Source organism: Pseudomonas sp. MF6394, from assembly GCF_002018845.1.
GTDB classification, from domain to species: domain Bacteria; phylum Pseudomonadota; class Gammaproteobacteria; order Pseudomonadales; family Pseudomonadaceae; genus Aquipseudomonas; species Aquipseudomonas lactis.
On sequence record NZ_MVOJ01000044.1, the window covers coordinates 1 to 44,635 of the forward strand.

General features: G+C 61.4%; 38 protein-coding genes and 1 pseudogene. 18 read left to right on the forward strand and 21 right to left on the reverse strand.

Annotated elements, in window-relative coordinates; translation table 11 throughout:
- Window positions 1–496: 496 nt before the first annotated feature.
- The gene (locus MF6394_RS29980) at window positions 497–775 is read right to left on the reverse strand and encodes a hypothetical protein (protein WP_078468137.1); all 279 of its coding nucleotides are present in this window, start codon (window positions 773–775) and stop codon (window positions 497–499) included.
- Between the two features lie 380 nt (window positions 776–1,155).
- Here MF6394_RS29980 and MF6394_RS29985 point away from each other — a divergent pair, with 380 nt between their 5' ends.
- Window positions 1,156–1,899 carry an ABC transporter permease gene (locus MF6394_RS29985; RefSeq protein ID WP_078468120.1) on the forward strand — a complete coding sequence of 248 codons (744 nt, stop codon included), beginning with the start codon at window positions 1,156–1,158 and terminating at the stop codon, window positions 1,897–1,899.
- Window positions 1,899–2,612 (forward strand): AAA family ATPase, encoded by a 714-nt coding sequence (locus MF6394_RS29990; protein ID WP_078468121.1) that lies wholly within the window; start codon window positions 1,899–1,901, stop codon window positions 2,610–2,612. The genes MF6394_RS29985 and MF6394_RS29990 overlap by 1 nt, the downstream gene beginning before the upstream one ends.
- Window positions 2,613–2,897: 285 nt before the next feature.
- On the opposite strand, the gene MF6394_RS29995 is transcribed toward MF6394_RS29990, so the two are convergent.
- The 4 genes from MF6394_RS29995 to MF6394_RS30010 all read right to left on the reverse strand — a co-directional run bounded on the left by MF6394_RS29995 (window position 2,898) and on the right by MF6394_RS30010 (window position 7,606).
- Window positions 2,898–3,206 (reverse strand): DUF6124 family protein, encoded by a 309-nt coding sequence (locus MF6394_RS29995; RefSeq protein ID WP_014719058.1) that lies wholly within the window; start codon window positions 3,204–3,206, stop codon window positions 2,898–2,900.
- Window positions 3,207–3,542: 336 nt separating this feature from the next.
- Window positions 3,543–5,060, reverse strand: coding sequence for an ArnT family glycosyltransferase (locus MF6394_RS30000; protein WP_078468122.1), 1,518 nt, complete (start codon window positions 5,058–5,060; stop codon window positions 3,543–3,545).
- A gap of 28 nt (window positions 5,061–5,088) precedes the next feature.
- A complete protein-coding gene (gene arnT, locus MF6394_RS30005; RefSeq protein WP_078468123.1) occupies window positions 5,089–6,744 on the reverse strand; it encodes a lipid IV(A) 4-amino-4-deoxy-L-arabinosyltransferase in 1,656 nt (551 codons plus the stop codon).
- Window positions 6,745–6,925: 181 nt separating this feature from the next.
- Entirely contained in the window at window positions 6,926–7,606 is a 681-nt protein-coding gene (locus MF6394_RS30010; protein WP_078468124.1) for a histidine phosphatase family protein, read from the reverse strand.
- Window positions 7,607–7,880: 274 nt separating this feature from the next.
- On the opposite strand from MF6394_RS30010, the gene MF6394_RS30015 reads away from it, so the two are divergent.
- The 6 genes from MF6394_RS30015 (at window position 7,881) to MF6394_RS30040 (ending at window position 15,159) form a co-directional block, all read left to right on the forward strand.
- Window positions 7,881–8,549: an ABC transporter ATP-binding protein gene (locus MF6394_RS30015; protein ID WP_020301318.1), complete on the forward strand. Its 669-nt coding sequence runs from the start codon at window positions 7,881–7,883 to the stop codon at window positions 8,547–8,549.
- A gap of 1 nt (window position 8,550) precedes the next feature.
- Window positions 8,551–11,013: an ABC transporter permease gene (locus MF6394_RS30020; RefSeq protein WP_078468125.1), complete on the forward strand. Its 2,463-nt coding sequence runs from the start codon at window positions 8,551–8,553 to the stop codon at window positions 11,011–11,013.
- Window positions 11,003–12,067 carry a lipocalin-like domain-containing protein gene (locus MF6394_RS30025; protein ID WP_078468126.1) on the forward strand — a complete coding sequence of 355 codons (1,065 nt, stop codon included), beginning with the start codon at window positions 11,003–11,005 and terminating at the stop codon, window positions 12,065–12,067. The genes MF6394_RS30020 and MF6394_RS30025 overlap by 11 nt, the downstream gene beginning before the upstream one ends.
- A 140-nt stretch (window positions 12,068–12,207) precedes the next feature.
- The gene (locus tag MF6394_RS30030; protein WP_078468127.1) at window positions 12,208–13,200 is read left to right on the forward strand and encodes a hypothetical protein; all 993 of its coding nucleotides are present in this window, start codon (window positions 12,208–12,210) and stop codon (window positions 13,198–13,200) included.
- Between the two features lie 2 nt (window positions 13,201–13,202).
- Window positions 13,203–13,559 (forward strand): hypothetical protein, encoded by a 357-nt coding sequence (locus MF6394_RS30035; protein WP_047711231.1) that lies wholly within the window; start codon window positions 13,203–13,205, stop codon window positions 13,557–13,559.
- 151 nt (window positions 13,560–13,710) lie between these two features.
- Window positions 13,711–15,159, forward strand: coding sequence for a hypothetical protein (locus MF6394_RS30040; RefSeq protein ID WP_047711230.1), 1,449 nt, complete (start codon window positions 13,711–13,713; stop codon window positions 15,157–15,159).
- Window positions 15,160–15,164: 5 nt separating this feature from the next.
- On the opposite strand, the gene MF6394_RS30045 is transcribed toward MF6394_RS30040, so the two are convergent.
- Window positions 15,165–15,866, reverse strand: a complete 702-nt coding sequence (locus tag MF6394_RS30045; protein WP_078468128.1) for a sterol desaturase family protein — start codon at window positions 15,864–15,866, stop codon at window positions 15,165–15,167.
- A 270-nt stretch (window positions 15,867–16,136) separates the two neighbouring features.
- Here MF6394_RS30045 and MF6394_RS30050 point away from each other — a divergent pair, with 270 nt between their 5' ends.
- The 6 genes from MF6394_RS30050 (at window position 16,137) to MF6394_RS30075 (ending at window position 23,095) form a co-directional block, all read left to right on the forward strand.
- Window positions 16,137–17,060, forward strand: a complete 924-nt coding sequence (locus tag MF6394_RS30050; protein WP_032896420.1) for a substrate-binding domain-containing protein — start codon at window positions 16,137–16,139, stop codon at window positions 17,058–17,060.
- Between the two features lie 63 nt (window positions 17,061–17,123).
- Entirely contained in the window at window positions 17,124–18,632 is a 1,509-nt protein-coding gene (locus MF6394_RS30055) for a sugar ABC transporter ATP-binding protein (protein ID WP_047711228.1), read from the forward strand.
- The gene (locus MF6394_RS30060; protein WP_044269175.1) at window positions 18,598–19,590 is read left to right on the forward strand and encodes an ABC transporter permease; all 993 of its coding nucleotides are present in this window, start codon (window positions 18,598–18,600) and stop codon (window positions 19,588–19,590) included. The genes MF6394_RS30055 and MF6394_RS30060 overlap by 35 nt, the downstream gene beginning before the upstream one ends.
- 26 nt (window positions 19,591–19,616) lie before the next feature.
- Window positions 19,617–20,696, forward strand: a complete 1,080-nt coding sequence (locus tag MF6394_RS30065) for an erythritol/L-threitol dehydrogenase (protein WP_003192355.1) — start codon at window positions 19,617–19,619, stop codon at window positions 20,694–20,696.
- Window position 20,697: 1 nt separating this feature from the next.
- On the forward strand, window positions 20,698–22,230 hold the full coding sequence (locus tag MF6394_RS30070) for an FGGY-family carbohydrate kinase (protein ID WP_078468129.1): 1,533 nt from the start codon (window positions 20,698–20,700) through the stop codon (window positions 22,228–22,230).
- A gap of 139 nt (window positions 22,231–22,369) precedes the next feature.
- Entirely contained in the window at window positions 22,370–23,095 is a 726-nt protein-coding gene (locus MF6394_RS30075; protein WP_044269168.1) for an SDR family oxidoreductase, read from the forward strand.
- Here MF6394_RS30075 and MF6394_RS30080 read toward each other — a convergent pair.
- The 14 genes from MF6394_RS30080 to MF6394_RS30150 form a co-directional block, all read right to left on the reverse strand.
- Window positions 23,092–24,096: a LacI family DNA-binding transcriptional regulator gene (locus tag MF6394_RS30080; protein WP_078468130.1), complete on the reverse strand. Its 1,005-nt coding sequence runs from the start codon at window positions 24,094–24,096 to the stop codon at window positions 23,092–23,094. The genes MF6394_RS30075 and MF6394_RS30080 overlap by 4 nt on opposite strands.
- A 58-nt stretch (window positions 24,097–24,154) precedes the next feature.
- Window positions 24,155–25,018, reverse strand: a complete 864-nt coding sequence (locus MF6394_RS30085) for a LysR family transcriptional regulator (RefSeq protein ID WP_044269164.1) — start codon at window positions 25,016–25,018, stop codon at window positions 24,155–24,157.
- 612 nt (window positions 25,019–25,630) lie between these two features.
- A complete protein-coding gene (locus tag MF6394_RS30095; RefSeq protein WP_078468131.1) occupies window positions 25,631–27,034 on the reverse strand; it encodes an amidase in 1,404 nt (467 codons plus the stop codon).
- Entirely contained in the window at window positions 27,031–28,299 is a 1,269-nt protein-coding gene (locus MF6394_RS30100) for a Zn-dependent hydrolase (RefSeq protein ID WP_078468132.1), read from the reverse strand. Before MF6394_RS30100 ends, MF6394_RS30095 begins: the two co-directional genes overlap by 4 nt.
- A 13-nt stretch (window positions 28,300–28,312) precedes the next feature.
- Complete coding sequence (locus MF6394_RS30105; RefSeq protein WP_044274693.1) at window positions 28,313–29,008, reverse strand: ABC transporter ATP-binding protein; 696 nt, start codon at window positions 29,006–29,008, stop codon at window positions 28,313–28,315.
- On the reverse strand, window positions 29,008–29,757 hold the full coding sequence (locus tag MF6394_RS30110) for an ABC transporter ATP-binding protein (RefSeq protein WP_044274692.1): 750 nt from the start codon (window positions 29,755–29,757) through the stop codon (window positions 29,008–29,010). The genes MF6394_RS30105 and MF6394_RS30110 overlap by 1 nt, the downstream gene beginning before the upstream one ends.
- The gene (locus tag MF6394_RS30115) at window positions 29,754–30,764 is read right to left on the reverse strand and encodes a branched-chain amino acid ABC transporter permease (protein ID WP_047711223.1); all 1,011 of its coding nucleotides are present in this window, start codon (window positions 30,762–30,764) and stop codon (window positions 29,754–29,756) included. Before MF6394_RS30115 ends, MF6394_RS30110 begins: the two co-directional genes overlap by 4 nt.
- A 1-nt stretch (window position 30,765) precedes the next feature.
- Window positions 30,766–31,626, reverse strand: coding sequence for a branched-chain amino acid ABC transporter permease (locus MF6394_RS30120; RefSeq protein WP_044274690.1), 861 nt, complete (start codon window positions 31,624–31,626; stop codon window positions 30,766–30,768).
- A 58-nt stretch (window positions 31,627–31,684) separates the two neighbouring features.
- Complete coding sequence (locus tag MF6394_RS30125; RefSeq protein WP_044274689.1) at window positions 31,685–32,887, reverse strand: ABC transporter substrate-binding protein; 1,203 nt, start codon at window positions 32,885–32,887, stop codon at window positions 31,685–31,687.
- Between the two features lie 220 nt (window positions 32,888–33,107).
- Entirely contained in the window at window positions 33,108–33,875 is a 768-nt protein-coding gene (locus MF6394_RS30130; RefSeq protein WP_047711222.1) for a FadR/GntR family transcriptional regulator, read from the reverse strand.
- Between the two features lie 108 nt (window positions 33,876–33,983).
- A complete protein-coding gene (locus tag MF6394_RS30135) occupies window positions 33,984–34,739 on the reverse strand; it encodes a proteinase (RefSeq protein ID WP_078468138.1) in 756 nt (251 codons plus the stop codon).
- A 107-nt stretch (window positions 34,740–34,846) separates the two neighbouring features.
- Entirely contained in the window at window positions 34,847–36,259 is a 1,413-nt protein-coding gene (locus MF6394_RS30140; RefSeq protein WP_078468133.1) for an efflux transporter outer membrane subunit, read from the reverse strand.
- Window positions 36,252–38,234: a MacB family efflux pump subunit gene (locus MF6394_RS30145; RefSeq protein WP_161952187.1), complete on the reverse strand. Its 1,983-nt coding sequence runs from the start codon at window positions 38,232–38,234 to the stop codon at window positions 36,252–36,254. The genes MF6394_RS30140 and MF6394_RS30145 overlap by 8 nt, the downstream gene beginning before the upstream one ends.
- Window positions 38,224–39,393 (reverse strand): efflux RND transporter periplasmic adaptor subunit, encoded by a 1,170-nt coding sequence (locus tag MF6394_RS30150; protein WP_034134278.1) that lies wholly within the window; start codon window positions 39,391–39,393, stop codon window positions 38,224–38,226. The genes MF6394_RS30145 and MF6394_RS30150 overlap by 11 nt, the downstream gene beginning before the upstream one ends.
- Window positions 39,394–39,717: 324 nt before the next feature.
- On the opposite strand from MF6394_RS30150, the gene MF6394_RS30155 reads away from it, so the two are divergent.
- The 4 genes from MF6394_RS30155 (at window position 39,718) to MF6394_RS30170 (ending at window position 43,929) form a co-directional block, all read left to right on the forward strand.
- Window positions 39,718–40,200, forward strand: coding sequence for a sigma-70 family RNA polymerase sigma factor (locus MF6394_RS30155; RefSeq protein WP_069558655.1), 483 nt, complete (start codon window positions 39,718–39,720; stop codon window positions 40,198–40,200).
- A gap of 119 nt (window positions 40,201–40,319) precedes the next feature.
- Window positions 40,320–41,657: a lysine N(6)-hydroxylase/L-ornithine N(5)-oxygenase family protein gene (locus MF6394_RS30160; protein WP_078468134.1), complete on the forward strand. Its 1,338-nt coding sequence runs from the start codon at window positions 40,320–40,322 to the stop codon at window positions 41,655–41,657.
- 173 nt (window positions 41,658–41,830) lie between these two features.
- Window positions 41,831–43,051: a putative DNA modification/repair radical SAM protein gene (locus MF6394_RS30165; protein ID WP_078468135.1), complete on the forward strand. Its 1,221-nt coding sequence runs from the start codon at window positions 41,831–41,833 to the stop codon at window positions 43,049–43,051.
- On the forward strand, window positions 43,048–43,929 hold the full coding sequence (locus MF6394_RS30170; RefSeq protein ID WP_078468136.1) for a TIGR03915 family putative DNA repair protein: 882 nt from the start codon (window positions 43,048–43,050) through the stop codon (window positions 43,927–43,929). The genes MF6394_RS30165 and MF6394_RS30170 overlap by 4 nt, the downstream gene beginning before the upstream one ends.
- A gap of 539 nt (window positions 43,930–44,468) precedes the next feature.
- Here MF6394_RS30170 and MF6394_RS30175 read toward each other — a convergent pair.
- Window positions 44,469–44,635, reverse strand: a pseudogene (locus tag MF6394_RS30175) (Lrp/AsnC ligand binding domain-containing protein); the annotation flags it as partial.

The window sequence follows — 44,635 nt, forward strand, 5'->3', positions numbered from 1 at the left end:
GGTAACGGCCACCTAGGGTTCCGCCCTGACGGCGGGTCACTTTGGAAAAGCCCCAAAGTAACCAAAGGGCTCTTGCCCCACCACTCGGCACCTCGCTTGGGCTCGGTGTGCCCGTAATCCGCCAGTGATTTGGGGGGCCGCCGCCACGCGCCATCCATGGCGCGGGGCGGCTAAACCGGCATCCCTGCCGGTTTACCCCCCAAATCCCTGTCGAATTCCGGCCAGCGTGGTTTAACGGGGCGCCTGAGATCAAGATCACAAGCAGAGCAAGATCAAGAGCGGCTCGCTTCGCATCGTGGTTACCGTCCGTTGTTACAGCCCACAAAGTTGTGTAGATACCTATGCTGCGATGGCATCGACTCGGTTCGCCTGAACTACCAAGGTATTTGCATCAATACCACTGTAGGAGCGAGCTTGCTCGCGAAAAACCTCAACGATAACGCGCGCCTCCTGAATAGACGCCGCGCCTGTGAGTTTTTCGCGAGCAAGCTCGCTCCTACAGAGAGCGATCTACCGTCGTCTTGGCAATCTCCAACAAATGCCACACCGCCAGAATCTTCGCCCACCCCAGGCTATCCAACAGCTCGCCGAAATCGAGCGCCGTTGCCGAAGCGCTGTCGAGCAAGCTGGCGGTGTAGAGCAAGGCATCTTCAAAACTCAGGTCGTCGTTGACGTTGTGGAAACCCTGGCTGGGTAGGTAATGGTCGATGCCGCGGTTAAAGGCGGCACGGTCGTTTGCGGGATCGAGGGGTGGATTGGGTAGGACTTTATTCATTGTGTAATTCGACATGGTTAGGTGCGGACCATTTGTCGGATTTATCAATCCTTGTTATTGGGGCTTTGCGCGATTTCCTACGCAGAACTCACCAGAAATGTTTGTTGAGTCTAGAGGTTGATGATTTCTAAGCTGTTATTTTGTGAAAGAATAATTGGGTCTGTGAAAGTTGATTTATTCACTTTTCCTTTTGGAGGTTATTGGTTTTCTGATTTTAATGAGTGAAATTTCCTAATCGGTTGTGTCTTGATTCCTACAGTAGAAAATTATTTTTGTTGCATCTTTCTCTTTGTCTACTAAATTATGGATGTTACTTCAGTCTGCATTTCTTTGTTTTCGTTTCGCTTGGATGAAATGGTATCGTTTTCATGAGGTGAGCTATGCGTATTTATCTATTATCTCTGCCTTTCTTACTGGCTAAACTTTTGATCAAAGAACAGTTAAAGGAACCGGTTGCGCTTCTGTGGATCGTGATATCCCCAGTAGTAACGTTCTACTTGATAACGTATGCCAAGTACTCTGGCGAAGAGCGGGTTCGTGACTACGCATCTGCCACTTCATGGTTTTACGCTTTCATCTCTTCAAGCGTGGCACTTTTTGGTTTGGCGTTTTATATAGTGGGGCGAAGAGAGAGTGGCTTTTTGCGTTCTTTTGTGTATACAAAACGTACCAAGATCACCTTTCTCGCTGGGCAGGTTTTAGCGTACTCATTTATGTCGGTGATTTATTGCTCGGTGTTTTATGTGCTGACGCGGGGCTATTTTGGTTTGATGGTCCTAGAAGAGTGGTTGGTTATTGTTGGTCGTTTCTATATGTGTTTTTTGCTTTTCTCTACGCCATCCTTATTGCTGACGCTGGTGCCCATAGGGTTTCAAAATACTAATACTCTTTTCTCCATATTATCAGTCTCTATGTTGGCGCTGGGTATCGGTAGCCTTAGCACCTCGTATTCACTATTTAACGTAATCGATCTTTTTAATCCGATGGGGTGGGCCAATCGCCTGATGTTGGTGGGGGTGACCGGGTCCGCTATGTTGGTAGCGTCGATTTTAGGAATGATCATTGTCACAGGGTGGTTTGTGTTCCGATTTTTACTCATCAACCCCGTTTGGAGTCGGTACTGATGAAACGGCTAATCGTGGATGCACTGGACGTTAGGTACGGTCAGCATATTTTATTCAAGAGTGCCTCATTGGAAGTCGAGGCCGGCACAATGACAGGTTTGTTGGGGCCTAATGGTTCCGGAAAAACTACGTTTTTTGACGTAATCTGTGGCCTGAAGAAATTGAATGGCGGTGAAGTGCAACATTCATTTTCCAAGCTACTTTACCTGTCACAGATCATCGCAACGCCTCCCGTATTTCGAATGTTCGATGTCTTTAACATGATGATGCTTTTTTGCTCCGATACGCGCGTTACCCAGCGGCACGCCTTGGAAAAAATTGGAAAGTGGAGCCCTGGTATCGCTGAACGCTATTGCGAAATCTGGAAGAAGAAATCATCCCTTTGCAGCTATGGCGAAAAGCGTTGGTTTTTCACCTTGTCGTTATTGTCCGTTAACGCTGACCTTGTGATTTTGGATGAGCCCACTGCGGGGGTTGACCCGGAATTTCGGTATCACATTTGGCGGTGTCTGGAGGGCGCGGCGGCGGAAGGTGTGGCGATACTCGTGTCGTCGCATAACATTGACGAGATCGTCACTCACTGCGATGACTTTTACATGCTAAGCCAACAACGCTTTAATCGGTTTTCCAATGCCGAGGGATTTTTGAGCAGGTACGGCGGCAGTACTTTGGATGAGGCATTTATTCACGCGGCGAGTCTGCCCAGAACTTGAGATGCTGGTAGCTGTGTCTGAACGCTTGCGGGATGGGAACGGGTTTCTCCGCGATATTGATTCGATTGATGCCCTGCGAACCCATGTGGGAACTGGCTTGCCCTCGATGGCATCGACTCGGTTCGCCTGAACTACCAAGGTATTTGCATCAATACCACTGTAGGAGCGAGCTTGCTCGCGAAAAACTCACAGGCGCGGCGTTTATTCAGGAGGCGCGCGTTATCGTTGAGGTTTTTCGCGAGCAAGCTCGCTCCTACAAAATGGGGCTAAGCCCGCTTTTACATTTTAAGTTGTTGGCTTCAAAGGCTTCACGCACTCAATAGAGCGATCTACCGTCGTCTTGGCAATCTCCAACAAATGCCACACCGCCAGAATCTTCGCCCGCCCTGGGTTATCCAGCAGCTCGCCACAATCGAGCGCCGTTGCCGAAGCGCTGTCGAGCAAGCTGGCGGTGTAGAGCAAAGCATCTTCAAAACTCAGGTCGTCGTTGACGTTGTGGAAACCCTGGCTTGGCAGGTAATGGTCGATGGCGCGGTTAAAGGCGGCACGGTCTTTTGCAGGATCGAGGGGTGGATCGGGTAGGACTTTATTCATGGTGTAGCTCCGCGTTGGATTAGGAGACGACACCCGTCGCGACTAAACGAGGGTGGCGGCTGTACGCAGGTTAGTCGACCGGCCCAACACGAAACATCCGGCGCACCCGAAGGTGCCCTACGCACAGCCACCATAAAACTCATGGAGACCATGCCGTGTTGGAAGATACGAGCGACTAAACCCGATCACTGATGAGCAGTGACAGACCGCAGACTAGCCACCGATTCCAACCGGCACAAGGCGGCGGGGATTGTCTCGGAAACGTCCTGCAATTTAAAGGGATACGGCTTGCTGGCCCTTTACAAACCATGACAAAAGGCCAGCAAACACAGTGCCTCAGCGCCTCCCCGGAACAAACGCCACACTCCCACCCTCACGCGCCTTGAACAACCGCTCCCCATTATCCGGCTGGGTCGTCACCACCTGATGATCCTCCCCCAGAAACGCCAACGGTGTCGGCTCTTCCTTGGAATACTGCGCGACGATTATCGTGCGTTGCGGATCAAAGCCCTGGCCGCTGGTTTTTTCCAGCCAGGCCATGAACGCGGCGCTGTTGCCTTGGCGCGGGAAGTCCTGGGCTGCGCTGACGTAGTAGAAGGGCTTGCCGTGGTTTTGCAGGTACATGGGCAGTTTGTTGTCGACCTCCACCAGCACCACTTGCCATTGGTTCCAGGGCGCACTTTTCTCAGCCTGGGCTTGCAGGTCGGTGGCGAAGCGGGTGACGCCGCCGTTGCCGTTGGTCCAGGGGTAGATCACGCCCAGCACCAGCAAGAGCAGGCCTGCGCTGAGGCCAAAGCCTGTTTGCCAGCGCGGCCAGCTCGAAGGTTTTTTGTGCAGGCGTTCACTCAGCCACCAGGCGCCGAGCAGTTGGGCAAAGGGCACCAGTGGCAACACGTAGTAGCTGCGGCGGCTGCCGCTGGCGGTGAAGAATATAAACAACAGGCCCAGGCCCCACACCAGCCAGCGTACGTTGGGCGGCGCCTTGCGCCAGTTGCGCACGGCCAGCCACAGGCCGAGTAACCAGCAGGGTGCCCAGGGCAGGGTGTAGGCCGGCAGGTAGATCAGGTAGGTGTAGATCGGCCCCATATGGTCGAAGGGGTCGAAGAAGCGCACCACGTTTTCCCGGAACACCAACTCCAGGCCGCTCTCGCCGTAAGTGGGGGCGCCGTAGCGATGGGACAGCACAAAGGGGATCGCATACACGATGCCTGCGATGAGCAAGGCCAGCGCCAGGCGCAGGTTGAGGTGGCGTTTGTAGCGGTGTTCGCTGAGCAGGTGTGGCAACAGCACCAGGCCCGGCAGCACCACACCGATCAAACCCTTGAACAGCGAGGTGGCGGCCAGCAACAGGAAAAACACCGTATAGCGCCCCAGCCGCGTGTCATCCGGCCCGCGCCAATACCACCACACCGCTGCCAGCACGCCGCACACGGTGAGGACATCGGCGGTGGCCACGCGGGCCCAGAACAGGAAGTAGAACGTGGTGGCGAGCATCCACCCGGCGATCAGCCCGGTGCCTTTGCGAAACAGGCGTTCACCGATCAGGTACACCAGCCAGATGCTCAACCACGCGGCAAGCACCGATGACAGGCGCAGCGACCAGGGGCCGAGGCCGCCCAGCAGGTGGGCAAATCCGGTGATCAGCCAATAGGAGGGCAGGGGTTTGTCGTAATACGGCGTGCCTTTGAGATACGGGTCGAAGTAATCACCGCTTTGCAGCATCTGCAAGGCGATATTCGCCCAGCGCGTTTCCGGCCCCCACAGGTCGCGGCTGCCCAGGCCCAGCAAGAGCAGCAAGGCCGAGGTGCCCAGCAGTAACACCAGGGCGCCGCGTTCGGTTTTCCAGAAACTCATGGGATGTTCCCTGTGGCAGGCACTGCATTCAAGGGTGTTGGGGGTAAATCGTCAGCACCAGGTCGCCCTTGCGATAACGTTTTCCACCGGGAGGCAATTGCCCTTCTTCGCGGTGTTCGCTGGTGCTCTTGACCTGCATCAGCACGCCAACCGAGCCCTGCTGGCGGGCCTCGGCCAACCAGGCCTGGACGCTGTCCGGCGTGACTTTGCGCTGTGCCGCGTCTTGGTAGTTCAAGCCATAGCGCAGCTCGCCCTGGGTGTTATAAAACACCACGTCGGGCCGGCGCAGGCGCCAGGTCAAGGCCGATGCCAGGCCCAGGTCATTGCTCAGCAAAGCACGGACAGGTTGCAGTTCGTCCAGATGCTCCTGCACGAATTGGTCGGGCATTTCGTTATCTTCGATCAGGGCCGGCATGCCCGCCGGTAGCAGGGCAACCAGCAAGCCAATGCCCAGGGCGGGCATCGCCCACAACGTCAACGGGCGCACCGCTTGCAGCAGGTTGGCGAGGATCCAGCCCAGCAGCACGATAAACGTCAGCGACAGGTTGAACATCTCTGCGTGGCTATTGCCGTACAGCGGGCGGGTGATTTGCAGGTAAATCAGCGCCACCATGGCCGTCATGCCGAGCACGAAATTGAGCGCGCCGTTGATGACCAGTGGGCGCGCCTTGCCTTGCTTGATCAGGTCGATCAAGCCGTGGCCCATCAACAACGCCAGGGGCAACAGGCACGGCATGATGTAGGTCGGCAACTTGCCTTTGCTCAGGCTGAAAAAGCCCAGGGGCAGTAGCAACCACAGGGCGAGATAGGCAATCGCCGGTTGGCGCTTCTCCTGCCAGGTCTTGAGCAGGGTGCCAGGTAACAAGGCCGCCCACGGCAGGCACGCCACCACCATGATCGGCAGGAAGAACCACACCGGCCGTGCATGCTGTGCATCGTCGGCGGCAAAGCGGCGGATGTGCTCATGCCAGAAAAAGAAATGCCAGTAATCCGGTTCGCGCAAGTGGATGGCCAGGGCCCAGGGCAGGCATACGAGCACGGCGACCAGCACCGCCAACGGCCCGTAGCGCATCAACTCACCGACGCGCCGCTGCCACACCAGGTAGGGCACGGCGATCAAGACCGGCAGCAGCCAGGCCAGGAAGCCCTTGGTCATGAACCCCATGGCGCAGGCCACGCCCAACACTGCCCAGGCACCCAGGCGTTCGTGTTGCGTGCGGCAGTCTAGGGCAAACCATAACGCCACCAGGCTCAGGTTCACCCACAGGGTGAATTGCGGGTCGAGGTTGGCATACCCGGCTTGCCCGGCCACCAGGCCAAAACTCAGGTAGAGCAGGGCGCAGGCAAAGCTCTTGCGTGGGTCATTCCACACGTGCCGGGCGAGCAGGTAGGCCAGCACCACGCTCAGGACTGTGCTCAGGACCGAGGCGATGCGCACACCGAACAGGTTTTCACCGAACACCGCCTGGCCGAGGGCGATGAGCCAATAGCCGGCGGCGGGCTTCTCGAAATAACGCACGCCCATGAAGTGCGGCGCCACCCAGTTGCCGCTCATCAGCATTTCCTGGCTGACCTGGGCGTAGCGGGTTTCGTCTGGCGTCCATAAACCGTGAAAGCCCAGGGGCAACAAGATGAACACGGCAACGCCCAGCAATAGCCAGGCCAGAGGGTTTACGCGGCGCATGCGCACATCGCTCCATAACGTTCAAGTACGGGCAATGGCGGTATTAACTTAATAGGGTGAAGCATCGTAAGGGTCACTAAGTAGTTGTAGGAAAACATAACTAATAGGCGCGACTAAACATGCCAGAACAGGGCTGTCGTTTTGCTGAACACGTTGTGGCTTAATATGTAAACAAGTGTAATTAAAGTTGTTTGAGTGCGGCGGTCCACTCTTCGCTGTTCATGGTGCCCATGGCCTTGAAGGTGCCGTTGGGCAGCACCTTGACGAACAGTGCGCTGCCGTACTCGGCGGCGGCTGCGTGGGGGAAGCCCAGGCTGGTCTGGAAGTCGCTCATGCAGGCGCTGTGGGTGATCAGCATCAGGTTGCGTCCCGGCTGTTTGTGGCCGAGGATTTCATCGCCCATGGCGTCGCCGCAGATGGCCAGCGGGCCGGGGGACAGCTCGGTCTTGCCGAACATGAACAGTGACGTCTGGGCGGTTCGCGTGGTGGGGCTGCTGAGCACGTCGGTCAGAGCCATGCCCAATGAATCAAAGGCTTTGCCCAGTTCAACGGCGCGTTCAGTGCCGTTGATGGTCAGGCCATCGGTAGGGCCGAAGCAGGGGTTGGCCGAGCGGTCGCAGCGCTCCTCATGGCGCACCAGCACCACCAGCTCACCCTCACGCCAACTGGCGAGCACCCCGGAGGTCACCAGGCGATTGCCCACGCCCAGGTCCAGGGGCGAGCTGGGCCAGAATAAAAAAACCGTCAACAACAAGGCGGTAACGCTGATGCCAAGCAGGTGCAGGCGGTATTTTCTCAGGCGTTTTAACCTTGACCTTTTGGGTTGGGGATTGGCCAGGATCATGTCTGCCACGCGGTTCATCCTCGGCACTGTTTATTGTGTTTATAAAAAGGCTGCACGATTGGGCAGTTGCCCTTGGTGAGGCAGGAGACTGTCACAGCACCGCTGTCTTTTTGCTGAACACGTGCATGTTAAGAGTGTCACTTGGATTAACTAATAAGTTGTGAGTCACCACGAGTTGGCGGGCACTTTAAAGTTCGGTGGATGGGCAGACGGTGAAATCCATGTGAAAAATTTGCGTAGGCACGAGCGTCAGCCGTTATTCTCATTGCTGGTCCTTCAGATGAGCGTTCTTATGTTGCAGGTGCAAGGTGTTGTTAAAAACTACGCGACCCCGCAAGGCCCGCTGACCGTTCTGGCTGGCGTCGACCTGCACCTGGGTGAACGCAGCAGCCTGGCGCTGATGGGCGAATCGGGCAGTGGCAAAAGCACCTTGCTGCACCTGGTGGCTGGGTTGGACCGAGTGGACGCCGGCAGCATCCGCATCGGCGAGCAGCGCCTTGACCAACTCAACGAAGGGCAACTGGCCCATTGGCGCCGTACGCAAATCGGCTTGGTCTTCCAACAGTTCAACCTGATCGGCAGCTTGCGCGTGGAAGACAACCTGGCGTTCCAGGCGCGGCTGGCGGGGCGTTTTGATCCGCACTGGCAAGCGCAATTGGTGGAGCGCCTGGGGCTGGGCGACTTGCTGCGGCGTTACCCCGAACAACTCTCCGGTGGCCAGCAGCAACGGGTTGCCGTGGGGCGGGCGCTGGCCTCGCGACCGGGTTTGTTGCTGGCTGACGAACCCACCGGCAACCTCGACGAAGCCACCAGCGATGAAGTGCTGCAACTGTTGTTGGACCTGCTGCGTGACAGCCCCACCAGCCTGTTGATGGTCACCCACAGCCCGCGCCTGGCCGCACGGCTTGACCGGCAAGTGGTGCTGCACCGTGGCCGTGTCGTGCCGATGGACGCTCGCTGAGATGGCACTGTTTTACTGGACGCTGCGCGCGTTGCTGAGCCACTGGCGGCGCCATCCGGTGCAGTTTTTCAGCGTGCTCACCGGCCTGTGGCTGGCCACCGCGCTCCTCACCGGCGTGCAGGCCCTCAACAGCCAGGCGCGGGACAGCTACGCACGCGCCAGCCAATTGATCGGTGGCGAACCCCAAGCCAGCCTGGTTGCGCCGGACGCCGCCAGTTTCCCCCAGGCACTGTTTGCCGAGCTGCGCCGCGCCGGCTGGCCGGTCTCCCCGGTGGTGCAGGGCCGGGTTGAGCTTCAAGGCCACGAGCAGCAGCGCCTGCAATTGATGGGCATTGACCCGGTGTCGTTGCCCGGCAGTGGCAGCGTGGCGGGGCAACGCTTGAGCCAGGCGCAGATGCTGGCGTTTTTCGAGCCGCCGGGGCGTACCTGGGTCGCTGCGCAAACGTTAGAGACGCTGGGGTTGCAGGCGGGCGAGCAGCCGCTGACGTCCACCGGGCAACGCCTGCCACCGTTGCAGGTACAGGCCGATATGGCCCCCGGCCTGCTGTTGACCGATATCAGTTTTGCCCAACCCCTGCTCAACATGCCCGGGCGCCTGTCGCGCTTACTGGTGGACAACACGTTCGCCGCCCGCCACCCCACGCCACCCGCCGCGTTGCAACTCAAGCAGGGCGAGGACAGCAACCTGTCACGCCTGACCGAAAGCTTTCACCTGAACCTGGATGCGGTGGGGTTTTTATCCTTTGTGGTGGGGCTGTTTATCGTGCATGCGGCCATCGGCCTGGCCCTGGAACAGCGCCGTGGCCTGCTGCGAACCTTGCGCGCCTGTGGAGTCAGCGCACGCATGTTGATCCTGAGCCTGGGCCTCGAATTGGGCGCTTTGGCTGTGTTGAGCGGTGTGCTCGGTATCGCCAGCGGTTACTTGCTGGCCAGCCTGTTACTGCCGGATGTCGCCGCCAGTTTGCGCGGCCTGTACGGCGCCGAAGTTGCCGGCCAATTGAATTTGAGCCCCTGGTGGTGGCTGGCCGGCCTGGGCGTGAGCCTGCTGGGCGCTTTGCTCGCCGGGGCCAGCAGCCTGTGGCGCGCGGCGCGTTTGCCGTTACTGGCACTGGCCAACGCCCAGGCCTGGCATCAAGCCCATGGGCGCTGGCTACGGCGCCAGGGCTGGGTGGCATCCGCCGCCTTGCTGATCGCGTTGCTGGCACTGTGGCTGGGCGATAGCCTGGCCGCCGGGTTTGTGCTGATGGCGGCCTTGCTGTTGGGCGCGGCGTTGGCGTTACCGGTGCTGCTCAACGGGTTATTGAAAGCGGTGCTGGGGCGCAGTCGCTCGGTGCTGGGCCAGTGGTTCCTGGCCGATTGCCGCCAACAACTGCCGGCCTTGAGCCTGGCGCTGATGGCGTTGCTGTTGGCCCTGGCGGCGAATATCGGTGCCGGTTCCATGACCTCGGGCTTTCGCCAGACCTTCACCCATTGGCTGGAGCAACGCCTCACCGCCGAGCTGTACCTCAACCCGCAAAATCCCCAGCAGGCCGAGCAACTCAATGCATGGTTGACCCGCCAGCCCTTGGTGCAGGCCGTATTGCCCGCCTGGCAGGTGTCGGTGCAACTGCAAGGCTGGCCCGCGGAGGTGTTCGGCGTGGTCGACAACCCCACTTATCGTCAACACTGGCCGCTGCTGGAGGCGGCGGACGCGCCCTGGGACCGCTTGCTGCAAGACGACAGCCTGATGCTCAGCGAACAACTGGCGCGACGCCTGAAGGTGCAACTGGGCGATACGGTTTCCATCCCCACCCCACAGGGCAGCTGGGCGCCGAAGATCGTCGGCATCTACGCCGACTACGGCAACCCCAAGGGCCACCTGCTGGTCAATGCCCAGCACCTGTTGGCGCATTGGCCGACGCTCTCACCGGCACGCTTCAACCTGCGGGTGGCCCCCGCCGACGTGCCGCCGCTGATCCGTGAAGTGCAGCGTGAGTTCGCCCTGGAAGACAGCCGCATCGTCGATCAACAGCAACTCAAGGGCTGGTCCAGCCAGGTCTTCGAACGCACCTTCGCCGCCACTGCGGCGTTGAACAGCCTGACCCTTGGCGTCGCTGGGGTGGCGTTGTTCATCAGCCTGCTGACCCAGAGCCAAAGCCGCCTCGGCCAGCTCGCGCCGTTGTGGGCGCTGGGCGTGACGCGCCGACAGTTGATGCTGCTCAACCTCGGCCAGACCTGGCTGCTGGCGGTACTCACGTTGATCCTGGCGTTGCCGCTGGGGCTGTTGCTGGCGTGGTGCCTGGATGCGGTGATCAACGTGCAGGCCTTCGGCTGGCGCCTGCCGCTGCAGGTCTTCCCCGGCCAGCTTGCGCAATTACTGGGGCTGGCGATGCTCGCGACCTTGCTCGCGTCGGCCTGGCCGTTATGGCAGTTGTACCGCAGCCGCCCGGCGGATTTGTTGAGGACGTTCGCCCATGAAGATTAAGGCAGTGGCGTGCATCGCCTGGTTACTGTTGAGCGGGTGCGACCAGGCGCCCGCACCCGAGGACAGTTTCGCCGGGCTGGGCAGCGATGCGGCGGACTTTGCCCAGGTGGTGCCCGGCAAAGTCTTCAGCTTTCCCGAGGACCACGGGCCCCATGACGGCTTTCGTATCGAATGGTGGTACGTCACCGCCAACCTCAAGGATGCCCAAGGCAATGTCTTCGGCGTGCAATGGACGCTGTTTCGCAACGCATTGAAGGCCGGCTCCGTCCAACCGGGCTGGCGCGATTCAACCGTGTGGCTCGGCCACGCCGCCGTCACCTCGGCCACCCGCCACTACGCCGCCGAACGCCTGGCTCGGGGTGGCGTCGGCCAGGCTGGGGCTCAGGCGGAGCCATTCAACGCCTGGATCGACGACTGGACCTTCGCCACCTACCCCGGCGCCGCCAGCCCCCTGGCCGACATGCAACTCAAGGCCAGCGGCGCGCAATTTGCCTACGACCTGCACCTCACCTCCAGCCGTCCATTGGTGCTGCAAGGCGATGGCGGCTACAGCCGCAAATCCGACCAGGGCCAGGCGTCGTACTACTACAGCCAACCGTTTTTCACCGCCAGCGGCAGCGTCAGCCTCGACGGCCACACCTACCAGGTCAGCGGCCCAGCCTGGCTCGACCGCGAATGGAGCAGCCAACCCCTGGCCGCCAGCCAGACCGGCTGGGACTGGTTCTCCCTGCACCTGGACCGCGGCGCGCAACTGATGCTGTTTCGCGTGCGTGAGAAAGACAGCGACGGTTACCTCACCGGCACCTGGATCGACGCCCAGGGCCACACCCAGACCTTGCACAACAGCGATATCCAACTCACACCGCTGACCACCACGGCCATCGACGGGCGCAACATTCCCACACGCTGGTCGCTGAAAATTCCCGGTAAACAGCTGGATATCACCACCGAAGCCGTCAACCCCAAGGCATGGATGGACCTGGGTATTCCGTACTGGGAAGGGCCAGTGCGGTTTGAGGGTGGGGTGGGGTATTTGGAGATGACGGGGTATTAGGGGCGCTTTCTGTAGGCGTTCATCTTTTACTGTGTAGGCAACTTCCCAAACGTACTTTTTGACCCCCGCCTGCTTGTGTCCGGGCTGTAGGCGCTTGCTTATATTTCGATGCCATCTCTCTCGGTATCGGAACCCAGGACATGGCGTACGGCTACATCAATCAACAGGCTACACCCTACTCATTTTTGAAATCACAGCTATGGCACGCAGGCTTGTTGCCGGGCCCAGATCATTTTGATGTGCTGAATAAACACCTGCGCCAAGGAATGGTGAGGCCGGGTGAGTTGGTGATCGTTCCAGAGATGTCCAGTGCCTATTGCTCAATCGAAGAGGCCTGGTTGATGCGCCACGCTGAAGAGATTAGTCGCCAACTGGACCAGAGCGTGCCGCTCGATAGAGCAGGAAACGCAAATTACGATTTGGCGCAGAGCATTCTGGGGTATGGCTCGATAGGCATCGGCAGTGCGACGTCGGCTTGGAGCCGGCACCTGCAGGCGGTTGCACAGACTTTGATGGAAATCGAGCAACTGCATCGCCAATTGAAGGACGGTGGTTTGGACAAAGAGTCGTTTATACGACAGCGTCAAAGGATGTTTGGCGTTTTGGATATGCAACTGCAAGGGGCTGCACGATTTGGCTCGGGGTTGCGTGGCAATCAACCGCTGAAGGGAGCGCTCGGGATCTCGACCAAAAGCTATCTACATCAAGGCGAAATTGTGGGGTATGCGCAGCGAGTTCAAACGATTACGCAGATGTCGAAATGGTTAAAGCAAGGAACATATCTGGGGTTGGCGTTGGATGTAGGCGTGGCGGGTTTGGAAATCAAGGAGGCGTGTGTGGTGGGAAGGGAGACGCAATGCAACAGAGCGAAGTATGTGGAGACTGGGAGGTTGGTGGGGGGTGTGGCAGGGGCGGCTGGCGCAGGGGTAATCGGGGCTGAATTAACACGCCGGGCATGCCACATTTTCCTGGGTGTCGCCACGAGAGGATCCGGTGCTCTGACCTGCGGAATAATTGGAGGGGCGACGGCAGGGTATATAGGCGGTAAGAAGGGCGGGGATGGCGGGGCGTTTCTCGGCGGAAAAATTGTAGAGCACAACGGTGATTTGATATTCCAGCCAGAGGGGGCTTAAGCGTGGATTTTTTTGTCGCCTATACCGCTGTGATGATCATCGGGACGTTTGTGGTTTTAGGACTGATACTTTTTGTCGAACGAACAAAACTCGAGGCGTTGGAAGGTTACTTCATTGAAAACGTGCAGGTGCGTAAATATCAGCAACGCTGGGGACGAAACCAGCGGTTCGTCAGGTTTCATCGCATGTGTCTCATGATTGATATCCTCCGCGCGCCAGAACGCTCCGTCAAAGAAGGTTACATGACCGAGGCAGAGTTAGCCGTCATTCCGCCAGCGCTCAAGCGTTGGGCTGTATGGCCCTATCGGCTCGCGATGATTTGGGCGATCAGTTGGGGCTATTGGTGTACCTGGCTTTAGAGGTGCTCTTGCTTCCTGAACCTGAATTTCAGGGCTCACATTTTTTAAAAAATACTGTACATACATACAGTCTTGTCCTACAGTCCATCCCAGGTGACCGGATGTCACCGGTTACCTGAGCTTCAATTTTTTAACTATGGATGGATAAAAAATGAAATCGAAAAAAGCCTTCATTCTGGGCGCGGCCATGGCGGCCTCTTGCTTCGTTTCGGCCTTTGCCCTGGCCGAGCAAAACCCGGCAAAACTCAGCGCGCAGGCGGTCAAGCAGGCCGTGGACAAAGCATTGAAACCTGGCGGCACGCTGGAAAAGGCCAGCGTCTCGGGCGAGCTCAAGCAAAAGCTCAATGCTGCCAAGGCCGGGCAGTCCAACGTCGTCAAAAAAAGCAAGGCGGCCGTCGGTAATGTGGCGATTGACTCCCCGGTTGGCCAGCTGGAAAAACCTGACTCGGCGCACATGAAACAGGCAGCGGTTGCAGCCTTCACGCCGTTGTTTCCCACCCTGGATATCAATACCCTTTACACCCTCACCGGTGTGGAGACCGGCGCGCAAATCGCTTACCACTTCAACCTGCCGAAAAACGCGCGAATCCAGGTACAGCTGCTGAACCAGAGTGCCGGCACGGATATGTCGTTGACGCTGTTCCATGACGACGGCCAAGGCAACCTGACGCCATTGGGCACCTCGGATAACCCCGGCAGTGCCGATGAATACCTCAACGGCGTGTTGCCGGCCGGTGACTACTACTGGTTCATGGTGGCCAATGCCGCGAGCAACTCGCAGTTCAGTTTTGGTGTGGCGGTGGACAGCAATGTGGATGCCTACGAGCCTAACGACACCGAGCAAACCGCGTTCGCGCTGCCGGATGCCTTGAACCAGGTGACCGGTAACCTCGACAGCGTCAATGATGTGGATTACTTCTCCTTCGTCTCGTTGCGTGGCCAAGGTGTGGGCATGTTCCTGGGCGATGACGGTGCGGGCACGCGTAATCAGTGGATCTTCGAACGGTTCGATGGCACCCAGTGGGTGGAAGTCCCGCAGGGCTCCACCTCCACCTATCCCAACCTGACGCCAGGCTACACGGTCAAGGTGCGTGTACGGGCCAACCCCGCGGTGGCATTGAACCCTCAGGCTCAATACAAGCTGACCCTCGGCTCCGCGCCACGCCTGAACCAGCACAATGTGAACGGCGATAACGTGGTGCGCATCCCCAGCTCGATCTTCCAACTGACCACCCAGGTGGCCCGCAATCTGAGCTGGAGCACCCAGTGGTCAGACAGCACGGGCGAACCCCTGCGCGGCGTCACTCCTGTGCTGCGGGTCGACAAGCATTTTGGCGGCACTTACAACTGGGTCGACTATGAGGCCAAGACCGGCATCACCGGTGCAGCCTCGGGGAATGTCGCGCTGGGCACCTGCTCTGGCGACTACAAAGTGCGGTACCCGGACAGCGCCTCGGGCCAGACCTATAACTGGGAAACCTGGTTCAACCAGGGCGGCTGGCGCATCGAGCTCAGGGAGTTCCCTAATGTGGGCGTGGGTGGCAATAACGTCCAATACGTCAGCCTCGGCCACATCTGCAGCCAGACCATCGTGCGCTGATTGATCTATGTGTGTGAAGCGGGGGGCAGTCCAGTTGGACTGCCCCTTTTTTTTTCCGTGGGCTCCCAATACAAGGTGCCAAACAGATAGTCCATCAACGGCAGCACGATATTGAAATTGCGCCCCTGCATCAGCTCACGACGGTGATGCAAGGCGTGCAGGTGGTGCATCTGGCGAATCCAAGGCAGGCGCGCCACAGGGTGTTCGGCAGGCAGATGTTCGCAGGCATGAAACACTTCGTAGAGCAGGTAACCGAGGATCATGCACCCGGCAAACAACCCGGCAACGTTGGCGCTCAGTTGGCTGAGCAGCCACCAGGCGGGGAGGGTGATGGCCAGGCTGTGCAGCACGATCAGCCAGGCCGGAAACAGGATGACGCGCCAGTCCCGGGGGCTGTCGTAGGTCATGTGATCAGGGGTGAAGAAACTATGGTGATCGCCGGTGTGGCGTGCATAGAACAGCCGGGCGAATGCATGTTTGTGATGGCCCAGGTGGCGGTGCACAAGGTAGATGCATAGGTTGAAGAACAGCAGGGTCAGGGGCACGGTCAACCACTGCAGGGCGGTGATATCAGCCGTGGAGGACCAGGCCAGCGTGATGCAGAAGATGCCGTAGCCAAGCACGAATGCGGCGTGCAGGCAGGGGTTGTAATGCGGGTTGACGCTTGCGCGATAACGGGCGCGGAAAGTCTCGGTTGGGTGGGGCATGGCCGGCTGTTCGCTGTGTTTTTATTTGAGGCTGAGCGTAGTTGCCATCCTCTGTAGGAGCGAGCTTGCTCGCGAAAAATATCAACGATAACGCGGGCTTCCTGAATAAACGCGGCGCCTGTGAGTTTTTCGCGAGCAAGCTCGCTCCTACGTTTTTGCCCGAGACCGACCAGTGGAGGCTTGCACAGGTCTGAATTACTTGTTAGTTTCTGACAAAATGTTAACGATAACATTTGCTCTAAAAATAAAAACAAAACAGAGACCCACGCCATGAAAATGCTCCCAAAAACCCTGTGTTTACTGGCTGCCAGCATCACCCTGGGCAGCGCGAGCCCCGCGTTTGCCGACGCTGCCAAGCCCATCCGCATCGGCGCCTCGTTCCAGGAAATCAACAACCCCTATTTCGTCACCATGAAAAACGCCCTGGAAGAAGCCGGCGCCACCATCGGTGCCAAGCTGATCATCACCGACGCCCGCCACGACGTGTCCAAGCAGGTCAGTGATGTCGAGGACATGCTGCAAAAGGGCATCGACATCCTGCTGATCAACCCTACTGATTCGGTCGGCGTGCAATCGGCCGTCAAGTCGGCCCATGCTGCCGGCGTCGTAGTGGTGGCGGTGGATGCCCAGGCAGATGGCCCGCTGGATTCGTTCGTCGGCTCGAAGAACTTCGACGCCGGCTTCCAGGCCTGTGAGTACCTGGCTAAAACCATCGGTGACAAAGGCAATATCGCCATCCTTGACGGCATCGCCGTGGTGCCGATCCTCGAACGTGTACGTGGCTGCAAAGAGGCGGTGGCCAAGCACCCGGATATCAAGATTGTCAGCATCCAGAACGGCAAGCAGGAGCGTGACCAGGCCCTGACTGTCACCGAAAACATGTTGCAGGCCCAGCCCACCCTCAAGGGCATTTTCAGCGTGAATGACAATGGCTCCCTTGGCGCACTCTCGGCCATCGAAGCCAGCGGCATGGACGTGAAGCTGGTCAGCGTCGACGGCGCGCCGGAAGCGATCAAGGCGATCCAGAAACCCGGCAGCCATTTCATCGCCACCTCGGCTCAATATCCCCGTGACCAGATCCGCCTCGCCCTGGGCATTGCCCTGGCCAAGAAGTGGGGCGCCCAAGTACCGGCCAGCGTGCCGGTGGACATCACTTTGATCGATCAGGCCAAGGCCAAGGACTTCAGCTGGTAAATCCCCCAGGCCTCACGCAATGCGTGGGGCCCAGGTCTTCCTTCTGAGTGCGAGGTCGGCGGTATGAGCAGTCTTCTGAAGCTGGAAAACATCTGTAAGCGTTACCCGGGGGTACAGGCCCTCAAGGCCATCAACCTGCAAGTGGAGCGCGGCGAAATCCACGCGTTGCTCGGGGAAAATGGCGCGGGCAAATCCACCCTGATGAAGATTTTGGGCGGTGTCGAACATCAGGACGAAGGGCAGATTCTTATCGACGGGCAGGCCCGGAAATTTGCGACCTATCGGGATGCGATTGCCGCCGGGATTGGCATCGTATTCCAGGAATTCAGCCTGATTCCCTACCTCACGGCGGTAGAAAATATCTTCCTCGGCCATGAGCTGAGCAACCGCTTCGGCCTGTTGCGCAAGCGCGAAATGGCCGAGGCCGCGCAGGCGTTGTTCGAGCGCCTCGGGGTCAGTATCGATCTGCACTGCGCGGTCAAGCACCTGAGCGTGGCCGAGCAGCAGTTTGTCGAAATCGCCAAGGCCCTGGCCCTGGATGCACGCCTGCTGGTGCTCGATGAGCCGACCGCGACGCTGACACCCAGTGAAGCCGAGTTGCTGTTCGAGATCATGCGCGAACTCAAGCGCCAGGGCGTGGCGGTGATTTTTATCTCGCATCACCTGGAAGAGATTTTCCAAGTCTGCGACCGCATCAGTGTGCTGCGCGACGGCGGCAACGCAGGCGTTACCGATGTGGCCGACAGCGATATTGATCACCTGGTCGAGATGATGGTTGGCCGCCGCCTGGAATGCAGTTTTCCACCTAAGCCCAGCAGCGAACCCGGCCCCTTGCTGTTAGAGGTCAAGGACATCCAGTTGGTGCGCAATGGCCCCCGCAACCGTTTCAATTTGCACAAAGGCGAGATCCTCGGCTTCGCCGGCCTGGTGGGTTCGGGCCGCACCGAGCTGGCCCTGGGCATGATGGGCGCGCTGCCCACAGTGAGCAAAGACGTGTGGCTGCGCGGGGAAAAAGTCAGCCTCGACGACCCGGCCCAAGCCCTGGCCCACGGCATTGGCCTGCTGCCGGAAAGCCGTAAGAGCGAAGGGCTGATCACCGCCTTCAGCATTCGCGAAAATATCTCGCTGAACAATTTGCCCAAATATCAGAACGCCTCGGGCCTGATCGACAAGGCCAAGGAATGCGCCAGTGTCGACGCGCTGATGCGCCAGCTGTCGATCAAGGCGCCCAGCGGCGAAAGCCTTGTGGTGAACCTCAGCGGCGGCAACCAGCAAAAAGTCGTGATCGCCCGCTGGATCAACCACCACTGCGACGTGCTGGTGTTCGACGAACCCACACGCGGCATCGACGTCGGTGCCAAGGCGCAGATCTACGCGTTGATGCGCAGCCTCACCGAACAAGGCTACGCGATCATCATGATTTCCTCCGAGCTGCCCGAAGTCATCGGCATGTGCGACCGCGTCGCCGTGTTCCACAAGGGCGCCATCGTCAAAGTACTGGAAGCGTCCGCCGTCAATCCTCAGGAGGTCATGCGCCATGCAACAGGGGGCTCAAGTGAATACGTCCATTAACACCGCGAACACCGGCCGGTGGCGCCTGAACCTGGCGCGGCTGCTGCGTTCGCCCGCGTTTTATCCCTTTGTCGGGCTGGTGGTGGTGACCCTGGTGATGATCCTCGCCAGCGACACCTTCCTCACCGCCAGCAACCTCTCCAACATCGCTCGCCAGGTGTCGATCAACGCAATCATCGCGGTGGGCATGACCTGCGTGATTCTCACCGGCGGGATCGACTTGTCGGTGGGGCCGGTGATGGCGTTGTCCGGCACCTTGACCGCCGGGCTGATGGTCGCCGGGTTGCCGCCGGGCCTGGCGATTGGCGTCGGGCTGCTGGTGGGCGTGGCCTTCGGCATCGGTAACGGGCTGTTCGTGGCGTACCTGCACATGCCGCCGATCATCGTTACCCTGGCGACCATGGGTATCGCCCGCGGGTTCGGGCTGATGTACACCGACGGCTACCCGATTTCCGGGTTGCCAGAGTGGTTCGCGTTCTTCGGTCGCGCCAGTGTGTTTGGCCTGCAGGTGCCGATCCTGATCATGCTGATCACTTACCTGGCGGCCTATGTGCTGCTGCAGCACACCCGTATCGGCCGTTACATCTACGCCATCGGCGGCAATGAAGAAGCGGTGCGCTTGTCCGGGGTGCGTGCGGCGCGCTTCAAGCTGCTGGTGTACGGCATCAGCGGCTTCACCGCCGCGATTGCCGGGCTGGTGCTTACCTCGCGCCTGATGAGCGGCCAGCCAAATGCCGGCGTGTCGTTCGAGCTGGATGCGATTGCCGCCGTGGTACTGGGTGGCGCGTCGATTGCCGGCGGGCGCGGGGTGATCATCGGCACCTTGCTCGGCGCCATGCTGCTGGGCGTATTGAACAACGGTTTGAACATGCTTGGCGTGTCGCCCTACGTGCAGAGCGTGATCAAGGGCGGGATCATTTTGCTGGCGATTTTCATCAGCCGTCAGCGCCATCGTTAATACCTCACCACACAGGACCGAACACCATGGACAAGCACACTCACATGCAAGCCGTCGTCTGCCACGGCCCGAAAGACTACCGCCTGGAGCGCATCGGCAAACCCCAGGCGCGTGCCAATGAACTGGTGATCCGCATCGCCGCCTGCGGCATCTGCGCCAGTGACTGCAAGTGCCACTCGGGCGCGGCGATGTTCTGGGGCGGCGACAACCCCTGGGTCAAGGCACCCGTGGTACCGGGCCACGAATTTTTCGGCTACGTGGTCGAAGCCGGCGAGGGCGCCGAGGAGCACTTTGAGGTCAAGGTGGGTGACAAGGTCATCGCCGAACAGATCGTACCGTGTGGCAAGTGCCGCTTCTGCAAATCGGGCAAGTACTGGATGTGCGAAGTGCACAACATCTTCGGCTTCCAGCGCGAAGTGGCCGAAGGCGGCATGGCCCAGTACATGCGCATTCCCAAGACCGCCATCGTGCACAAGATTCCCGAGTCGGTGTCCCTGGAAGACTCGGCGCTGGTGGAGCCAATGGCCTGCTCGATCCACACCGTCAACCGTGGCGATATCCAGCTCGACGACGTGGTGGTGATTGCCGGCGCGGGTACCCTGGGCCTGTGCATGGTCCAGGTCGCTGCGCTGAAGACCCCGAAGAAGTTGGTGGTGATCGACATGGTCGATGAACGCCTGGAGCTGGCGAAAAAGTTCGGCGCCGATGTGGTGATCAACCCGGCCCGTGACAACGCTCGCGAGATCATCAACGGCCTCACGGAGAATTACGGCTGCGACGTCTATATCGAAACCACTGGCGTACCGGCCGGCGTCACCCAGGGCCTGGACCTGATCCGCAAGCTCGGGCGCTTTGTCGAGTTCAGCGTGTTTGGTGCCGAGACCAGCGTGGACTGGTCGATCATCGGTGACCGCAAGGAGCTGGACGTACGCGGCGCGCACCTGGGGCCGTATTGCTACCCGATCGCCATCGACCTGTTTGAGCGCGGCCTGGTCACCTCCCAAGGCATCGTCACCCATGACTTCCCGCTGGACGACTGGGCCGAGGCGTTTGAACTGGCCAATTCGACCAAGTCGATCAAGGTGCTGTTGAAGCCGGTGCTCTGAGATGGACTACGTCATCGGTGTAGACATTGGCACCCAGAGCACCAAAGCGCTGCTGGTGGATGCCCAGGGCACGATCATCGCCCAACACAGCCACGGCTATCGGGTGGACACCCCGAAAGTGCGCTGGGCCGAGCAGTGGCCGCAGGTGTGGCTGGATGCCGTCCAAACCTGCGTGGCCCAGTGCATGGCCAAGGCCGGGGTGCCGGCGCCGCAGGTCAAGGCGCTGTGCATCAGCAGTTTGTACGGCGGTTCGGGCATTGCCGTGGATGCACAGATGACGCCGTTGCACCCGTGCCTGATCTGGATGGACCGGCGCGCCGGCGAGCAGGTGGCCTGGGTGCGCGAACAGGTGGACCTGGAGCGCTTGTTCGCCATCACCGGCAACTCGGTGGACAGCTACTACGGCTTCACCAAGATGCTCTGGCTCAAGCAGCACCAGCCCCAGGTGTGGGCGAATACCCGTTACCTGCTGCCGCCCAACAGCTACATCAACTGGTGCCTGACCGGCGAGTTGGCGGTGGACCACAGCAGTGCCGGGAATATCGGCGGTGTCTATAACGTGGCGGCGCGCAACTGGTCAGGCGAGATGCTGGATGCGCTGGGTATCGAGCAGTCGATGATGCCCGAGCGGTTGCTGTATTCCGGCGAGGTGGTGGGTGGTTTGCTTGCAGACTGGGCCGCACGCCTGGGCTTGCAGGCGGGCACGCCGATCCTCGCTGGGGGCGTGGACGCGGCCATGGCGACCCTGGCGGCGGGTGTCACCCAGCCGGGCAATCATGTGGCGATGATCGGCACCAGCATGTGCTGGGGCTACCTGAACCAGCGGGTGGATGCACGCCACGGTTTGGTGAGCATGCCCCATGTCTACAACGGCCACCGCGACCTGTACATCTTCGGCGGTGCGATCACCGCCGGAGCCTCGGTGAGCTGGTTTCGCGAGCAGTTCTGCCAGGCCGAAGAACAGCAGGCCCAGGTCACCGGGCAAGACAGCCTGGCGCTGCTGGAGCAGAGCGCGATGAAGATTCCGGCGGGCAGCGAAGGCGTGGTGTTTTTGCCTTACCTGATGGGCGAACGCAGCCCGGTGTGGGATGACCGCGCCAGCGGCAGTTTTGTCGGGCTCAACCTGTACCACAGCCGCTTTCACCTGTACCGCGCGGTGCTGGAGGGCGTAAGTTTTGCCCTGCGCCACAATATCGAAGCGGGCACCCAGGGCGCGCATTCCCTGGACCCGCGCCTGATCGTGGTGGGTGGAGCGAGCCATTCGGACCTGTGGATGCAGATCATCGCCGATGTCACACGCTACCCGGTGTACACCATCGTGCAGGAGGTAGAAGCGGCCCTGGGCGCAGCGTTGTTGGCGGCGCATACGGTGGGACTGGTGAGTGATGAGGCGATGGACACCGGCTGGGTGCAGTTGCAATTGCGAGCACAGCCCAAGCGGGAGAATGTCATGACCTATGACCGGGCGTTTGCCGAGTACCTGAAGCTGTATCCGGCCCTGAAACCGGTCATGCACAACCTGCAAACCACCTGATTCAACACTGTCCAAACATGTGGGAGCGGGCTTGCCCGCGAATGCGGTATGCCAGTCACTACATACATGGCTGAACCACCGCATTCGCGAGCAAGCCCGCTCCCACAGGAGGTCTTCATTGTTCTCGAGTATTTCATCCATGCATGCAACCTTTGATTTCTCTCACCAGCGCATCCTCGTCACCGGTGCCAGCAGCGGCATCGGTCGCGAAATTGCCCAGCAACTGATCGCCAGCGGCGCCCAAGTCTTCGCCCTTGGTCGCGATGCCCAGGCGTTGGCGGCATTGGGGTGCCGCACCTTGTGCGTGGATATCGCTGACAGCATCGCCCTCGATAAAACCCTGCAAGATTTGCCGCCCCTGCACGGCCTGGTCAATTGCGCCGGGATTTCACGCCTGGAGCCCGCCGCCGCCATCAGCGCCGATGCCTTCGATCAGGTGATGAGCGTCAACGCCCGCGCCGCTGCGCAAGTGGCCAGCCGGGTCGCGGCGAAGATGATCGAGGCGGACATTGCCGGTAGCATCGTCAACGTCTCCAGCCAGGCGTCATTGGTGGCGCTGGATGATCACCTGAGCTATTGCGCCTCCAAGGCTGCACTGGATGCAATCACCCGTGTGCAATGCGCCGAATGGGGCCGTTTTGGTATACGCGTCAACAGCGTCAACCCCACCGTGACCTTGACGCCAATGGCGGCCATGGCCTGGTCCGACCCGGCCAGGCGCGACCCGGCACTGGCCGCGATTCCGTTGGGGCGTTTTGCGCAACCGGCAGAGGTGGCGCTGCCGGTGCTGTTCCTGCTCAGTGACGCGGCGAGCATGATCAGTGGCGTCAGCCTGCCGGTCGACGGTGGCTACACCAGCCGCTAGCCGTTCTCCAACTGGCCGGCGATGACTACTTTGTCCCGTGGCTTGAAGGGGTCTTGCAGGCGGTCGAGCAGCAGGCGTACTGCGCTGCTGCCGGCCAGGGACGCGTCGTGGGCCACGCAGGCGATGGGTACGCCAAAGATATCGGCGAAGGGCAGGCGGTCGATGCCGCAGATGGTCAGGCTGTCATGGGCGATGTTGTGCATGCGCAAGGCGCGCAGGGCCCCCAGGGTAATCAACTGGTTGAAACCCATGATCGCGTCCGGCGTCGAGTGTGCGGCCAGGTAGTCGAGGGTATGCAGGTAAGCCGGCATCAGCGTGTAGTCGCCCGCCTGCACCTCGACCTGAATGTCGGGGTGCGCGGCCAGCACTTCACGCAGGCCTTTGAGGCGCTCCACGCTGATGCGCGAATGTTCGGGGCCGGTCAGCACCAGCAGGCGCTTGAGGTTGGGCGTTTGGCGTAACAGGTAGTGCGCGGCTTGCAAGCCGCTGTGGTAGTTGTCGAGCACCACACGGCTGAACGGGCTGTCGTGGATCGTGCGATCGAGCAGCACCACCGGGGTTTTGCCATTGCTCAGGCGCTCCAGGTAGTCGGGTTGGTAGCTTGGTTCATCGGAGACCGGCGACAGGATGATCCCCGCCACGCGATACCCCAGCAGGGTATCCACTGCCTTGCTTTCGAGTTCCTCCAGCTCATCGGTGTCCACCAGCATGATGGTGTAGCCGTGCTGTTTGGCCTCGCGGGAAATCGCCTTGATCATCTCGCTGTAGAACGGGTTGTCCACCGAAGCGGTGATGACCCCGATGATCAGGCTTTCACTGCGCTTGAGCCCACGGGCGAAGGCGTTGGGCACGTAGTCCAGCTCGCGGGCCACTTCAAGAATGCGTGCCAGGGTGGCGGGTTTGACCAGGTCGGGTTTGCTCAAGGCCCGGGACACCGTAATGGTGGTCATGCCGACGCGTTTGGCAATGTCGCTGATGGTGACGGACTTTTTCTTGTTCATCGGTAAGGCTGCGAGGGGGAACACCAGCAGGCTAGCATGTGCGCAGGCGTAGAGTGATTCAAATCAGCGGGTCCCAGCGTTGCGACCAGTCGCCTTCGGCTTTCACCACTGTGCGTAGCAGCTCCAAAGCCTGTTGCAACACCGCCGAATCCCGCGCCCGCGAATACACCAGGTAGGTCGGGAAGCTGAATTCCGGCGCCTTGGGCACGCGCTGCATCACGCCGCTGTCCAGGTAGCTCTGCACCACCCGTGTGCGAAAGTAGCCAGCACCGCCATTCTCCAATATGTACTGCAATGCCAGCGGCCCCAGGTTGAAACTCACCGCAGCACGCGCACGGTCGGGCAGGGCGGCGTCGTGCTGCTGGCGAAAACCCTGGCCCCAGTCGATATACACGTAAGGCTCGGGTTTGCTCGCCAGTTGCACCAGAATCAGTTTTTCTTCCAGCACCTGCTCCACCTGCAAGCCCGGCCAGTATTGCGGCTGGAACACCAGGGCGGCGTCGAGCACGCCCAGCTCTAACTGACGCAGCAGGTACTCACCTTCACGCACCTCGGTGCGCAGCGCGTGGCCCGGTATGTGCTCGCGCAGCGCCTTGGCCCAGCCGAGCATCAATGGGTTGCACAGGCTGACTTCACCGCCGATATGCAGCACGTTGCGATAGCCGTCTGGCAATGGCAGGTCGCGGCGCGCCGCTTCCCAGGTTTGCAGCAATTGGTTGGCGTACACCACGAACGCCTCGCCGTCGGCGGTCAGCCGCGCACCGGCACGGTTGCGCACGAACAGTGTGCTACCCAACTGGCTTTCCAGGTTCTTCACACGAGCGGTGATGGCGGTCTGGGTGACGTGCAGTTTCTCGGCCGCTGCGGCCAGGCTGCCGCAGCGGGTGATTTCGAGGAAGGTGCGTGCCAGTTCGATGTCCATAAGCGCCCCGGGTGATGAATGGGGGACAGTGTAAAGGAATGCGGTCAAACCTGTGGGAGCTGGCTTGCCTGCGATGGCGGCCTGTCAGCCGACGCTTCTCTACCTGACACCCTGCAATCAAACTGTGGGAGCGGGCTTGCTCGCGAAGGCGGCCTGGCAGTCAACACAGTTGGATGGTGTACATATGCATTGCTGCGGTAACGGCTACTTAGGGTTCCGCCCTGACGGCGGCTCACTTTTGAACAGCGCAAAAGTAAGCAAAACGCTCTTGCCCCACCACTCGGCACCTCGCTTGGGCTCGGTGTGCCCGTAATCCGCCAGTGATTTGGGGGGCCGCCGCCACGCGCCATCCATGGCGCGGGGCGGCTAAACCGGCATCCCTGCCGGTTTACCCCCCAAATCCCTGTCGAATTCCGGCCAGCGTGGTTTGACGGGGCGCTTGAGATCAAGATCAAAAGCAGATCAAGAGCGGCTCGCCTCGCATCGTGGTTACCGTTGGCTGCTACAACCTACAAAATTGTGTAGACGCTGCGACGGCGGTGTTTCAGAGGCCAATGTGCTGACTGAACCTGTGCTATCGCAGGCAAGCCAGCTCCCACAGTTGTGGGTATATCAGGTCGGGCTTCTCGGTGTGTGCAAGTGTTCTGTGGGGAATGCCTTTGCATACGCGTGACACACCCTTAACACCTGCTCATCGGCAAACCGCGCGCCCACCACGTGCAAGCCCACCGGTAGGCCATTCGCTGCCAACCCGCACGGCACTGACGCCGCCGGTTGTTGGGTGAGGTTGAAGGGGTAGGTGAACGGCGTCCATTGCATCCACTCAGTCATCCCTGAGCCCGGCGGTACGTTGTGTCCGGCTTCGAATGCGGTGATCGGCATCATCGGCGACACCAGCACATCGTAATGCTCATGGAACGCGGCCATCCGTGCCACCAGCGCCGCTCGGGCTTCCAGGGCCGTGTTGAAATCATTCAGGCTCAAGCGTTCGCCCCGCTGTGCAATACGCAGCAACCCGGGGTCGAGCTGTTGCTTTTGCGCCTCGCTCATTGTGCCGGTCAGGCGTGCTGCGCCGGCAGCCCATAGGGTACTGAACACCTCCAGTGGGTCGCTGAAGCCAGGGTCGATTTGTTCGACATGGGCGCCCAGTTGCACCAGGCCCTGCACCGCCTGATCCACCACCAGGGCGACCTGTGGGTCGACCTTCGCATAGCCGAACGTGGGGCTGTAGGCGACACGCAATCCCTTCAAGTCCGCTCCAGGAACGAGCCAGGGCGTGGTTCGCGGCGCGCCGATCAGGCCGTCCCGCGCATCTGGCTGGGCCACGGCTTGCAGCATCAGCACGCTGTCTTCCACGGTGCGCGTCATCGGCCCCAGGTGCGACAGTATCGTCATGGAACTGGCCGGCCATTGCGGCACATAGCCGAAGGTCGGCTTGATCCCGAAGGTGCCGGTAAACGCACAGGGAATGCGGATCGAACCGCCGGCGTCGCTGCCCTGGTGCAGCACGCCCAGGTTCAACGCCGCTGCCGCACCGGCACCTCCGGAGGAACCACCGGCGGTAGTGCGCGTGTCCCACGGGTTGCGGGTGATGCCGTACAGCGGGTTGTCGGTCACGCCTTTCCAGCCGAATTCCGGGGTGGTGGTCTTGCCCAGCAGCACCGCGCCGGCCTTGCGCATGAAGGCCGAGAAGGGCGCGTCCACGTCCCATGGGCCCTCGGCGGATGAGGTGCGTGAGCCTTTGCGCGTGGGCATGCCGACCGTCAGCGGCAGGTCTTTGATCGACGCCGGCACGCCATCCAGCGCACCGCAAGGTTCGCCCTTGAGCCAGCGTTGTTCCGACGCCCGCGCAGCGTCGAGAGCGCCTTGCGGGTCGACATGGCAGTAGGCATTCACCACCGGGTTATAGCGCTCGATGCGTAGCAGCGCATCTTCAGTGACCTCTACGGGGGACAAGCTTTTGTCGCGAAAATGCTGCAACAGCTGCACCGCTGTCAGTTGGCCAATCTCACTCATGCCAGATCCCCCTGGGCCGCATTCACCATGGCGCGCAGCAACACCGCGCAACCCGCCGCCAGGTCATCCGGCGCGGCGTTTTCGATTTCGTTATGGCTGATACCGCCTTCGCACGGCACAAAGATCATCCCGGCCGGGCCCAGTTCAGCGACGAAAATCGCGTCATGCCCGGCGCCGCTGACGATGTCCATATGGCTCAAGCCCAATGCCTGGGCAGCCTCGCGCACGGCATTGACACAGGCCGGGTGGAAGTCCAGCGGCGGGAAGTCGGCGGTGGGCGTCAGTTCAAACGTCAAGCCGTGGCGGGCGGCCGAGTCTTCGATCACTGCGCGCACTTCATCGACCATGGCTTGCAGCTTGTCGGCGTGCAGGTGGCGCAGGTCGATGGTCATGTTTACTTGGCCGGGGATCACGTTGCGCGAGCCAGGGTGCAGGTTCAGGCAGCCAACGGTGCCGCAGGCGTGAGGCTGATGCTGATGGGCGATTCGGTTGACCGCACTGACCACCTCGGCAGCGCCCACCAGGGCGTCCTTGCGCAGGTGCATGGGCGTAGGGCCTGCATGCGCCTCTACGCCAGTGAGGGTCAGGTCGAACCACTTCTGGCCCAGGCAGCCCATCACCACGCCCAGGGTAATCGCCTGGTCTTCCAGCACCGGGCCTTGCTCGATATGCGCTTCGAAATACGCCCCCACTGGGTGGCCCAGCACCGCACGGGCACCGGCATAGCCGATGCGCTGCAATTCGGCGCCCACCGACAGGCCCTGGTCGTCGCGCTTGTCGAGGGTGTCCTGCAAGTCGAACTTCCCGGCAAATACCCCGGAGCCCATCATGCACGGCGGGAAGCGTGAGCCTTCTTCGTTGGTCCACACCACCACTTCGATCGGTGCCTGGGTTTCGATCTGCAGGTCATTCAGTGTACGGATCACTTCCAGCCCGGCCATCACCCCGTAGCAGCCGTCGAACTTGCCGCCGGTGGGCTGGGTGTCGATATGGCTGCCGGTCATCACCGGGGGCAGGGCAGGGTTGCGGCCAGGGCGCCGCGCGAAAATATTGCCGATGGCATCCACACTGACGCTGCACCCGGCGGCTTCGCACCACTGCACAAACAGGTCGCGGGCCTGGCGGTCCAGGTCGGTGAGGGCCAGGCGACACACGCCGCCCTTGGCCGTGGCGCCGAGCTGGGCCAGGTCCATCAGCGACTGCCACAAGCGGTCGCGGTTGATCAGTGGGGCATTGCTCTGGAGCGGTTGCGCAAGACTGTTCATCAGGAATCTCCACTCAGGCACTCAAGGCCAGGTAACGGTTTTTGATGCTCGGGTCGGCGCGGAAGTCAGCGGCGCTGCCCTCGTACACCACGCGGCCCTGTTCGAGCACGTAATGGCGGTCGGCGAGCTTGTCGCAGACCATCAGGTTCTGTTCCACCAGCAATACCGGCAGGCCCTCGTCCTTGACCTTGCGCAGGATCTTCACCAGCTCGTCGACGATCACCGGGGCCAGGCCTTCAGTGGGTTCGTCGAGGATCAGCAGCTTGGGGTCGTTAAGCAGGGCGCGGGCGATGGCGAGCATCTGCTGTTCGCCGCCGGACAACGCGTGGCCGGCGTTTTTGCGCCGCTCCTTGAGGCGCGGGAACATGGCGTACACGTCTTCCAGTTGCCAGCGGCTGTGCTTGCGGGCGGCGATGCGCAGGTTTTCCTCCACCGTCAGCAGGCGGAAAATCCCGCGGTTTTCCGGCACCAGCGCCAAGCCCTGGCGCGCAATTTCAAAGATCTTTTGCCCCACCAGCGCCTGGCCGTTGAAGTGGATCTGGCCCTGGCGCGGGCAGATGATGCCGAGGATGCTGCGCAGGGTGGTGGTCTTGCCGGCGCCGTTACGGCCCAGCAGGGTCACCAGTTCGCCGGGGTTGACGCTCAGCGAGACGCCCTCCAGCACATGGCTTTTGTCGTAGTAGGAATGGATATTCTCGACGATCAGCATCAGGCAGCCTCCCCAAGATAGGCAGTGCGCACACGTTCATCGGCACGCACGAATTCCGGCGTGCCTTCCACCAGGATCTGCCCGTGGCTCATCACCGTGATGCGTTGGCTGATGGACATGACGATGCTCATGTTGTGTTCGATCAACAGCACCGTATGGTCGCGGCCAAGGTCGCTGATCAGTTGGGTCATGATCGGGATATCGTCGATGCCCATGCCCGAGGTGGGCTCGTCGAGCATCAACAGTTTGGGTTTGGAGCAGATCGACATGCCCACCTCCAGCACCCGTTGCTGGCCGTGGGACAACTCACCGGCCAGGGTGTCGGCGCGGGCCGTGAGTTGCAGGCGCTCCAGCACCTGGTCGGCCATCTCCAGATGCTCGCGCTTGCTGTCGACCCGACGCCAGAAATTCAAGGCGCGCACGCCGTCGCGGCCTTGGGCGGCCAGGCGCAGGTTCTCGCGCACGCTGAGGTTCTGGAACAGGCTGGTGAGCTGGAACGAACGCGCCATGCCCAGGCCGACGCGGCCGTGGGCGGGCTTGCGCATCAGGTTCTTGCCGTCGAAATGGATCGCCCCGGCGGTGGCCTGGCGTTCACCGGTGAGGCAATGGAACAGGCTGGTCTTGCCGGCGCCGTTGGGGCCGATGATGGTGTGGATGGTGCCGGCTTCAACCTTGAGGTTGACGCCATTGACCGCATGGAACGCGCCGTAGGCCAGCTCCAGGTTTTGGGTTTCCAGCAAGATACTCATAGCCCGTCCTCCTTGGCGACGACCACGGGTTTGCGCGTGCCGCGCACCTTCTCGAACAGCGACGCGAGGCCGCCCCACAACCCGCCGCGCATGAAGATCACCACCAGGATCAGGATCACCCCCAGCAGCATCAGCCAACGCGGCCACAGGTCGGAGAGAAAGTCGCCCAGCAGCACGATGGAGCCGGCGCCCAGCAGTGAGCCGAACAGCGAGCCGGTGCCGCCGACGATGGTCATGATCAGGATGTTCTCGGACATCGCCAGGTCGATATTGGACAGCGGCACAAAGTGCAGCAGCATGGCGTACAGCGCCCCGGCAATCCCGGTGACCGCGCCGGACAGCACGAACACCAGGATCTTGAAGTGCCGCGTGTCGTAGCCGATGGCCGAGGCGCGGGTTTCATTCTCGCGGATCGCCATCAGCGTGCTGCCAAACGGTGAGGCGATCACCCGACGTGCGCCGATGAAGATCAGCAGGAACAGCACCGCGACAAAACCATAGAACGCGCGGGCATCGGCCAGGGACAGCAGCACGGTGTCACCCACCCGGATTTCCGGGCGCGGCACGCTGAGCAGGCCGTTGTCGCCGCCGGTCCAGTCGCTCAAGGTGTAGGCGACAAAGTAAGCCATCTGGCTGAACGCTAACGTGAGCATCACGAAGTAAATGCCCGTGCGGCGAATCGCCAGGGCGCCCACCAGCAAGGCCAGCACGCCACCGGCCAGCGCTGCGCCCAGCAACGCCATGAACAGGCCCATTTGCAGGTGGATCATCAACAGCGCCGCACAATAAGCACCGGCACCAAAGAAGATGCCTTGGCCGAAGGACAGCAGCCCGGTGTAGCCCAGCAGCAGGTTGCAGGCCAGGGCGGCCATGGCAAAGATCAGGATCTCGGTGGCCAGGGTCGCCGAGGGCAACACCAACGGCAGGCCGATCAGCACGGCCAGCACCCACAGCAACATGGCTCTGGATTGGGTCTTGGCGAACGGCAGGGGGTTTTTCTCGCTCATGTCAGGCTCTCCCGAACAGGCCGTAAGGGCGTACCAGAATCACCACGGCCATGGCGCCGTAGATCATCAGGCTCGCACCCTGGGGCCAGAGTGTGGTCATCAGGCTTTGCACCACGCCCACCAGCAAACCGCCGACCAGCGCACCGCTGAACGAGCCCATGCCGCCGATCACCACCACCACGAAGGCGATGCCCAGAATCTCCGGGCCGACGAAGGGCTGGGCGCCGCGCAAGGGCGCGAACAACACCCCGGCGACACCGGCCAGAGCGACGCCGAGGGCGAAGGTCATGGAGAACAGGCGGAAAATATTGGTGCCCAGCAGCGACACGGTTTCGGTGCTTTCACTGCCGGCGCGCACCAGGGCACCGAAGCGCGTGCGCTCCAGCAGCAGCCACAGGCCCAGGCCCACCAGCGCGGAAAACACGATGAGGAACAGGCGGTAGTAGGGGTAGACGAAATCACCCACCACCAGCACGCCGCGCAGCAACTCCGGTACGGCGACGCTTTTGCCCACCGGCCCCCAGATCATCACGCTGGCTTCCTGGATGATCAGGGCGATCCCCAAGGTCACCAGAATCTGGAACATGTGCGGCAAGTGGTAGATGCGCTGGATCAGCAGCCTCTCGATCACCCAGGCCAGCGCAGCCACCACCAGCGGCGCGATCAGCAGCGCCAGCCAGAAGTTGCCGGTGAGGCTCACCGCGGTGTAGCAGATGTAGGCGCCGAGCAGGAAGAACGCGCCGTGGGCGAAGTTGACGAAGTTGAGCAGGCCGAAAATGATCGTCAGCCCCACCGCGATCAGGAAGTAGATCATCCCCAACCCGAGGCCGTTGAGAATCTGGAACAGGTACAGATTAAGCATGCAGGCACCCTCCGCAGACGGCCGCTTGCACGGCCCTGCGCGACAAAAAATTAAGCGGTCAGCCGAGCGTGCAGCCCGTCGCCTCGACCGCAGGGAACGACTGGCCAGCGCTGAGCACTTTGGCCAGGTCGTCCTTGTCGGCCATGTCGCCGCTGGCCTTGCCGATCAGCAGGTAGTAATCCTTGATCACCTGGTGGTCGCCGGCGCGGATGGACTCCTTGCCGGTCGGGCCTTCGTAGCTCAAGCCCTGCATGGCCTTGGCCACGGTCGGGCCGTCGAAGCTGCCGGTGGCGATGATGGTGTCGAGCATGACTTTGGTGCTGATGTAATCGGCGGCCAGCGGGTAGGTGGGGTTGATGCCGTAGGTGGCCTGGGTCAGCTTGACCAGTTCGCGGTTGAGCGGGGTGTCGACCTGGTGCCAGTACTGCGCGCCGAGGTAAACGCCCTCGAGCACATCGCTGCCCAGTTCCTGGAACTGATCCAGGCCGGCAGACCACACCAGCAGCACCTTCATGCGCTCCTTGATGCCGAAGTTAACGGCCTGGCGCAAGGTGTTGGACGACTGGCTGCCAAAGTTGAGCAGCACCAGCACATCGGGCTTGGTAGAAATGGCGTTGGTCAGGTAACCGGAAAATTCCTGTTCCTGCAGCGAGTGGTAGCTGTTGCCCACGTGTTCCAGGCCGTGCTCCTTGAGCACGTTCTTGGCGCCTTCGAGCAAGGCTTCGCCGAACACGTATTGCGGGGTGATGGTGTACCAGCGCTTGGCGTCCGGCAGCAGCTTGATCAGCGGCACCATGGTTTCGCGGATTGCGCCGTAGGTGGGCACCGACCAGCGGAAGGTCGCCTTGTTGCAGTCCTTGCCTGTGACTTCATCGGCGCCCACCGGGGTCATGAACACACCGCTGGCCTTGTCCACTTCCTTGGCCACTGCCAGGGCGGAAGACGACAGCGTGCAGCCCTGGAAGAACCGTGCGCCGTCCTGCGCGATGGCCTCTTGCACCTTGCGCACTGCCTTGCCGGCGTTGCCTTCGGTGTCGATGACTTTGTAGTTCAGCGGGCGGCCGAGTAATTGCGGGTGTTGCTGCACCGCCAGGCGCGAACCCATGTCGGCAAATTTGCCATAGCTGGCAAAGGCGCCAGACATGGACTTGAGGCCGTAAAAGGTAAAAGGCTCGGCGGCGAATGCCGAACGCACGCTCAGCGGAAGGCTGAGGGCGGCGGCTGCGGTGAGGCTGGCTTTCAATAACGTACGACGCTGCATGGGGTGACTCCCTGGTTTAGTTATTGGCAGGAGCGGCAAGGGCGATACGGTGGAGCAAGGGCCTGTGGGCAGGCTTGTTATTGGGTAACTCGGTTCAACAGATGGACACGGCCAAATGTGGGAGCTGGCTTGCCTGCGATGCGGGCGCCTCGGTGTTACAGGGGGACCGAGCCGATGCCATCGCAGGCAAGCCAGCTCCCACATTGATCGGGTGTTGTTCCTAACGGTGATCAAACTCCAGTAGGAAGTGCGGGCTTACTTGGCCTTCCAGCGCGGTCATATGGTGTTCGGCATCGCACATGTGTTCATGCATCAAGCTGCGCACCGCGCTTTCATCCCCGGCGCGAAAGGCGATCAGCAGTTGCTTGTGATAGTCCAGGTTGGCCGCGTCGAATTGCTTGCGCTTGGGCTTGTAGGCTTTTTTCAGCACCACCAGGTCGCGCAGCAAGTCATTGAGAAACTGCGCCATGAAGCTCAGCAGCGGGTTGGGGCAGGCCCGGGCCAGCAGGTTGTGGAACTCCAGTTCTGCCAGGCGCTGCTCGCGCTGGCCGGCTTCGCTGTCTTCGGGGGCGCTGCAAAAATCCACGTTGGCTTGCAGGGCGATGTAATCGTCTTCGCTCAAACGCCCCAGCACCGACACGGCCAGTTCCACTTCGATGACTTTGCGCAGTTGGTAGACCTGCTCGCCGTCCAGGTGCTGGAAGTGCAGGTAATTGCGCAAGGCGCGGCTGGCCGGTTCAGTGCCGGCCTGGTTCAAGTAAGCCCCGCCGCTGGGGCCGGTGCGCGTGCTCACCAAGCCTTCGACCTCCAGCGCCTTGAGCGCTTCGCGCGCCGAGCCCTTGGAGCACTGGAAACTTTCCATCAGCTCGCGTTCGGTGGGCAGGCGGTCGCCGGGCTTCAAGGCGTCGGTGACGATCGAGCGCTTGACTGACTCGACAATCACATCGGACAGCTTCTGGCGTTTGCGGCGTAGCGGTCGACTCAGCATGGCGGTGATTTATCGTATTAATGCGGATAAATAGCACTTAATAACGATTGGGCAGGTGCGTCAACGCAAGGGGTCGTTTTCGGTGAATAGGGGTCGTAAATGCGCAGGTTATTCCCAGGCGCCCAAGTCCACGCAGCGTGCGGACGAAGGCGGCTGTTTGCCATAGGCCAGAAAATCCCCCAGCCAGCGGCTCACACAGCCGTCAGCGCCTGCGCGTGGCGATTCCTTGAGCAAGAGCTGTTCCACACCGGTGGCAAGTGGTTCGCCAGGCTCGGTATTGATCAGCACCATGCGCCCGACGCGTTCGGGAAACAACGTGCCGTAGCGGCTGCCCAGGCGGGTGGCCGCGGCGTTGCCCAGGTAGTTAAGGCGCGCCTCGCCCAGTTGCCCACGCACGAATTCCATATCTTGCGCGGCCTGTTCCACGCCGTTGCCTTGGCGCAGGTCGCGGGTGCTCAGCTCGATTACGTCATAACGGTCGACCAGGGTGCGATAGGCGTGGGTGGCAAGCGACTCCCAGCGACTGGCCAGGTGAAGGACGAACGGTGCGCCTTTGGCCTGTTGGGGGTCGCCGGCCTGGATGAACACCACACCTTCACGGTTGAGCGGCTGCCGTGCGCCTACCCGTGTCACGCTCAGGCGTATGCGGCCGCGCTGGGGTGCGGCATGGTCGCGGGGCACGCTGACCAGGCCGCATTGGGTGCGGCCAACCACTTCCGGGTCCAGGCGCGTGGTTGCAGTGAGGGGGCAGTCCAGCAGCCAGTCGATCGCGGTGGGCGCGATCAAGGGCTCGGCCAGCGCCAGGTGTGTGATCAGCCAGCCGCCAACGCAGGCCAGGCCTTTTACAACAACGCTGGGTTTCATCATGAGGTCCCGGGCATCCGTGTGATAACGGCTTTTTTACCAAGGACCTTGGGGTGGAAAATGTAAGGTGAAGAAACAACTCATGTATGAAATATGAGTTTCGTTTATCAGATACCGGTGTTCCAGCCACCGCCTAACGCCTTGTACAGGGCGATGCTGGCTTGCAGGCGCGACAGGCGCAGCAGCACGTTCTGGTCCTGGGCGTCGTACAGGGTGCGTTGGGTTTCCAGTACCGTGAGCAGGTCTTCGGCGCCGGCCTCATAGCGGCTTTGGGCAATCTGGAAGGCGGTCTGCGCCTGTTGCAGTTCCTCGGTTTGCCACTGGCGTTGCTGGTCCAGGCGGGTGATGCTGCTGAGGGCTTTTTCTACATCGGCAAAACCGTTGATGATCGCCCCGCGGTAGGTTTGCAGCAGTTCATCCTGGCGTGCCCGAGCCTTGTCGCGCTCGGCGCTCAGCCGGCCATTGTTGAAGATCGGCGCCATCAGGCCTGAGGTCAGGGTGTAGAAGGGACTGCGCAGGATCTCTTCGGCCTTGGACGCGCCCGAGCCGAGCGTTGCGCCCAACGTCACCGTCGGCAGCATGGCCGCACGGGCCACCGCGACGTCGGCACTGGCCGCCGCCAACTGGGCCTCGGCCTGGGCGGGGTCGGGGCGCCGGCTCAATAACTGGCTGGGCACACCGGGCCCGATGCTCGGCCAGCTCAGTGCCTGGAAGGGTTCTGTGCCCAACTCCAGAGCCTGCACGGGCTGGCCGAGCAAGGCGGCGAGGGTGATCTGCGATTCTTCCGCCGATTGCTCGATCAGTGGCAGTTGCCGTTGCTGACCGGCCACCAGGCTTTTCTGTTGCGCCAGTTCCAGGGCCGTGGCGGAACCGGCATCAAAGCGGGTCTGCACCAGGTTCAGTACATTGCGCGCATTCGCCAGGTTGAGCTCGGCAATCTGCAAGCGCTGGCGGGCGGCCAGGGTTTGCGCGTAGCGGTCGGCGACGTTGCTGAGTAGGGTCAGCTCCACGTTGGCCTGATCGAACTCACTGGCCTGCAGGCTGTGCACGGCGCTGTCGCGGGCAGCGGCGCGGCCACCCCAGAAGTCGATTTCGTAGCTGGCCGTGAGGTTGGCATCATAGTTGGTGACGGTCCTGTTGCTCTCGGTGGCGTCCAGCTCCGAGTTGCCGCTGCCGCGCAACAGCCGTTGACGGCTGGCGCCGAGGTTGAACTTCAGCTCCGGCAACAACGGTGCACCGGCGATCACCGCCGTGGCCTGGGCCTGGCGGACACGCGCCATGGCGGCCGCTACGTCGAAGCTGTCACGGCGGGCCTGGTCGATCAGGCGGTTCAACGCCGGGCTGCCAAACTGCGTCCACCAGCGTTGGTTGGTGGCCTGGTTTGCCTCACGTTCGGCATAGTGCCAGGCGGCGGGCGCAGCGATGCCGCTATCGATGGCGGGTGGGTTAGCGCCACAGGCCGTGAGCAACAGGCACAGGCTGAGCGCTGACAACGGCGGGGTGATGGATCGTTTATTCACTGGTCAACGCCTTAACCGGATCGAGCCGGGCAGCTTTACGGGCCGGCATAAAGCCGAATACGACGCCGGTGACCAGCGCACAGCCAAACGCACCGAGCACCGCCACCAGGGAAAACTGCACCGCCACTTCAGCCAGTACCAGCACGCCGCCCACCAGCAAGGCCAGGGCAATACCGAACAGGCCACCGACCACCGAAAGCATCACCGCTTCGGTGAGGAACTGGCGCAGGATGTCGCGCTGGCGTGCCCCGGTGGCCATGCGGATGCCGATTTCACGGGTGCGTTCGCGCACGGTCATCAACATGATATTCATCACGCCGATGCCGCCCACCAACAGCGAAATCGCGGCAATCGAGCCGAGCATCAGCGACAGGGTGTTCTGGGTACGCGCTTCGGCCTGGATCATCGCGGCATTGTTGGTCAACTCGTAGTCGCGCTTGCCGTTGTGCAACTTCAACATCAATTGGTCGATGGCGCGTTCGGCTTCATGCACCTTGCGCGCATCGGTGGTGGCAATCGCCACGTATTCGGGGTTGTAGCTGCCGAACAGGCGGACACTGGCGGCGCTGTAGGGAATGGCGACACGGTCGTCACTGTCCTTGTTGCCGGAGCTTGAGCCTTTTTCCGCCAGTACGCCGACCACCTGGAAGGGCACGTTCTCGATCAGGATGTACTGGCCGATGGGGTTGGCCACGTCCTTGAACAACTTTTGGCGGATGCGTGCGCCAATCACGGCGACTGTGGCGGCGGCGCGTTCGTCGGCCTCGGTGAAATAGCTGCCCTCGACCACCGGCCAGTTGAAGATCTCCGGGAAGTTGGTGTCGTTGCCCCCCACGTAAGCCATATAGTCGACGTTGCCGAAGCGCACACCCGCGTCGGTGCCGTTGACGGGCATGATGCGCTTGACCTGAGGCAGCGTCGCCAGGGCGGCGACGTCGTTGAGGGACACAATCCCCAGCGGCGTACGCGGGTTGGGCGAAGAACCGCTGAGGTAGATGATATTGGAACCGAACGCGCCCATCTGCGCCATGACCTGGCGCTTGCTGCCTTCGCCCACCGCCAGCATCACCACCACCGACGCGACGCCGATGATGATGCCCAGCAGCGTCAGCGCCGTGCGAAAACGGTTGATCCACATCACCCGCCAGGCGGCTTGCACCGCGTCCAGCAATTCGGCTTTCCAGGCACCGTTGTGCTCGGCGCCGTCGGCCAGGCGTTGGCGCAGGTCCACGGCGTGCAAGGCGCCGGCCGCCAGGCTGGGTATGGCCGCGCGGGTGTCAGCCGAATCGCTGATGATCTGGCCGTCGCGAATCTCGATGATGCGGTTGGCCCGCGCCGCCACTTCACGGTCGTGGGTAATCAGGATGACCACATGGCCCTGGCTCGCCAGTTCGTCGAGCAAGGCCATGACCTCCGCGCCGCTGTGGCTGTCGAGGGCGCCGGTGGGTTCATCGGCGAGGATGATATGGCCGCCGTTCATCAGGGCGCGGGCGATGGACACCCGTTGCTGTTGCCCACCGGACAACTGGTGCGGCCGATTGCCGGTGCGTTCGGCCAGGCCCAGGCGGGTGAGCAGGGCGCGTGCGCGGGCATGACGCTCGGTGGCGCTGATGCCGGCATAGATCGCCGGCATCTCGACGTTTTCCTGGGCGGAGCCTGAGGGAATCAAATGGTAGCCCTGGAACACAAAACCGAAGGCTTCACGGCGCAGCCAGGCCAGTTCGTCGCTGCCCAGGTGGGCGACGTTTTCCCCGGCGAACAGGTAGTCGCCCTCGGTGGGGCGGTCGAGGCAGCCGAGGATGTTCATCAGCGTCGATTTACCCGAGCCCGACGCGCCGACAATGGCGACGAACTCGCCGGCATGGATCGACAGGTCAATGCCACGCAACACATCGACCTGCGGGCTGTCGCCGCCGCCGTAGGATTTGCGCAGGCCTTTGAGTTCAATCAGCGGCGTGGTCAATTCAGCCCCCATGGCTGTCAGCCGGGCCGATCAACAGGTGGTCGCCCTCGTTCAGCCCGCCGAGTACTTCGACGCGCAGGCGGTCGCTGATGCCCAGGCGCACTTCGCGGTCTTCGATGGCACCGTTTTTGGCCACCACCCGGGCGATTTGCGCTGCGGAGCCAGGCACGCCTTGCAAGGCTGCGACCGGTACGGTGAGGGCATCTTTAACCTGGCTTGCGACGAAAAAGACCTGGGTGGTCATCTCGGCCATCAGCGCGTTGTCGGCGTTGTCTACGTCGAGCAGCACCGTGTACAGCACCACTCGGCCAGTGCCGCTCTTGCTGGTACTGCTCGGGCTGCCGTTGCTCTGGGTTTCGTTCAAGGGCTTGGGCGGGATCGGCAGGATCTGGCGCACGGTGCTGGTCCAGCGCCGGCTGCCACCGCTCAGGGTGGTGAAATACGCGCTCATGCCGGGTTTGACATGGCCGATGTCGGCTTCGGAAACTTCCGCCCACACCGTCATGGGCGACAGCTTGGCGATGCGCAGGATCAGCGGGGTTTGCTGTTGCGCGTTGAGGGTCTGGCCGACGCGTGCGTCCACGGCCACCACGGTGCCGGTCATCGGCGCGTAGATGCGTGTGTAGCCCAACTCGGCCTCATCGCTGCGCAGGCTGGCCTGGGCCTGGCGGATCTGTGCCTGGAACATCTCGACCCGTGCCTGGGTCGCGTTGAGTTCAGCCTTGGCGGTCTGCACGTCTTCTTCGCGGGTGGCGTTGCCGGCACTCAGGCGCTGCTGGCGCTGGTACTTCTGGCGGGCGAGTTGATGCTGGGCTTTCTGCTCCTGCAACTGGGCCTGCAGGTTTTCGATGGCATAGCGGCTGGCGTCGAGCTTGGCTTTTTGCGTGGCGGGGTCGATCTCCACCAGCAACTGGCCCTCTTGGACCTGGTCGCCGGCCTCGACGTGGATCTTGCGGATCTGTCCGGAGGCCTGGGCGCCGACGTCCACATAGCGTCGCGGTTGCAGGGTGCCCAGGGCGGTGACGCTGTTTTCGATGTCGGCGCGGGTCACGGTGACGGTGGCCAGGGCGTCGCGGCCCGGCGTCAAGCCCTGCCAGGTGGCAAACGCAACGATGGGAATCAGGCACGCCACCACAAGCAGGGCGCGTCGGGCAGGTCGAGGGCGTTTCATCGGTAGCTTCCAGCCAGGAAAGTTCGGGGCGCAGTCGCGCAGAGCTGACAGGTAAACGAGGAAAATGCCCGGGAATTTAGGCTGTTACATAAGTAGTTACAGCTCAGTGGGAGAAAAAATTCAACCGCTGACGAGAGAGTTCTTTAAAAGTAGATGAGAATTACTATAAATTGCACACGCTCAAACTGCCATCATCGGTGATGGCAAAACCGCCATTGGTTGCGGGTGCATTCAGGTAAGGGGATGTGCTCTTGGGTTTTTCGCGAGCAAGCTCGCTCCTACAGGGTGGGCGTCGTTGGTATTAAGGCCGTGGGGTCAGGAGTCATGGTGGAAAACTACTATCGCGAGCTGGTGTGTTTCCTCAACGCCAAGCTGGGCAACCGTCAGGTGGCCGAAGATGTGGTGCATGACGCTTATGTGCGGGTGCTGGAGCGTGTAAGCGACAACCCGATCGAACAACCCCGCGCCTTCCTGTACCGCACCGCCTTGAACCTGGTGATCGACGGCCATCGGCGCAACGCCTTGCGCCAGGCCGAGCCCCTGGAGGTGCTGGACAGCGAAGAACGCTTCGCCGCCTGTTCACCCCACGCCAGCCACGACCAGGGCCAGCGCCTGGAGATGCTCGAACGCGCCCTGGCCGAGTTGCCGGCGGCCTGTCGCGACAGTTTCCTGTTGCGCAAACTCGAAGGCCTGTCCCACCTGCAAATCGCCGAACGCCTGGGCATTTCCCGCAGCCTGGTGGAAAAACACATCGTCAACGCGATGAAGCACTGCCGGGTGCGTATGCGTGAGTGGGAAGCGCACTGATCGCCAGTTAGTTAAATTTTATTTCACTGTCCTCGTTTCCTATCAACACACGGCCTGTTGTTCAGGCCATGAAGGTATTCCCGCCCCATCGCCAAGGGGCTTATCCAGAGGACACTGGAATGACACAGGCAATTGCTTCGCCCGCGGTTCATGACCTGATCGGGATCGGTTTCGGCCCTTCGAACCTGGCGCTGGCCATCGCCCTGCAGGAGCGTGAAAAGGCCCAGGGCAAGCTGGACGTGCTGTTTCTCGACAAACAAGCCGACTACCGCTGGCACGGCAATACCCTGGTCACCCAGAGCGAACTGCAGATTTCCTTCCTCAAGGACCTGGTGACCCTGCGCAACCCCACCAGCCCGTATTCCTTCGTCAACTACCTCAAGACCCACGACCGCCTGGTGGACTTCATCAACCTGGGCACCTTCTACCCCTGCCGCATGGAGTACAACGACTACCTGCGCTGGGTGGCGGGGCAGTTCCAGGCCCAGGCCAACTACGGTGAAGAAGTGCTGGCCATCGAGCCGATCCTGCATCAGCAGCAGGTCGAGGCCTTGCGCGTGATCTCCCGCGATGCCCACGGCGAGCAGCATGTGCGCACCACTCGTTCGGTGGTGGTCAGCGCCGGTGGCACGCCGCGCGTCCCCGACGCCTTCAAGGCGCTCAAGGGCGACAGCCGGGTGTTCCACCATTCCCAATACCTGGAGCGCATGGCCAACCAGCCGTGTGTAGACGGCAAGCCGATGCGCATCGCCGTGATCGGCGGTGGCCAGAGCGCGGCCGAAGCCTTTATCGACCTCAATGACAGCTTCCCGTCGGTGCAGGTCGACATGATCCTGCGCGGCTCGGCGCTCAAGCCGGCCGACGACAGCCCGTTCGTCAACGAAGTGTTCTCGCCGGCCTTTACGGACCTGGTATTCCAGCAAGTCGGTGCCGAGCGTGAGCGTTTGGTCGCCGAATATCAGAACACCAACTACTCGGTGGTGGACCTGGACCTGATCGAGCGCATCTACGGGATTTTCTACCGCCAGAAAGTCTCCGGCATCGCCCGCCAGGCGTTCCGTACCCTCACCGTGGTAGAGAAAGCCACCCCTGGCCCGCTGGGCATCGAACTGGCCCTGCGCAATACCGCCACTGGCGAAACCAGCCTTAACCATTACGACGCGGTGATCCTGGCCACCGGCTACGAGCGCCAGATGCACCGTGAGCTGCTGGCGCCGCTGGAGGCCTACATGGGCGACTTTGAGGTGGCCCGCGACTACCGCATCGTCACCGACGAACGCTGCAAGGCCGGCATCTATATCCAGGGCTTCAGCCAGGCCAGCCATGGCTTGAGCGATACCTTGCTGTCGGTGCTGCCGATTCGGGCGGATGAGATTGCGGCGTCGCTGTATGAGCACGATCGAAACCGCGACAAGGGACGTTCGGTGCAGGACCTGCTCCTGGCTACTGCCAGCTGACCGATCCCCTGTAGGAGCGAGCTTGCTCGCGAAGAACGTCAACGATAACGCGCCTCATCTGGATGAACGCGGCGCTCTTGCCTTCTTCGCAAGCAAGCTCGCTCCTACAGACGGCACTTGTGACAAGGTGTGGCTATTGGTACTGTACAAAAAACCAGTATCGGTAGCCCTCCATGCAGTTGATCGAAAAACTCAGCATCCTCGCCGACGCCGCCAAGTACGACGCGTCCTGCGCCAGCAGTGGCGCGCCCAAGCGCAGTTCCGAGGGCAAGGCGGGGCTGGGTTCCACCGATGGCATGGGCATTTGCCACAGTTACACGCCCGATGGCCGTTGCGTGTCGTTGCTCAAGGTGTTGCTCACCAACTTCTGCCTCTACGACTGCCAATACTGCGTCAACCGCCGCTCCAGCGACGTGCCCCGTGCGCGCTTCAGCCCGGAGGAGGTGGTCACCCTGACCCTGGATTTCTACAAGCGCAATTGCGTCAGCGGGCTGTTCCTCAGTTCCGGCATCATCCGTTCGTCGGACTACACCATGGAACAACTGGTGCGAGTCGCCAAACTGCTGCGCGAAGAGCATGACTTTCGCGGCTATATCCACCTCAAGACCATCCCCGATGCCGACCCGGCCTTGATCGCCGAGGCTGGCCGTTATGCCGATCGCCTCAGCGTGAACATCGAACTGCCCACCGACGCCAGCCTGCAAACCCTGGCGCCCGAGAAGCAGATTGGCTCGATCAAGCAGGCCATGCAGACCATTTACACCGGCGAACAGACGGTGCTCAACGAACCCCGCGCGCCACGTTTCGCCCCGGCCGGGCAAAGCACGCAGATGATTGTCGGCGCCGACGACACCGACGACAGCACCATCTTGCACGGTGCCGAGGCGTTGTACGGCAATTTCAAGTTGCGCCGCGTGTATTACTCAGCGTTCAGCCCCATCCCCAATAGCCCGAAAAGCGTGCCTTTAGCTGCGCCGCCGCTGATGCGTGAGCACCGCTTGTACCAGGCGGACTTCCTGCTGCGCAGTTACGGTTTCCGCGCCAATGAGCTGTTCGCCGGCCCCGGCGACCTGGCACTGGATATCGACCCCAAGCTGGCCTGGGCCCTGGAGCATCGTGAGGTGTTCCCCCTGGACCTGAACCGCGCCGAGCCGACCCTGATCGCACGTATCCCCGGCATCGGCCTGCGCACCACCCAGCGCCTGGTCGACCTGCGTCGTGAACGCAAGATCCGCTTCGAAGACCTGGCGCGCATGCGCTGCGTGTTGGCCAAGGCCAAGCCGTTTTTCATCACCAGCGACTACCACCCGCAACAGGCCGACAGCACCAGCGTGTTGCTGCGTGAACAACTGCGTGATCGACCGCAGCCGCAACAGATGGGGCTGTGGGGATGATCAGCCTGGAATGCGACAACCTGTTCAGCACCTGGCGCGAACAGGCACGCTGGTTGCTCAGCCATCAGGTCGACCCCAGCCAGGTCAGCTGGGGCCAGATGCAGGCGGCGGACCTGTTCGCCACCGATGAACCGATCCCGCCAGGGTTGGGGCCGTTTCAGGCGCGCATACCCAAGGCGCTGTTGCAATTACTGGAGTCCGCCGCCTGTTATCACGGTGATCAACGCTGGAGCCTGTTGTATGAAGTGCTGTGGCGGGTCAGCCATGGTGATCGCACGGCCATGCTCGCGGGGGACAAGCTTGGCAGCGAGTTGCAGCGGCGCATCAAGCAAGTTAGCCGAGAGGCTCACCACTTGCATGCGTTTGTGCGCTTCATCGCGCTGCCGGCCGGGGCCGGGCCGGAACTGCCGGAGTACGTGGCCTGGCATGAGCCGGCCCATGACATTCTCAAGAGCGCCAGCGAGCACTTTGTCGGGCGCATGGGCCGCCACCGCTGGATGATCGCCACGCCCCTGGACGGGGTGTATTACGACGGCGAACAACTGATTCATCAGCGCCAGTGCCCCGAAGCCTGGCAGCAACTGGCACAGAATGTCGAAGACCCCCACAGCGCCATGTGGCTGACCTACTACAGCCACATCTTCAACCCGGCACGGTTGAATCCCAAGGTGATGGAAGGGCATTTGCCCAGCCGCTTCTGGAAGAACTTGCCGGAAGGCAAGTTGATCCCGGGGTTGATCAGCGAAGCGCGTACGGGCAAGCAGAAAGATGGGCAGGCGAAGCTGGTGGGGGCCAAGCCAGGCAAAAGAATTGCAAACCCGGTCAATGTGGGAGCTGGCTTGTCTGCGATGGCGGTCGAGCAGTCAGAGGTGGGGTGACTGATGCACCGCTATCGCAGCATGGGTACCTACACAACTTGGTGGGCTGTAGCAGCAGACGGTAACCACGATGCGAAGCGAGTCGCTCTTGATCTTGCTCTTGATCTGCTTGTGATCTTGATCTCAGGCGCCCCGTCAAACCACGCTGGCCGGAATTCGACAGTGATTTGGGGGGTAAACCGGCAGGGATGCCGGTTTAGCCGCCCCGCGCCATGGATGGCGCGTGGCGGCGGCCCCCCAAATCACTGGCGGATTACGGGCACACAGAGACTAAGCGAGGTGCCGAGTGGTGGGGCAAGAGCGTTTTGCTTACTTTTGCGCTGTTCAAAAGTGAGCCGCCGTCAGGGCGGAACCCTAAGTGGCCGTTACCTAAATAACGGATATGCACCCGGTCCAACTGTGTTGACCGTCAGGCCGCCTTCGCGAGCAAGCCCGCTCCCACAGTTTGACCGCGGGGTATCAGGGAGGCAGGTGTCGGCTGTCAGGCCGCCATCGCAGGCAAGCCAGCTCCCACACAAGCCACACACAAACCAGCTGGATCAGGCCAGTTCAGTCGCGGTGTTCTTGACCACCGCCAACTCCGGATGCGCCACCAACTTATCAATGTGCAACTCATCATTGTTCAACCAGGTCTCGGTCAGCACCCGATAATGCTCCATGTCGCGGCACCGCATGCGCAGGCTGTAGTCGAACGGCCCGCTGATCA

What these genes read in the sequence shown, in the direction of transcription:
- MF6394_RS30165 (WP_078468135.1), top strand. Translation starts at nt 41,831, where the DNA reads ATGCAGTTGATCGAAAAACTCAGCATCCTCGCCGACGCCGCCAAGTAC.
- MF6394_RS30145 (WP_161952187.1), bottom strand. Translation starts at nt 38,234, where the DNA reads ATGGGGGCTGAATTGACCACGCCGCTGATTGAACTCAAAGGCCTGCGC.
- MF6394_RS30080 (WP_078468130.1), bottom strand. Translation starts at nt 24,096, where the DNA reads ATGAACAAGAAAAAGTCCGTCACCATCAGCGACATTGCCAAACGCGTC.
- MF6394_RS30060 (WP_044269175.1), top strand. Translation starts at nt 18,598, where the DNA reads ATGCAACAGGGGGCTCAAGTGAATACGTCCATTAACACCGCGAACACC.
- MF6394_RS30155 (WP_069558655.1), top strand. Translation starts at nt 39,718, where the DNA reads ATGGTGGAAAACTACTATCGCGAGCTGGTGTGTTTCCTCAACGCCAAG.
- MF6394_RS30070 (WP_078468129.1), top strand. Translation starts at nt 20,698, where the DNA reads ATGGACTACGTCATCGGTGTAGACATTGGCACCCAGAGCACCAAAGCG.
- MF6394_RS30050 (WP_032896420.1), top strand. Translation starts at nt 16,137, where the DNA reads ATGAAAATGCTCCCAAAAACCCTGTGTTTACTGGCTGCCAGCATCACC.
- MF6394_RS30095 (WP_078468131.1), bottom strand. Translation starts at nt 27,034, where the DNA reads ATGAGTGAGATTGGCCAACTGACAGCGGTGCAGCTGTTGCAGCATTTT.
- MF6394_RS30135 (WP_078468138.1), bottom strand. Translation starts at nt 34,739, where the DNA reads ATGAAACCCAGCGTTGTTGTAAAAGGCCTGGCCTGCGTTGGCGGCTGG.
- MF6394_RS30025 (WP_078468126.1), top strand. Translation starts at nt 11,003, where the DNA reads ATGAAGATTAAGGCAGTGGCGTGCATCGCCTGGTTACTGTTGAGCGGG.
- MF6394_RS30120 (WP_044274690.1), bottom strand. Translation starts at nt 31,626, where the DNA reads ATGCTTAATCTGTACCTGTTCCAGATTCTCAACGGCCTCGGGTTGGGG.
- MF6394_RS30170 (WP_078468136.1), top strand. Translation starts at nt 43,048, where the DNA reads ATGATCAGCCTGGAATGCGACAACCTGTTCAGCACCTGGCGCGAACAG.
- MF6394_RS30020 (WP_078468125.1), top strand. Translation starts at nt 8,551, where the DNA reads ATGGCACTGTTTTACTGGACGCTGCGCGCGTTGCTGAGCCACTGGCGG.
- MF6394_RS30130 (WP_047711222.1), bottom strand. Translation starts at nt 33,875, where the DNA reads ATGCTGAGTCGACCGCTACGCCGCAAACGCCAGAAGCTGTCCGATGTG.
- MF6394_RS30105 (WP_044274693.1), bottom strand. Translation starts at nt 29,008, where the DNA reads ATGCTGATCGTCGAGAATATCCATTCCTACTACGACAAAAGCCATGTG.
- MF6394_RS30100 (WP_078468132.1), bottom strand. Translation starts at nt 28,299, where the DNA reads ATGAACAGTCTTGCGCAACCGCTCCAGAGCAATGCCCCACTGATCAAC.
- MF6394_RS30000 (WP_078468122.1), bottom strand. Translation starts at nt 5,060, where the DNA reads ATGAGTTTCTGGAAAACCGAACGCGGCGCCCTGGTGTTACTGCTGGGC.
- MF6394_RS30010 (WP_078468124.1), bottom strand. Translation starts at nt 7,606, where the DNA reads ATGAACCGCGTGGCAGACATGATCCTGGCCAATCCCCAACCCAAAAGG.
- MF6394_RS29990 (WP_078468121.1), top strand. Translation starts at nt 1,899, where the DNA reads ATGAAACGGCTAATCGTGGATGCACTGGACGTTAGGTACGGTCAGCAT.
- MF6394_RS30150 (WP_034134278.1), bottom strand. Translation starts at nt 39,393, where the DNA reads ATGAAACGCCCTCGACCTGCCCGACGCGCCCTGCTTGTGGTGGCGTGC.
- MF6394_RS30160 (WP_078468134.1), top strand. Translation starts at nt 40,320, where the DNA reads ATGACACAGGCAATTGCTTCGCCCGCGGTTCATGACCTGATCGGGATC.
- MF6394_RS30125 (WP_044274689.1), bottom strand. Translation starts at nt 32,887, where the DNA reads ATGCAGCGTCGTACGTTATTGAAAGCCAGCCTCACCGCAGCCGCCGCC.
- MF6394_RS29985 (WP_078468120.1), top strand. Translation starts at nt 1,156, where the DNA reads ATGCGTATTTATCTATTATCTCTGCCTTTCTTACTGGCTAAACTTTTG.
- MF6394_RS30030 (WP_078468127.1), top strand. Translation starts at nt 12,208, where the DNA reads ATGGCGTACGGCTACATCAATCAACAGGCTACACCCTACTCATTTTTG.
- arnT (WP_078468123.1), bottom strand. Translation starts at nt 6,744, where the DNA reads ATGCGCCGCGTAAACCCTCTGGCCTGGCTATTGCTGGGCGTTGCCGTG.
- MF6394_RS30055 (WP_047711228.1), top strand. Translation starts at nt 17,124, where the DNA reads ATGAGCAGTCTTCTGAAGCTGGAAAACATCTGTAAGCGTTACCCGGGG.
- MF6394_RS30045 (WP_078468128.1), bottom strand. Translation starts at nt 15,866, where the DNA reads ATGCCCCACCCAACCGAGACTTTCCGCGCCCGTTATCGCGCAAGCGTC.
- MF6394_RS30085 (WP_044269164.1), bottom strand. Translation starts at nt 25,018, where the DNA reads ATGGACATCGAACTGGCACGCACCTTCCTCGAAATCACCCGCTGCGGC.
- MF6394_RS30040 (WP_047711230.1), top strand. Translation starts at nt 13,711, where the DNA reads ATGAAATCGAAAAAAGCCTTCATTCTGGGCGCGGCCATGGCGGCCTCT.
- MF6394_RS30065 (WP_003192355.1), top strand. Translation starts at nt 19,617, where the DNA reads ATGGACAAGCACACTCACATGCAAGCCGTCGTCTGCCACGGCCCGAAA.
- MF6394_RS30075 (WP_044269168.1), top strand. Translation starts at nt 22,370, where the DNA reads ATGCATGCAACCTTTGATTTCTCTCACCAGCGCATCCTCGTCACCGGT.
- MF6394_RS30115 (WP_047711223.1), bottom strand. Translation starts at nt 30,764, where the DNA reads ATGAGCGAGAAAAACCCCCTGCCGTTCGCCAAGACCCAATCCAGAGCC.
- MF6394_RS29980 (WP_078468137.1), bottom strand. Translation starts at nt 775, where the DNA reads ATGAATAAAGTCCTACCCAATCCACCCCTCGATCCCGCAAACGACCGT.
- MF6394_RS30015 (WP_020301318.1), top strand. Translation starts at nt 7,881, where the DNA reads ATGTTGCAGGTGCAAGGTGTTGTTAAAAACTACGCGACCCCGCAAGGC.
- MF6394_RS29995 (WP_014719058.1), bottom strand. Translation starts at nt 3,206, where the DNA reads ATGAATAAAGTCCTACCCGATCCACCCCTCGATCCTGCAAAAGACCGT.
- MF6394_RS30110 (WP_044274692.1), bottom strand. Translation starts at nt 29,757, where the DNA reads ATGAGTATCTTGCTGGAAACCCAAAACCTGGAGCTGGCCTACGGCGCG.